Consider the following 57671-nt stretch of genomic DNA (forward strand, 5'->3'; position numbering starts at 1 on the left):
ATAACATCCCATATTCTCCCTCCGAGGGGGTTATGTAGTTAATATTAATTAACTTGAAACCTTTGAAACGTTGATGTATCAGCGTTTCTTTTATTTTGCTATTTAAGTCATCGGGCAGTTGTTAAAAAATCAAAATAGCTATTAATAAAAAACACCGCTAATAGCGGCGTAAGTTAAAATATTCAAATAATTATTTTTATGTATATAATTTGAAACAATTAACACATAGTATTACTTAAGTTGTTCAATAGCTTTTAGTAAATTGGGTGCTGACTGAGCTGTAAATTTATATTCAGTTGTAAAACTTTTAGTAGCCATATAACTCACTTCTTTCATAATAAAGTTTAATCAAATCCATGAAATACAAAAGCCTGTTCTTATGATTAGTTTTTTAAATTCAACATTAACTTTTCAACAATACCATTGGTTGCTTGTACAAGCACATTTATATTGCAAGAACTACATCATTTTTGAAATTAAATTCAACTTCCTAATATGAACCTCAAAAGAAATGAACTCTCTTAAAAGCAGAGTAGTAATCCATTACACTAATAATAAACTAGGCTCACTTCTTCAATATATATTTTACACTCCAATTCCAATTTATTAATCATGCAATAAATTATCAATTCTACAATTTTTTAGTTACTCTTTTCCCTTTAACACGATATTTCCAATTAATTTCTTTCATTTCATCTAAAATATCTGAATATATGCTTTTTTAATATTTAGAAATGTGTTAAAGTTTATTTGTTTGAAAGAAATTCATCTACATAAATTGTCAGAAATTTTTGTAAATAGAGAGAAGTTTTCAACACCAGGAGGTTATTATGAAAAAAGTAATTCTAATATCAGGTTTAATGCTCTTCTCGTTATTCTTCGGAGCAGGCAACTTGATTTTTCCACCTATGCTCGGATATACCGCGCAAAGCAATATGTGGACAGGTATGACAGGTTTTGCGATTACAGGTATTTTATTACCTTACATCACAGTTATTGTCATTGCCTATTATGATGGTGGCGTGGAGTTTATCGGGGACCGCGTCCATCCTAAATTCGGGTTTATTTTTGCAGTTTGTATTTATTTATCTATCGGGGCACTATACGGGATTCCACGTGCTGCGAACGTGGCTTATGAAATCGGCGCAAAATCGATTCTGCCTATTCACAACACATGGACATTGGTAGGTTTCTCCCTTGTATTCTTTATTGTTGTAGGGTTAATCGCTTTATACCCAACAAAAATTGTCGATAACTTAGGGAAAATCTTAACACCTGCCTTATTATTGATTATTGGTGCTTTATGTATCGCAGCGATTATTAATCCTGAAGGAAAAGTCGGACAACCACATGATAAATATGCGGAAACACCTTTCATTTCAGGAATCTTAGAAGGTTACTACACAATGGACTTAGTAGCTGCTTTAGCCTTCTCAGTCGTTATCGTACAAAGCTTTAAACTCGCGGGTATTTCAGACAGCAAAAAGATAGTGAGAAACGTTATCTTATCAGGTCTGATTTCAGCGTTATTATTAACAGTGATTTACTTCTCATTAGCATACTTAGGTATCACGACAAGCAAACCAGGCTTTGATAATGGCGCAAGCATTCTAACATATAATTCAGTACGATTATTCGGATCATTCGGTAATATTTTATTCGGTATGATTGTAATTTTAGCTTGTTTAACAACTTGTATCGGCTTGGTGAACGCAAGTTCTGCATTCGGATTGAAGAAGTTCCCACAAATTTCATACAAGACTTATGTACTGTCATTCTCAGTAGTCGGATTCTTAATTTCAATCTTAGGGCTCAACATGATTTTACAAATCGCAGTTCCATTACTGACATTTATTTATCCGATTTCTATTGTGTTGGTACTGATTTCATTTGTCGCAATTGCGATTCCGACAAAATTAAAAATCGCTTATATTTTACCGACGATTTCAACATTAATTATTTCAGTACTTGAAATCTTCAACACATTTAAACTGATCAAACCACTAAATGCAGTCTATCAATTCTTGCCATTATCTGATTTAGGATTGGCTTGGTTACTACCATTTATTATCTTAACTGCAATTGGTATTGCGATAGATTTTATGCGCAATAAGAAACATACACAACAACCCGCAACATCTTAATATTGATTGAAATGCCTTTCTCATTTTACGAGAAAGGTATTTTTATTTGACCAAAGCTTATTGTCACAATATTTCAATAATATTTCTATCTATTTCATTATAATTTGTTTGTGTTAAAATGAATCATGCATTTTTAATTTGAAACAAGCATTGTTTCAATCTTCACACTTCCACAACATATATGCGATACACTTATATTAAGGTTCATCAATATAATCTTTATTAAACAATTCATCATAGAAAGGGAGGATATATTTGAAACAACCGTCGCTCAATTATAATTTAATTACGACTGTATTCTTTATTTCAGGTATTGCGGTTATGTGCAGTCTTTACTCTGCCATTCCTTTAATGCCGATTATGGGGAAAGAATTACATTTAAGCGAAGGTGCCACAACATTAATCGGTGTGGTATTCTCAGTTTCTTATTCAGTCAGCTGTATGTTTTATGGAATCATTGCCGACAAGTTTGGTAAGAAGAAGGTCATATTAATCGGCTTGGCTATGCTCACACTTACAACTTTTGCGATCGGCTTTATTCATAACTTTGCGCTATTACTGATTGTACGTGTTTTACAAGGGATAGCTACCGCAAGCTTCTCACCTGTGTCATTAACATATGTGACAGAAGTGTTCCCTATTCATAAACGTGTTACCGCAATCAGTTTTATTAGTACCAGCTTCATGTTATCTGGTGTTATCGGTCAAAACTTAAGTGATATTATCGCCGCACATATGAGTTGGCGTATCGTTTACTTCGTATTGACTGTTGTTTACTTATTACTGATTGTTTGGATTTACAGAGCTATTCCGAAAAGTCCTTATCATATGCCTGATACAAAATTCTCAGTGTTCTTTAAAAACATGAGACATATTTTTGATAATAAAGGCATTGTATTATGTTTCTTTGTTTCATTAACTATCTTAACGTCATTTGTTTCTATGTATGCTCTGCTAAATGAATATTTGACATCTGACCCAATCAACGCTGATTTAACGACAATATCATCAGTGAAGCTATTTGGTTTAATTGGTATGTTATTAGCGTTATCTGCAGGTCGCTTAAGTGATTTCATCGGTGTAAAACGTATTATTCTAATCTCATTAATCACTGCAGGTATCTCATTGATACTGATGGGCGTGACGCACAATCTCATTATCATCACATTATTCAGTGTTATCTTTATCGCAGGTATCTCTTTTGTGATTCCTTCTGTGATATCACAAATCGGTCTACTGACTACTAAAGATAAAGGCTTCTTCTTATCTATCAATACCTTTATGTTATTTATCGGTACAGCGATTGCACCTGTATTGTCTATGCAGTTGTTAAACAATATGCAGTCATTTAAAATGATGTTCATTGTATTATCAATCGTGAATTTCATCGGCTTTATTATAGCTTTAGGAATTCCGAAAAAATCAGTCGTAGATCAATAACGATAAAAAGCAGTCGTAGATCAATAACGATAAAAAGCAGTCACTCATTTCAATTTTCAAATGAGTGACTGCTTTTCTTTATCACATTTCAATATGTTCACCGCTTCTAATCTTATCTGCTAACTCATTCAACTTACGTAAACGATGATTAACACCTGATTTCGAAATTGTGCCTGTAGAAACCATTTCTCCTAATTCTTTTAGAGAGACATCTTGATTTTCCACACGCAATTTCGCAATTTCTCTTAAACGGTCTGGTAAGTTTTCAATGCCGATTTCTTGATCAATCAACTGAATACTTTCAACTTGTTTCATCGCTGCGCTAACTGTTTTGTTTAAATTAGCTGTTTCACAGTTTACTAAGCGATTTACTGAATTACGCATATCTCTGACAATACGCACATCTTCAAATTTCAACATCGCTTGATAACCTCCGATTAAACTCAAGAAATCAGAGATTTTCTCCGCTTCTTTCAAATAAACGATATTTCCTTTTTTACGTTCTAAATGTTTCGCATTCAATTCATATTCATTCATTAAAGCAGTTAAGCCTTCTGAATGGCTTTCGTATAAAGAAAATATCTCTAAATGATAAGAAGATGTTTCTGGATTATTCACAGAACCGCCAGCTAAGAATGCACCGCGTAAATAACTTCGTCTCATTTCATCGTCACGAATCAAATCTAAATCAATAGCGTGTGTAAACACACCGTCTTTTAAGATACCAAGTTCATGTAAGATTTCACGAGACTTCATTTTCGTTCTGCAGATATAAATGTTGTTCTTCTTCAGCTTCATTTTCTTTCGAACAAGAATTTCAACTTCAATATTGAATACTTTCTTAATCAGAGAGTATATACGTCTGGCTGTTGTCGCATTTTCAGTTTGTACATTGATGACAAATTGCTGATTCGACAAACTGAGTGCACCATTCATCCGTATCAATGCGCTAAGTTCCGCTCGCGCATTTTTATCATCGACATCGATTCTTGTCAATTCATTTTTCATGTCTGATGCAAAGCTCATGCCGCGCCATTCCCTTCTTTAAAATTTTCTATTTTTCGGATTAAATTGGATTGTGCTTGTTAAATCAAGTGCCAATTCATAAATCATGCGTGCTAAGCGTGTTGTATTATGGCGCACACGATTTTTCGAAGAAACATGGACTAAATCTTGTGCAGTAATGGGTTCAATACCTGCCGCTTCAATCGATTCTTTATGATAAGTCACAGGTTCTGCCTGTTCTTTATGGTAATTTTCTAAAATGTCTTTACTGTACTGATGATTCTCACAACAAATCACATAATCAATAAAATTTGTTTTCATGTGATTATGCATTGCTTGAATATGATCCATCACATCAAAATGATCTGTTTCGCCATGTTGCGTCATCACGTTTGAAACATAAACTTTAGGTGCCGCACTATCCACAATCGCTTCACCGATACCTGGCACACATAAATTGGAAATTACGCTCGTATACAATGAACCAGGGCCTAATACGATTAAGTCTGCATCTTCTAATGCCTCTACCGCTTCTTCCATCGGCTGCACATCTGCAGGCTCTATAAAGACACGCTTAATTGTTTTTTGACGCTTCGGTATATTAGACTCACCATACACGATTTCTCCATCTTCCATCTCCGCATTTAAACGAATACTAGAATTCGTTGAAGGAATCACGCGTCCTTTGATATTTAAAATTTTACTTAATTCTTTAACCGCATGACCAAAGTCATCCATAATATTTGTCAGTGCCGCAATCAATAGGTTCCCTACTGAATGACCTTCCACTTGATTCTCTTTGAAGCGGTACTGAAACAGCTCCTTTAAAGTCGGTTCTGTATCACTTAAGGCCGCAATAACGTTACGGATGTCCCCAGGAGCGGGAATGTCCATTTCACTTCTGATTTTACCTGTACTTCCCCCATCGTCTGCTACCGTCACAATTGCGGTAATATCGATAGGATAATCTTTTAAACCACGAGCCAATACAGATAAACCTGTACCGCCCCCGATTAATACGATTTTAAGCTTTTTCATTTCTCTCGCCACTTTCGATATGTGCATCTCTATGATGAACGTAAACATTATAGTCGTAACTATCATTCAAGTCTTCGGCTAATCGTTTCGCTAAGGCAACAGAACGATGCTGTCCGCCTGTACATCCGATCGCAATCACTAATTGTGTCTTGCCTTCTTTTTTATAGCCCGGAATCATAAATTTCAATAAGTCTAATAACTTATCATAAAAGATGGCTGTTTCTTGCCATTTCATGACATATTGATATACAGCGTCATCATTACCGGTTAAAGGACGTAACTCTTTTACATAAAATGGATTCGGTAAGAATCTCACATCAAAGACTAAATCTGCATCTTGTTGGATGCCATGTTTGAAGCCAAAGCTCGTTACACTAATACTAAATGTTTCGATATCATCTCTATTAAACAATTTGTTTATTTTTGCACGTAATTCTTTTGGATTTAAGTCTGTTGTATCTATGACAAAGTTCGCAAAACTACGGATTTCAGATAATGATTGACGTTCTTCTCTAATAGAATTAATCAATGAATTTTGACCGTTATCACTTAATGGGTGTGCACGGCGTGTTTCTTTATATCTTGAAATTAATTTTGCTTCACTTGCCTCGACAAACATCACGTCTACTATAATGCGATTCTTGCTGCGTAAAAAATCTACTTCTTTTACTAAGGATTTGAAAAATTCGCGACCGCGTAAATCAATCGCAATTGCTACTTTTTGTAAAGATGGTGTGCCTTGCTCCATCAACTCCACAAATTTCGGCAGTAAAATCGGTGGTAAATTGTCTACACAAAAGTACCCTAAATCTTCTAAACTCTGTAAAACTACAGACTTTCCAGCCCCCGACATACCAGTAACCACTAATAATTCACTCTTATTTACGACTTCATTTTCTTCATGTTGCATAACGACACCATCCTGTAATTAATTCGCTCATAATATCCTTATCTTTATCATAGTATCATATTACATTCTAACTTGAACATGATTACTATGGAATATGTAAAAAGGTTTGAATAGATGCATGGTTTAAACCGCTTCATGCACTACTCAAACCTTCTTCGTTTTTTATTATGCTTCTTCTGCTTCTAGTTTATCTTTCAATTCTTCGATATAGCCTTGCGCATTTTGAGCTGCGATACTACCGTCTCCAGTAGCTGTAACGATTTGTCGTAAACCTTTTTCACGCACATCGCCTGCTGCGAAGATACCAGGAACTTTTGTTTCCATTTCTTCGTTTGTTACGATGTAACCTGCTTCGTTTGTGATACCTAAATCAACAATCGGTGCAGTTAAAGGTTTCATACCGATATAAACGAATACACCATCAGCGTCTAATGTTTCTTCTTTACCATCTACTGTAGATTGTAAAGTAACTGAGCCGACTTTACCGTCTTTTTCATTAATAGATGCTAATGTGTGATTCCAGATAAAGTGCATTTTTTCGTTTTTGAATGCACGATCTTGTAAGATTTTTTGTGCACGTAATTTATCTCTACGGTGAACGACAGTAACACTGTCCGCAAATTTAGTTAAGAAGTTACCTTCTTCTACTGCAGAGTCTCCACCGCCGATAACGTATAAGTTTTTGCCTTTGAAGAATGCACCGTCACATACTGCACAGTAACTTACACCGCGGCCGCCAAGTTCTTCTTCACCTGGCACACCGATTTTTTTGTATTCTGCACCTGTTGCGATAATCACCGCATATGCAGTAACAGATTTATCTCCATAAAAGACTTCTTTAATATCGCCTTTATCTTCAATCGCTTTAATATCGCCGTACTGATAAACAGCGCCGAATTTTTGCGCATGATCAAACATTTTTGTTGATAAGTCAGGACCAGAAATTGATTCGAATCCTGGGAAGTTTTCAACATCTTCAGTGTTTGCCATTTGTCCGCCTGGCACACCACGTTCGATCATTACAGTTTTTAAGTCCGCGCGAGAAGCATATACGGCTGCAGTCATACCTGCTGGGCCTGCGCCGATAATTACAACATCATAATCAGGTTGTTGTTTAGTCATTCTTCTTGCCTCCTAGTATTTAATCACACTCATTATAAGATAGAGCTTTCTTGAAATATACTTTTATGCTCAAATTGTGAATTTTACTATTTTACATACACAACTTTTAAACTTCTAGTAGAATTTCAATTGATTTATTCAAACGGTACATAGATATACCGAACCATTCTGTAATAGCTTTTTTCGTATAAGCATCGGGTCGTGTTTTAAAGAAGAGATATACACACGCTGCCACATACCCTTCTACTTTTTCCAAATCATATTCTTGTGCAATGATTCCTTCAGCTCGATCAATCCAATGTACAAATAAAGATTGATATTCTCTTAAAGCCTCTTTCTCATACAAGGTTAACATGCCTCGATGAATGAAATCTAATTTGACTAATTTCAATCCTTTTATCAAATATGTCAGATATAGTTTTTCGTATTCATTCATCGTTTCTAATACATTCCAAATTTCTTCTGTAATTAATAGTTCTCTGCCATTCATCTGTTCTAATAAGAAAATCCCATAAATACGTTCATGGCTGTCTTCACTTATCAATAGCGGCGCAATATGCGAATGGAAATAGAGATTTTTCTCAGAAATCAACCAAGGTGGCGGTCCTGGAGGTGTATCTGTCATTGCTTCAAACTTTTCCCAAAACACCTTACTTTGCTCTTTATTTCCCAGGTGATAAAAGTTGACGCTTAACGCATGAAACATTTGCATGGAAATGAATTTACCTTTTTTAAACAAAGGATACAATAATTTTTGCGAAGCACTGAACTTTTGTAGATAGCTGAGGACAATACCAAGTTTGAAACTTTCTTCATCATTCATTGGTACAACTTTAGACAATGATTGCAGATAGTTCGGATAAGCTTTGTCATTTGTGTTATAAAGTAATAACGTATAATGACATAATGCATAAACATCCGTCTGATTTTCTTTTAAAAGCTGTTTCAACATATTACGTGCGATATCATAGTTTCCTAAATACAGATGTATCATTGCTAATAAATTGCGTACACTTTCATGCGTACGTACTGTCATTTCTTGGCGTTGAATAAACTTTTTCGCTTCTTCTAGCTTGCCTTGAGAGAAAAGATATTGAAAAATAATCTGAACTGCGAATACTTGGCTCTCTTTTTCAAGTACATCTACATCCTTATAGACAACTTCAAAGGTTTCTTCTAGTTCTTTTCTATAGTCTTCATCCTCTGACAGCAGCACATAATTCATCCCGAAACAAAATGCTTTATTCGGATCTTGTAAATTCGTATATATTTGACTGAGTTGATAATAGGATGATTCTACATGTTCACCTTTCGCAATGAAATCATAATAACGTCCAACAACTTGCTTAGCTTGCCCCACTTCAGTCAGTGCGGTTGTATAATCTTGAAGCGCTTCAAAGTCAGAAGGCGACAATTCAAGGACTTTATGATAGTACTCTGCGGCTTTTTGATAATCTCTATGTTTTAGTTTTGACGCTGCCAGTCGTTTAAAAAGTGATGCATCTTGCGTCATTGGAATCACTTTTTTAGATGGTTCTGATGTCATTGTATTGCCCCTCCTCTCACTTATAATCTGATCTGCATGGGATTGCCGAAAGCTAAAGCGCCATCTGGTACATCTTTATTAACTACCGTACCTGCACCGATTTTGACATGACTACCAATTTTAACCCCAGGTAAAATTGTCACATTGGCACCGATTAATGTATGATGACCGATTTCAACTTTTCCCACTCTCAACTCTGAAACTAAAAATTCATGGGTCAATATTGTTGTATTATACCCTATCACACAATTATCTCCAACTTGAATTAGATGCGGATATAAGATATCCGGCATCACTTTATAGGCAAAAGCTGTGTGCTTTCCAACCTGCATACCTAAACAAGCACGGTAAATCCATCGTTTTAATTTCAACGATGGAATATACCGTGCAATTTCAATCATAATCGTTTGTCTAAACGCTTTTTTCACTGTGATAAAATGATACATTCTCCAAAGCGGATTAATCTTCGATTGACTGCCCGCTACTTTTTTATAACGTCTCATTTAATCTCCTCTTATTTCGGCCATGCCAAGTTTCTGGCATCTTTAAATTTAGGTGGTTGTTTCTTCATTCGACGATAGATAATCATAACGACACTGATAATAATCAAGATAACAGACATCACCTGTGCCACTCTGATATTGCTTGTCAACATTAAACTATCTGTACGCATACCTTCGACAAAGAATCTGCCGATTGAATACCAAATCAAGTATAAGAAGAATGTTTCACCAATTCTTAAGTGCTTACGTAAAAATAGTAATAACGCAAAGCCAAGCACATCCCAAACTGATTCATATAAGAAAGTCGGTTGATAGTACTGGCCATCAATATACATATTATCAATAATAAATCTTGGAATATGAAGGTTCTCTAGGAAACTTTGAGACACAGGTCCCCCATGTGCTTCATGGTTCATAAAGTTCCCCCAACGTCCAATACCTTGCGCTAAGATAATACTTGGTGCAACAATATCTCCAATTTGCCAAGGGTTATGATTGTTCATTTTACACACAATAATGCCTGTGATAAATCCACCAATCAAACCACCATGAATGGCGATGCCGCCATGCCATATCATCGGTATCTCTGAAGGATTTGCGGCGTAGTATGGCCATTGGAAAATCACGAAATAAATCCGTGCTGCCACAAAGCCGAAAATAGCACTCCAAAAGATAATATCAATCAATGCATCTTGATGATAGCCTACTTTCTTTGCTGTCGCCTGCGCAATAAAATAACCTAATAAGATCCCGAAGGCAATAATAATCCCATACCATCGCACATCAATCGGGCCTAAGCTGAAGGCCACCGGATCAATATAACCTAAGTTAAACAACATCTAGCTTACTCCTCTTTGTGTTCATTTTTTCTAAGTATTTCGGCATTTAAACGTTCGTTAAATTCTTCAGCTGTATTGATGCCCATAATGTTCAAGCGATAATTCATCGCCGCAACTTCAATAATAACTGCCACATTTCTGCCCGGTCTTACCGGAATTGTTTTCTTTGTGATTTCAGTATCTAAAATACGTAAGGTTTCTTCATTCAAACCTACACGGTCGTATAGCTTATCTTTATCCCAGTTTTCCAAATTGATATTCAAACCGATTTTCTTCTCTGTCAAAATCGAACCTGCACCAAATAACGTCATTACGTTAATAATCCCAAGTCCTCTGATTTCTAATAAATGTTCGATTAATTTCGGTGGTTTACCAATCAATTCATCTTTCGTGATTTCACGAATCTCCACATTATCATCCGCAACAAGACGGTGTCCACGTTTTACTAACTCTAACGCTGTTTCACTTTTACCGATACCAGAATCACCAGTAATTAAAACACCTACACCATATACGTCTACTAATACACCATGTAAAGATGTTGTTTTCGCAAGTTCATGTTCAAGATATGTAGTTAATCGGCTCATTAAACTTGTTGTCGCATCTTTAGATGTGAGTAATGGTACACTGAGCTCTTGTGCCGCATTGACTAATTCTTCTGGCGGCTCAATATCACGTGTAACGATAATTGCCGGTGTATCAGGACGGCATAACTTACGTAATCTGCCTTGTCGTTCTTTATCTGGTAATAAATTATAAAATGATAATTCAGTTGTCCCTAATAATTGAATACGGTCAGACGCATAATGCGAAAAGTACCCCGCCATTTCCAAACCTGGGCGTGAAATATCTGTATTATGAATCGGACGATCCAATCCTTCTTCTCCGGCTACTAAATTTAACTTGAATCTGTTTACTATAGCTCTAGCACTTAACATATTTTCACCTCAATCAACATTCTTCGTTATATGCTCATCTCTATCATATCAAAAAAGAATGCAGAAACGTTATTGGTTTTATCTCTATTCATCTTATCATTTCTTATATGTGTTCAAAAATCAAACTTTTTTCTTTGAAGTCATAAAAAAAGACATTCCACTGCTTTAAGTGAAATGTCTTAATCTGGTTATTGACTTGTTTGTGCTGCATCACGTTCTAATACTGTTTTCAAATATTTGCCTGTATAAGAATCTGGAGATGCGGCGATTTCTTCAGGTGTACCTGTCGCAACGATTGTTCCTCCGCCATCGCCGCCTTCAGGACCTAAATCAATCAAGTAATCTGCTGTTTTTATGACATCCAAGTTATGCTCAATTATCACAACAGTATCTCCGTTATCTACAATACGATTCAATACTTTTAATAAACGACGAATGTCATCCACATGCAGACCTGTTGTTGGTTCATCTAAGATATAGATAGAACGGCCTGTTGAACGTTTATGCAGTTCTGATGCGAGTTTCACACGCTGAGCTTCCCCGCCTGACAATGTCGTCGCAGGTTGGCCGAGCTTCACGTAACCTAAACCAACATCGACTAATGTTTGTAGCTTACGTTTGATTTTAGGGATATTTTCAAAGAAATGTGTCGCATCTTCAGCGGTCATTTCTAATACTTCAGAGATATTTTTACCTTTATAAGTCACTTCTAACGTTTCACGGTTATAGCGTTTACCGCCACATACTTCACAAGGTACATACACATCTGGTAAGAAATGCATTTCAATTTTGATAATCCCGTCACCTTTACATGCTTCACAACGTCCACCTTTAACGTTAAAGCTGAAACGTCCTTTTTGATACCCTCTGATTTTCGCTTCGTTTGTTGATGCGAAAACATCACGGATATCATCAAAAACGCCTGTGTAAGTTGCTGGGTTTGAACGTGGTGTACGTCCAATTGGGGATTGGTCAATATCAATCACTTTATCAAGTTGATCAATACCTTCAATTTTATCCACTTTACCTGGTCTGATTTTCGAACGGTTTAATTTTTGTGCCAATGTTTTATACAGTACTTCGTTCACTAATGAACTTTTACCTGACCCAGAAACACCTGTAACAACAGTCATTGTAGAAAGCGGGAAATCTACATCTACGTCTTTCAAGTTGTTACTGCTGGCACCGCGTACTTTTAGTTTACGGTCTGTCACAGGTCTGCGATGTTCTGGGACTTCAATACGTTTCTTACCGCTCAGATACTGACCTGTTAATGATTTAGAATTACGCATGACTTGTTTAGGTGTACCTGCTGCGACAATTTCACCCCCGTAATCGCCGGCACCAGGACCTACGTCTACAAGATAATCCGCTTCTCTCATCGTATCATCATCATGTTCAACCACAATCAGCGTATTACCTAAATCACGCATTTCTTTCAATGTGTTGATTAAACGATCATTATCTCTTTGATGTAAACCAATAGAAGGCTCATCTAACACATATAATACGCCCGTTAAACGTGAACCGATTTGTGTGGCTAAACGAATACGTTGCGCTTCACCACCAGATAATGTACCTGATGAACGATTTAACGTTAAATAATCTAAACCAACGTTATTTAAGAAATACAATCTTGAGATAATTTCTTTCAAGATTAAATCTGCAATCTTACGGTCTTGTTCAGATAAATCGATGTTTTCGAAGAAATGCAATGCTTCTTTAATGGAATACTCTACAACTTCTCCGATATTCAAACCTGAAACATACACAGATAATGCTTCTTGGCTTAAACGTTTACCATGACATGTTTCACAAGGTAATTCCGTCATATATTTCTGCATCATTTCACGAACATATTCTGATGGAGATTCATGATAACGACGTTCAATGTTCGGCACAACGCCTTCAAACTCCATCGTTCTTGTGCGTGATGCACCATTACGTTGTTCGAAAGTAAAAGTAATCTCTTTACCTTTTGAACCGTATAAAATGATGTCTTTTTGACGGTCAGTTAATTTTTTAAACGGTCTGTCCATATCAATTTTATACACTTCTGCGACACGTTTTAATAATGTCGGATAGAAGTCAGAACTTTTTGGTTCCCAAGGTACAATCGCACCTTCACGTAACGATACATTCGGATCTGGAATAACCAAATCTACGTCTACTTTTAATTTTTGTCCTAAACCATCACAAGTTGGACATGCACCGAATGGGCTGTTGAAACTGAACATACGCGGTTCTAACTCACCAATGCTGAATCCGCAAATCGGACAAGCATGATTTTCAGAGAATTTTAAAGGTTCTCCGCCAATCACATCGACTGTTAAGTTCCCTTCTGCTAGTTCTAACGCTGTTTCAATAGAGTCAGCCAGACGTGATTCAATACCTTCTTTCACCACAAGACGGTCAACAACAACTTCAATCGTATGATTTTTATTCTTATCTAGTTCTGGCACATCATTGATATCATGAATGTCACCATCTACTCTGACACGTACATAACCTTTTTTACTGATATCTTGAAGCAGTTTTTCATGTGAACCTTTGCGGTGATTCACAATTGGTGCCATCAACTGAATTTTAGTACGTTCTTCTAACTCTAAAATACGGTCAGCCATTTGTTGTACTGTTTGTGATTCAATTTCAATACCATGATGTGGACAAAATGCTTTTCCGACACGTGCATATAATAAACGAATATAATCATAAATTTCGGTTACCGTCGCAACCGTAGATCTCGGGTTTTTACTTGTCGTTTTTTGGTCAATCGAAATTGCCGGAGATAACCCTTCAATCGTATCAACATCCGGCTTATCCATTTGTCCTAAGAATTGACGTGCGTAAGCACTTAATGATTCTACATAACGGCGTTGTCCTTCTGCATAAATCGTGTCGAAAGCCAAAGATGACTTACCTGAACCTGATAGTCCAGTCATCACAATCAATTTATTTTTAGGCAATTCCACATTGACACTTTTTAAATTATTTTCACGTGCACCTTTGACCACAATAGATGGATCTTTCTTACTCACACATGTCACCTCACCCTTCTGCTTTCAGTTCAAACAACATGTCTCTTAGCTCTGTTGCTCGCTCAAAGTCTAAGTCTTTCGCTGCTTGTTTCATTTCTTTTTCTATATTTTCAATTGTTTTTTCACGTTCTTTTTTCGTTAATTTCTTAGGTACGACTTTTTGTTCTTTTTCATTTTCTTCATCTGTTTCCACTGTCGCACTAATAACGTCATGGATTTTCTTACGAATTGTTTTCGGTGTAATACCATGTTCTTCGTTGTATGCTTGTTGAATTTTACGACGACGTTCTGTTTCATCAATCGCATACTGCATAGAATCTGTAATCTTATCCGCATACATGATTACTTCACCATGCTCATTACGCGCAGCACGGCCGATGGTTTGAATTAATGAACGGTTAGAACGTAAGAAACCTTCTTTATCCGCATCTAAAATTACAACTAAAGAAACTTCTGGGATATCAATACCTTCTCTTAGTAAGTTAATACCGACAACCGCATCATACGTACCCATACGTAAGTCACGAATGATTTCAATTCGTTCTAATGTTTTTATTTCTGAATGCAGGTAATTGACTTTAATTCCCGCTTCTTTCATATAAGTCGTTAAATCTTCACTCATCTTTTTCGTTAACGTTGTAATGAGTACACGTTCATTTTTATCAATTCTATCTTGAATTTCACTTAATAAATCATCAATTTGATTCTTCGTCGGACGGACATCTATTTTAGGGTCTAATAAGCCCGTTGGTCGAATAATTTGCTCAACAACTTCATCTGAATGTTCTAGTTCATAAGGCCCAGGTGTCGCAGTCACATAAACTAATTGATGTGCTTTTTTCTCAAACTCTTCGAATGTTAATGGACGGTTATCCAAAGCACTCGGAAGTCTGAAACCATGGTCAACTAAAACTTGTTTACGTGCTTTATCTCCGTTATACATCCCTCTGACTTGTGGTAATGTAACGTGAGATTCATCAATCATAATTAACCAGTCATCACCGAAATAATCTAATAACGTATACGGTGTTGAACCATAATCTCTTAAACTCAAGTGGACTGAATAGTTCTCAATTCCTGAACAAAAGCCCATCTCTCTCATCATTTCAAGGTCATAGTTCGTACGTTGTTCTAAGCGTTGCGCTTCTAATAATTTATTATTCTCTCTTAAATACTTTAAGCGATCTGCTAATTCTTTTTCGATACGTTGAATCGCTAATTCCAATTTTTCATCTCTAGTTACGAAGTGGGATGCCGGGAAGATAGAGAAGTGTTCTCTTTCACGTAATACTTCACCTGTTAAATAGTTTACTTCGCTGATACGATCAATTTCATCACCGAAGAATTCTACACGGATACACATTTCATCTCGAGACGCCGGGAAGACTTCTACTACATCACCGCGAACTCTGAATGTCCCGCGTTTAAAGTCGATGTCGTTTCTTGAATATTGAATATCTACTAATGCACGTAGAAATTGACTGCGATCCATTTCCATTCCTTGACGGACGTTAACTACTAAACTGCTATATTCAGAAGGATCCCCTAAACCGAAGATACTGCTGACACTGGCAACGACAATGACATCGTCACGCTCAAAGAGTGAGCTTGTTGCTGAGTGACGTAATTGGTCAATTTCATCATTGATTGTCGCATCTTTTTCGATAAATGTGTCAGTAGATGGCACATAAGCTTCTGGTTGATAATAATCATAGAAGCTGACAAAGTACTCTACTCTATTTTCCGGGAAAAATTCTTTGAACTCTTTATATAATTGACCAGCTAAGGTCTTGTTATGGGCTAATACTAATGTCGGTTTGCCCGCTTGTTGAATGACATTACTCATCGTAAAGGTCTTACCTGTACCTGTTGCTCCGAGTAACGTTTGGTGACGTTTACCTTCTTTAATACCCTTTGAAATTTTTTCGATAGCGGCTGGTTGGTCACCTTGCGGGGTAAACTCAGAAACAATTTTAAATGGATGATGTTCCATAAAATTCGGTATCCTCCTTTATTGACACTTCTATAGAAAAATATGAGTTTTAAAATATAAATAGGTTGAGACACTTGTCGTCTGTCCCAACCATATACTTCATGTTGAGATTGCAATTAAGCTGGTTAATTCGCAACTTCTCAAAATCTCATTTCATCGTTCTATTTAGTCTTTCTATACTCTCAATTACTCTATTTCAAACTTTTTACATCACTATATATTGTAACAGATTCTGTCAAAAAGATACAAACATCTGTTCGTAAAACCACTCTTTTTCCCCAAACAAAAAGCACTTGTCTTTTTTAGACAAGCACCTGTTTCATTTCTATTCAACGATCATCTTCATGCTGTTTATGAAGACGCAATTGATCTACAATCACAAAACCAGCCAGCAGAGATACAACATCTATAAAAATAATCCATTCACTATGAAAGAATCCTTTATATATAGAACCGCCGATCAGCATTAATGTCACAATTGCGCCGACCCATTTATTTTTCGTTACTACACTAAATAGTACAACAAGTATACATGGGAAAAATGAGGCACAAAGATACCAAATGAGAAGCATAAGCGGTCACCCGTCTCTTTTATTTAAAATCGACATTGTTAATTCTCGTAACTCTGAACGTGGAATGAAGTTTTCCGTTAACATTTCAGGGATGACGTTCTCGATAAAATCTTGAACGGACACTAAGTGATCAAACTGCATAATAGTTTCTAAAGACATTTCATAAATTTCAAAGAAAAGTGAGTCTGGATTACGCTTTTGAATTTCACCAAATGTTTCATATAACAAGTCGATTTTATCAGCTACTGCCAAAATTTGACCTTCTAAAGAATCATCTTTGCCTTCTTGCAGACGTTCTCTGTAAACATCTTGATATTCTTCCGGAAATTCTTCTCTAATAAAATTATCTACCATCTCTTCTTCCACTTGCGAGAACAATTTCTTCAAATCACGGCTGGCATATTTCACAGGCGTTTTAATATCCCCTGTAAATACTTCCGCAAAGTCATGATTCAAAGCTTTTTCATATAAGCTTTTCCAATCAATTTCATTGCCATGATGTTCTTCTACTGTGGCTAAGTATTGCGCTATTTTCGTTACTTTAAATGAATGTGCTGCTACATTATGCTCAAAATACTTGAATTTACCAGGCAAGCGTATCAGCTTTTCTAAATCAGATAATCTTTTAAAATATTGATGTACACCCACGTTGAGCTCACCCCTTATCTATTTAATCAAATATTATACCCGCATACACGAATATATATCAAGCACTTTATCACGATTACTTTCAATTTTATTAAAACATTTTTCTTTTACTAGCGGAAATATAACGAATAAAGAGTTTATATTTATGAACTTTATAATAATGTATGTGGTTTTCCTTCATACAATGTCTGAAGTTGCTTTAACTTTACCATTTTTCTTTCTGTAATTTAAAGCATTTATTTCCGATTTACTTAACCTTTACATTTCACTTGAACCAATAAAAAAAAGCACCATCCTCTCAATAGAGAACAGTGCAAATCATTTTTTAATTAGTGAATGAAGTTATAACCGCTTGCTTGACCAGCTGAAATCGTACGTGAAGTTACGACACCTGGGCCATAGCCGTAGTTCATTTCAGATACACGAACTGAACCGTCGCTGTTAACACCTTCAACATATGCTACGTGACCGTAAGCACCTGCAGAAGATTGCATGATTGAACCTGCTGCTGGAATATTGTTTACTGTGTGTCCCGCTGCTGCCGCTGCGTTTGCCCAGTTATTTGCGTTACCCCAAGTTGAACCTACTTTACCGCCTGCACGATCGAATGCGTATGAAGTACATTGACCTGCTGTGTAAAGGTTTGCACCTGAATAGTAAGATGGTGCACTTGTTTGATATGAAGGTGCACTATAAGACGTTGTTGGTGCACTATATGATTGTGAATAGTTATAAGATGGTGCTTCATAACTAGTGTAGCTTGTGTTATAAGCTGCATCAGCAGTGTAGTTTACAGGAGCTGATGTTGTGTGTGCTGGTGCATCATAGTTTGCTGTTGCTTGACCAGATTTTTGTTCTGTTTGTGGTACAGCTTTACCAGTATGTAACGCTTCTAAATGCGCTGCACCTTTGTCAGAAACTGCTAAAATATCGCCAGGTAAAATGATGTGTGTCACGCCTGGGTTTAATTTGTATAATTGATCTAAAGAGATTTTATGTGCTGCTGCGATTGATTTTAAAGTGTCTCCTGCTTTAACTTCTACAACGTCTGTGTCAGGTAATACTAAAGCAGTGTCTTTTTTAACTTCGTCTTGGCTTAATTTATTAAGTGATTTAATTTCATCAGTAGTAGTGGCAAACAAAGCTGCAACTTCGCTTAACTTAGCATCTTCTTTAACTACATGCGTTTGTTCTGCAGATGCAACACCATTCAATGCTGTTAATAGAGTTAATGATGATGCTGATAGTAATAAAGCTTTCTTCATTTATTATTTCATCCTTTGCTGTCATTTTTTAATCATTAATTGATAAATCCAATATAGCACAACCCTTCCGCTCTAGGTGGAATGTTATAGAGTTGTAATATAAACGTTATACTATCGTTTAATCTCTAAATCAAAGAAACTTTCTGTCAATTAAACTAAATCATTGGCACTAGTACGCTTATTAACCTTTTTAATAGGATTCTTTGTAACATAACAGTAATATTAACTCATGCATTTAACATCTAAATTTACTTTTATCAATAATGTTTTTTGTTTGATAAAAAATAAAAGACCAAAGTATATTATACTCTGGTCTTGATCTGTGACATTACGCGTCACGGTTATCCATTTGTGTACGTAAGTACGCTTCAATGAATGGTCCTATTTCTCCATCCATTACTGCGTTAACGTTACCTGTTTCTTCATTCGTACGGTGATCTTTCACCATTGAATATGGATGGAAAACATAAGAACGAATCTGACTGCCCCAGCCGATGTCTTTTTGTTCGCCTCGGATTTCAGCCATTTCTTTTTCTTGTTCTTCTAATTTCAATTGATACAATTTAGATTTCAACATTTTCATAGCCGCTTCACGGTTCTTAATTTGTGAACGTTCATTTTGGTTATTTACCACAATACCTGTTGGATGGTGGGTAATACGGATGGCAGACTCTGTTTTGTTGATGTGCTGACCACCGGCACCTGATGCTCTGAATGTATCGACTGTAATATCATCCGGGTTAATATCGATTTCGATTTCATTATTATTGAATTCAGGGATGACATCACAAGAGACGAATGACGTATGACGTCTGCCTGATGAGTCGAACGGCGAAATACGTACTAAACGATGCACACCTTTTTCAGCTTTTAAATAGCCATACGCATTATGACCTTTGATTAACAATGTCACACTTTTAACGCCCGCTTCATCACCAGGTAAATAATCTGCTACTTCTACTTTAAAGTTTTTATCTTCAGCATAGCGTTGATACATACGAAGCAACATGCTCGCCCAGTCTTGTGATTCTGTACCGCCAGCACCTGGATGCAATTCTAAGATTGCATTGTTATCATCATAAGGTCCATTTAATAATAACTGTAATTCAAATTCGTCCAATTTACTTTTAAAGTTTACAGTTTCTTCTTCTAAGTCTGCTTTTAAATCTTCATCATATTCTTCTTGCAGTAATTCGTGCGTCGCGTTCATATCTTCGATTTCTGCTTCTAAATCACGATAGCCTTGCACTACTGACTTTAACGCATTATTTTTATCAATAATTTCTTGCGCTTTATTTTGATCATCCCAGAATGTCGGTTCTGTCATCATTTCTTCATATTCTTGGATGTTTGTCTCTTTTTCTTCTAAGTCAAAGAGACCCCCTAAGTTGTTCTAATTTTTCACTATAGTTCGCGATATTACGCTTAATTTCAGATAGTTCCATCTTTTTTCTCTCCTGTACATTGATTGATTAGTTTGTTCTATACTTTTCCTATTTTAGCATAACTTAGAGATATGCTTGTATGAAAAAAGAACCGACTGCCTGTAAGGAAGACCAAATTTTCTTCCTTACAATACGCAATGGTTCTTAGAAATGCATACTATTTGCCACAGCAGTTTTTGTATTTCTTGCCGCTTCCGCATGGGCAGGGATCGTTACGGCCGACTTGGTCGCCTTTCACAATCGGTTTCGCTTTGACTTTCTCTTTACCGTCTTCAGCTGAGACATGCTGCCCTTTATACTCCTTTGCTTTATCACGTTCCACATCATCTTCTACTGTGATGACAGACTTAAGGATATATTTGCTGACATCTTCTTCGATATTCATCATCATATTATCGAAAAGTTGATGTCCTTCATTTTGATAATCACGAAGTGGGTTTTGTTGTCCGTATGAGCGTAAATGAATACCTTGACGTAATTGGTCCATCGTATCGATATGGTCTGTCCAACGACTATCGATAGAACGTAATAAAATCATACGTTCGAACTCATTAAATTGCTCAGGAATATTAGCTTTTTGTTTTTCATAAGCAGCTTCAACTTTTTCCCATACTGTATCAAAGATATCTTCTCTATCTTTACCTTTGATTTCAGAGATATCTAATTCACCTTCATGTAAGAAGACATCTTCTACATAATTAATGAACGGATCGTAATCTACTTCATCTAAGTCATCATTTACATAATAACCGATGGCGCGATCTAGTGTTGAACGCATCATTGTTTTTACAAGATCAGAACTTTCTTCATTATCGATAATGCTGTTACGTTCACCGTAAATAATTTCACGTTGCTTACGTAATACTTCGTCATATTCAAGAATACGTTTACGCGCATCGAAGTTATTACCTTCTACACGTTTTTGTGCAGACTCTACAGCACGAGAAACCATTTTAGATTCAATCGGTGTAGAATCATCCATACCTAAACGGCCCATCATATTTTGAAGACGTTCTGAACCGAAACGTACCATTAATTCGTCTTGAAGTGATAAGTAGAAACGACTTTCACCTCTGTCACCTTGACGACCAGAACGACCACGTAATTGGTCATCGATACGACGTGATTCATGACGTTCTGTACCGATAACTGCTAAACCGCCCAGTTCTTCGACACCTTCGCCAAGTTTGATATCTGTACCACGACCGGCCATGTTTGTCGCAATCGTTACAGCACCTTTTTGACCTGCAGTAGAAACGATTTCTGCTTCACGCTCATGGTTTTTCGCGTTTAAGACGTCATGACGTACGCCGCGTTTTTTCAATAACTTAGAAATATATTCACTGGTTTCAACCGCTACTGTACCTAAAAGAATCGGTTGACCTTTTTTATGTTTTTCTACAACATCTTCAACCACCGCGTCGAATTTACCTTTTTGACTGATATAAATTAAATCAGGTTTGTCGATACGTTGTACAGGGCGGTTCGTCGGAATTTGCGTAACTGTCATGTTATAGATATTACGGAACTCTTCTTCCTCAGTTTTCGCTGTACCTGTCATACCAGATAATTTGTTGTACATACGGAAGAAGTTTTGGAACGTAATCGATGCCATTGTCTTAGATTCATTTTGGATTTGCACGCCTTCTTTTGCTTCAATCGCTTGGTGCAACCCTTCTGAGAAACGACGACCTGGCATTGTACGACCTGTAAATTGGTCAACGATTAATACTTCACCATCTGTCACCATGTAGTCGACATCACGTTGTAGTGTATAGTTGGCACGTAATGCTGTATTGATATGTGTAATAATATCTACGTTGTTTAAATCATATAAGTTATCCAGTTTAAACATACGTTCAGCTTTATCTGCACCTTGATCTGTTAATTGAACAGATTTTGTTTTCTCATCATAGTTATAATCATCTTCAGCTTTCAACATTTTCGCGAATACGTTCGCTTGTGTGTAAAGTGATGTTGATTTTTCTGCTTCACCAGAAATAATTAAAGGTGTACGTGCTTCGTCGATTAAGATAGAGTCGACCTCATCAATGATGGCGAAGTGAAGCGGACGCATAACACGTTCTTCTGCATAATTCACCATGTTGTCACGTAAGTAATCGAAACCAAGTTCGTTGTTAGTACTGTACGTGATATCTTCATTATAGGCTTGGCGTTTCTCCTCTGTTGATAAACTGTTTAAGTTTAATCCTACAGATAAACCTAAGAAGTTATATAACTCAGCCATTTCTTCACTTTGTACACTTGCTAAATATTCGTTGACTGTAATAACGTGTACACCGCGACCTGCTAAAGCGTTCAAATACGTCGGCATTGTCGCTGTCAACGTTTTACCTTCACCGGTTCTCATTTCTGAAATATCACCGTTATGAATCGCAATACCGCCCATGACTTGGACACGGTAAGGTGACATATTGAACACACGTTTAGCCCCTTCTCTTACTAAAGCAAAGGCTTCAGGAAGGATTTCGTCTAATATTTTATCTTGTTTAACTACATCTTCTTCAGCTTGAACTCGTTCTTTAAGTTCTTGTGTTTTATTTCTAATTTCTTCATCAGTAAGAATCGACATTTCCTCTTCTAATGCGAGTACTTTGTCCGCTTGCTTACCTAGGCGTTTAATTTCTCTCTTATTGCCGTCAACAATTTTTGATAAAAAACCCATTCTGTTCGCTCCTTTGGTATAAAAACTGTTTGGCTTACAACAATTCATCTTACCATTTATATCGTAAAAGTTACACTTATATACTCAATCTAATAGTTGATAACTCTTTATTTATAAGTATCAGTGTTTATGATTTTCTTCACTTAATCCAAAGTTTCTATTTGTGTTGTTGGTGCATTACACGTTTCAAACATATCCTCTATATTTTGACACGTTCAACTTACTGAAATCAATCAAATACAATCTTATTAATACAAACTTAATCTTTGAAATTAGTAGTCATTAAAAAAGAGACTCGCAACCTCACAGCTGCGAGCCTCTCATGAGACATTAATTATTAATTTTCAACTGTTTCAATTAAACCGTATTTTCCATCTTTTCTGCGATAAACGATGCTTGTACCATCTGTATCACGGTCTGTAAAGATGAAGAAGTCATGACCTAATAAGTCCATTTGTAATACGGCTTCTTCAGAATCCATCGGTTTTAAGCTGAATTGTTTAGAACGAATGATTTCGATTTCATCATTGTTATCTTGATCAGCAGTTTCTGGTGTAGCTGCTGGGATTGATGGGAATGGTTCTTTCTCATTCTCTTTACGTTTTTTACGATTAACGCGTGTTTTGTACTTACGCACTTGACGTTCTAATTTGTTAGTGATTAAATCAATGCCCGCATATAAATCGTCGTTTCTTTCTTCTGCACGAAGTGTCACGTCTTTAAGCGGAATTGTCACTTCAATTTTAGTGCTTGAATTGGCGTAAGTTTTTACTTTAACATGTGCATCAACGTTCGGCACATTTGTAAAGTAACGTTCTAGTTTACCAACTTTGTCCTCAATGTAATTACGAATTGCGTCTGTAATAGTGAGGTTGTCTCCATGAATTTCAAATCTAATCATAGTGATCGACTCCTTTAACCTCTATATATGTTTTGATTGGTAATGCTCACCTTTATAATAACATGTTTCAACTATCTAGCAAAAGCAAATACATCTATTTTTCCAACTTTTCTGATAAATAAAGCTTCAATCGCATGATGGGCCGTTAGCCCTGTTGTATAAATATCATCTACGAGTAAAATGCGCTTATTTTGTAAATCTACATCTTGAAATGCAGGATTAATATAAAATGGATTGGGAGCTTTGGCACGCATCGCTTTATTCAAAGTGGATTGTTTCGGTCTAACGTCTGTTTGCAGTATCAGATGATACTTAACCCCTTTTGCAGCTAAAACCATTTCTACTGGATTAAATGTTCTTTGTTGATCCCTTGCGATTGGTGAAGGAATTGGAATGATATAGTCATACTGTTGCTTCGGCAATCGAATAAGGTTTGCGATGACTTCACATAATGCCGTATCTCCAGCAATTTTATATTGATGAATCGTCTCGCGTACTTTCCCTGTATAACGGTAATCACAATGAAGTTGATGCATTAAGTTGAATTTGCGAACTAAAAACTGACAATCTAAACAAGCTTCTTCACTTTCGTCTAACGGTTTTAAACAACGCGGACAGCGTTTCACTTTTTCTAGACGACATGCTTCAAATGCCTGTCGACAATGTTCACACAGAATTTGAGGTGATTTATAAAAATTTGCGGCAGTTAAAGGTTCCGAAAATGGAGTTAAGCATAGTTTACATTTCGGCATCCAACCACCCCTTTTGTAACCCTAATTGATTCATTTGTTTAATTTGGCGTTTGGCTTGCACCATAGATAAGGTGACCCCATTATGCAAAAACAACACTAAGCCGCTGGTATCTTGTATTTTACGTCCTGTACGTCCTGCAATTTGAACTAAAGCTGCAGTTTGGAAACTTTGGCTGTCGATGACAATGACATCTAAATGTGCCATCGTGAAACCCCGTTCTAAAATCGTGGTCGTGAAGATAATCGGATGTTTACCTGCTCTTAAAGTTTCTACTTTCTCAAAACGCAAGGCATCTTCACTATGAACTGCCACCAAGTCTTTGAAATATTTTTGATAGTGTGCCAAGGCTTGTTCCATCGCTTCAATTTGATTAAAGAAGACTAAAGTGACGCGTTGGTTTTCAAGTTGTTTTCGAAGAAGTTCAAGTAAATAGCGTTGCATGCGTTTCGGTTTGAATTTGAAGTAGTGGAATTTGGGGACGGGAAGCGGTTTACGATGATAACGCGCTGGTAAAGTAATGATATTCTCTTTTTTGAATTGTTTTAATAAACGTGAGGAAGGCGTAGCTGTCATATAAATATGACTATAAGCAAAAGCTGAAGCTTGAATGAGTGTCTGCATCAATAAAGGATCCATCGCAAGCGGAAATGCATCAACCTCATCAATATATATCACATCAAAGTGTTGTTTAAAGCGATATAATTGATGCACCGTCGCAATGACAAAATGACCTTGATACGTCTGGCTTTGTCCTTGGTACAAGACGTCTATATGTTCACCTTTAAACGATTCGATAATACGCTTGCTGATTTCAATGACCACATCGACACGCGGTGATACAATCGCCACATTCATACCTTGTTGTCTGGCATGTTGAATTCCCGCAAACATCATTTCTGTTTTTCCTGCACCTGTTACCGCATATAGTAATAAATTTTCCTGCTGTTGAATCGCTCGAATAATATGTGAGGAAGCATAGGCTTGTTGTTCAGACAGTTCAAAGTCCAAATGATATTCTCCTGAACTAATTTGATGTGCAGTTTTGGTAATATATATTGGCTTAAAGCTATCCATACGACCGAGTGATAAACAACTTCGACAATAAGTTATCGGTTGATCGTGAATTTTTGAATGATACGTATAATACTCGTCTTGATGAGGTGTTCCACATTGCTGACAATACCATTTTCCTTTGTCATTTTGTATCACACCTGGTCCTTGATAGATAATCGTTTCATCAGTCAGATGTTTCGTACTTCTGACTAACTTTCCATAACGCTTAATTGTTGTCAGGATAATCCCTCCTAAATAAAAAAAGACAAATCAAGTCACTGTCTGAGACAGTGGACTTCATTTGCCCGAAAAATTGTATTTAAATTTATTATTGTTCTACATAGTCCTCTGGACGATTTTCTAAAGATGGAATACGTTTATTAGTGAAACCTAATGCGATACTGCCGACACCTAAATGCGATGCGATAACCGGACTGAAATCCGAATAGTTGATCACATAATGATCAGGGCAACGTTTTTTCAAATTCTCATAAAGTTTCAAGCCATCTTCTCTTGAATCACCATTAACGACATAGAGTGTAACCTCATCATAATCTTTAACTTTTTCTAACACACCGTCTTCAATGCGTTTGACAGCACGTTTTTTCGTACGCACTTTATCTAATGGTACAATCACGCCATCCTCGAATTTTAAGACAGGTTTCATTTTTAACAATGTACCGATAAACGCTTGTGCACCTGTAATACGGCCGCTCTTTTGTAAGTTTTTTAAGTCATCTACAACAACTTCTGCCCCTGTATGTTCACGCATCTCTAATAATTCATCGATGATTGTTTCTGGAGATGCACCTTCTCTTACGCGTTCAGCAGCATAAACCACATATCCGCCTAAAATCATACCTGATAATTTTGAATCGAATGTGTGCACGTTAATGCCTTCGACCATTTCGCCAGCTTGTGTTGCTGATTGGTATGTACCACTGATACCTGCTGATAAGAATAAACCGATAACATCTGTATATCCTTCATCTTTGAGTTTCTCATATTCTTCTACGACTTTACCAATAGCGGGCTGACTTGTTGTCGGAATTTGCGTTTCTGAACGCATACGCTGATATAATTCACTTGGTTGAATATCCTCTCTTTCAATAAAGGAATCTCCATTTTCAAATATCACACTTAATGGCACAACCGAAATATCATATTCATCTAATAAAGCTTGTGTTAATGATGTTGTAGAATCCGTCATTACAGCAATCTTCATGATTTTCCTCCTCAAATATACTCATTGTCAATCATACCCTATTTTATTAAAAAAGAAAATTGATTTTTCCATTTAGAAAAAATATCCGGAGCATGTATAATAGAAGCAAAGACAAGCAATTCTATTGTCATAGGAACTAGTTAAAGGATGTCATAAAATGGAGAATCATATTATTACGATTAAACAAGAATACGTGATTGAAAATGTGATTAACAAGTCACGTTTTATCGCTCATATTAAGCCAGTAGAAAGTGAAGATGAAGCAAAAGCTTTTATTGATGAAGTTAAAAAAGAACATCGCGATGCCACACATAACTGTTCAGCGTATACCATCGGCGATAGTATGTTGATTCAAAAAGCAAATGACGATGGAGAACCAAGTGGTACAGCTGGCGTACCAATGTTAGAAATTCTAAAAAAACTTGAGACACATAATACTGCAGCTGTAGTGACACGTTACTTCGGCGGCATCAAACTTGGTACAGGCGGCTTAATCAGAGCGTACAGTGGCGCCGTTCGTGATGCGATCAAAGAAGGCGGACGTGTTGAATTACGTAATGCGATACCCACTACAGTTACAATCAGTTATGAACAGACAGGTAAATTCGAATACGAACTGCAATCAACAAACTTCATTTTAAGAGATACGATGTATACAGATAAAGTGAGTTACCGTATCGATGTATTAGAAGATGATTACGAAGACTTTATCAACTTTTTAAATCGAATTACTGCAGGTACATTCGAATTAGATGAAGAACAAGTAACGCGCCTGCCTTTCGATATTGAAACAAATTAGATATAAAAAAACCGCTTGAATTTCACAAGACGAAACTCAAGCGGTTATTTTTATGTGATTTTACATATTATTCTTTGTCGTGTCTGCTGCCACGTTTCTCAAGCATACTCAGTAACGGACGATAATTGTCATCAATTAATCCTGTAAATTCTACAATCAATTCAATCGTGACTAGAATTAGGATCAACATCATCACAACGCCCCATGGTTGTGATAAGTATAAAATAACACTTGAGATACTGAACATAATCGCAATCGAATAAATTAAAAACACGGTTTGACGGTGTGTATAACCAAGTTTTAATAACTTGTGATGTAAATGCGATTTATCCGGCTGCATAATACGTTGTCCCTTTTTCGCTCTTCTGATCATCGCAAATAATGTATCGATAAACGGTACGGCTAAAATCACCATCGGGAACAGTAACGAGAAGAAAGTAATATTCTTGAACCCGAGTAAAGAAACAAAGCTGATAATAAAGCCGAGTTGTAGTGAGCCGCTGTCTCCTAAGAAAATCTTTGCGGGATGTGAATTATAAAATAAAAAGCCGAGCAACGAACCAATCATGACTGAACAAATCATCATGATAAAAATATCCGCTTGTAATATCGCAATAAAGCCAATCGTCATAAATGCGATAGTTGAAACCCCTGCGGCTAAACCATCTAGCCCATCGATTAAGTTAATCGCATTGGTAATCGCAATAATCCAAAAAACAGTAATCGGAATACTTAAAATACCGAACTGAATCGTGCCTGGAACGAACGGCAATTGAATGAAGTCAATTGTGACACCGTGATACACTACCACTAGTGCAGCTAAAATCTGGCCTGCAAGTTTGTACAACGGTTTTAAGTCATGCACATCATCAATCAAACCGACAAAATACATAATCATCGTTCCAAGAATTAAAGGAATAATCTCACGTTCAATAGGATGACCAATCCAAATTCCTAAAATAAACGCAAAGAGTATCACCGTTCCCCCTAGTACAGAAACAGGTTTCGTGTGCACTTTTCGATAATTCGGCTTATCCATAATATCCAGCTTTTTGGATATTTTAATCACAATCGGCGTCAAAATCACACTTACCGCCATGGTAACTAATATCAGTAAAAGTGTTATCATTTTATATCCATTGCCAAAATACTGTTCAATCTATGTCATACTTAAAGAGAACACGCTGTTATCTGCCTTTTGACAAGGGAACCTCCCTTCAATACTCATATGTATACAATATCAATAATCTATTTTAACACGAATTATTGATTATTGTAGTAGATTATAATAACAGTTATCAATGTTTCAGATGACAAAATGTATATTTTCACTTACAATAACTAAGTGGTTATACAAAGGAGCAGATCAATTATGATTGAAGCTATCATTTACAATACTTCGGTGACTGTTGCAGGTATCTATCTCTTTCATAGACTGCAATATTCAGAAACGAAACAAATGAAGTTTTCACAAACTTATGTCACGATTCTTATGACTGTCGTCGCACTTTTACTTGCGGCCTATCCGATACCAGTTCATAATTATTTACTTTATTTAACATTTGTGCCGCTCTTATTCTTAGGACGTTATACAAACGTCTTCTTTACTATGGTGGCTGCAGCTATTATTTTTGTCGTAGATGTTTTCGTTTACGGCGATCCTTTGGCATATAATATTGCTTTATTAATTATCGCCTTAGCTGTAAGCATCATCGGACCCTTTATCAAACAAAATGATATTGTGTCACTTCAAATCTTGAACGTCGTAAGTTTAGTTATCTTAAGTGTCGTTTCAATGATTACGCACTTCTATACATTACAAGAAATTATATACTTAATTCCGATATCATTTATCGTTACTATCGCATCTTCCATTATCTTTGTAGATATTTGGCGTTTCTTTACACTTGTCCAACGATATGAAAACGAAGAACGTTATGATTATTTAACTGGACTTGGCAATGTAAAAGAATTTGATCGTCATTTAAATAAAATGACAGACAAAGCAGATGATAAAAATACAAGTTTAGGTTTACTTTTAATTGATATCGACGGCTTCAAAGATGTAAACGATGCCTTTACGCACCGTTCAGGAGATGCAGTCTTAAAACAAATCTCACAACTATTAATCAACTATGTGCCACCGAACATGAAAATATTCAGAAACGGCGGCGAAGAATTCTCAGTAGTACTGCTTGGTTATTCACTTGACCAAAGTGTGAAACTGGCTGAAAGTATTCGTGCAGGCGTGGAACAATCAACATTCCACTTGCCGAATAAAGAAGTCATCAAACTCTCTGTATCTATCGGTATCGGTTATTTAACCGCAGACGATTACAAATCACAACGTAAAGTCTTTAAAGATGCAGATGATATGTTGCATATGGCTAAAAATGAAGGGCGTAACCAAGTGATGTTTAACCCAATTGTTAAATAAACCATTTGTTTCAAAAAATGACATATTGAGACAAGAATCTATTACGGTTCTTGTCTCTTTTTTTCATTTCTATTGCAATCATCGATGTTCTATTGCAACTTTTTACTGTTCCCTGTAAACTTTCAAGTGTCAACAAAATCAAACGAGAAGGAGCGCAAAAAGGTGCCTGAAGAAGCAATTACCATAATAGATGAGAACAAAGTGATAGACGTTGTACTCACTGCAGGAAAGATATTACTTGAAAGCGGTGCAGAAACATATCGTGTTGAAGATACGATGTCTCGCATCGCTTATAGTTTTGGTTTAGATAATACCAACAGTTTCGTGTCGAATACTGCGATTATATTCTCATTAAACGACCGAACGAACACACGATTGATTCGTGTGCGTGATAGAACAACGGACTTAGAAAAAATTGCCCTAGCCAATAATATTTCACGTAAAATCGCTAAAAATGAACTAACGATTGATGAAGCAAAATCAGAATTGATTCATTTAGAACATGCTTCACTGCAATATTCATATTTAACTAAATTTTTAGCCGCTTCTATTGCCTGTGGATTTTTCTTATTTATGTTTGGAGGCGTTGCACAAGATTCCATTTTTGCCATTTTGGCGGGTGCAGGTGCTTTCTTAACATTCGATTTCGTTCAACGTTTTATTCAAATCAAATTCTTTTCTGAGTTTATCAGTGCCATTGTTGTCATTAGTGTCGCCGCCATCAGTCATAAACTCGGACTATCCATCAACCAAGATATTATTACCATTTCAGGGGTCATGGTCTTAGTACCAGGTATTTTAATCACTAATGCAATCAGAGATTTAATGGCCGGTGAATTGCTTGCTGGGATGTCACGCGGTATGGAAGCTGCATTGACTGCCTTTGCGATCGGTGCCGGTGTTGCGATTATTTTACTCTTCTTTTAAGAAAGGCGTGTTACAGAATTGATCTTACATTATTTATTTCACTTTGTTATCAGCTTTTGTTCTACATTGCTATTTTCAATCCTATTCAACGCGCCGCGTAAACAATTGCCGGCATGCGGTTATGTAGGCGCAATGGGATGGACCATCTACATCATTTCGATGGATTTGAACTCAGGTAAAGTGGCTGCTTCTTTCCTAGGCAGCTTTATCTTAGCAATTATGAGTCATGCGATGGCAAAACGTTATTTCCAACCTGTCATTATCTTTATTGTGCCAGGTATCATTCCCCTTGTACCTGGGGGCGCTGCGTATGAAGCCACACGTTTCCTAGTCACAAATCAATATACCCATGCAGTCAACACCTTTTTAGAGGTTACCTTGATTTCAGGTGCCATTGCTTTTGGTATATTATGTGCAGAAATCAGTTACCATATTTATAATCGTATTAGAATCAACTATGGTAAAATGAAAGGTAAATCCTATAGGAAACAATTTAACATGAATAATAGAGGTTAAGGGGTGCATATCAAGTGAAAGAACAATTAATCGACAGACTGAAACGTTATGCGGAGATTGATACACAATCTAATCCAGACTCAGAAGCAACACCATCAACTGAGAAACAATGGGATTTGTTAAATGTGTTAAAACAAGAATTAGAAAATCTTGGTTTAGATACAGACTTAGATGATAATGGCTATTTATTTGCGACATTAGAGAGCAATATCGCAAAAGAAGTACCGACTGTAGGCTTTTTAGCACACGTTGATACTTCACCAGACTTTAATGCGACAAATGTTAAGCCGCAAATTATTGAAAACTACGACGGCAAGCCAATTCAACTCGGCGATACGGACCGCGAATTAAACCAAACTGTCTTCCCTGCTTTAAAATCAGTAGAAGGCCACACTTTAATGATTACAGACGGTACATCATTACTTGGCGCAGACGATAAAGCGGGTGTTGCTGAAATTATGACTGCTTTAAACTATTTAGTTGAACATCCAGAAGTGAAACACGGACGTATCCGTGTCGCATTTACGCCAGATGAAGAAATCGGACGTGGACCTCATAAATTCGATGTAGCTCGTTTCGGGGCTGACTTTGCCTATACAATGGACGGCAGTCAATATGGCGAATTACAATTTGAAAGCTTTAACGCAGCTGAAGCAACGATTACTTGTCATGGTGTCAATGTACATCCAGGTTCTGCGAAAGATGTCATGGTTAATGCGATTAAATTAGGCGAACGCTTCGATAGTCAATTACCGCAAGATGAAGTGCCAGAAGAAACAGAAGGCTATGAAGGTTTCTTCCACTTGATGAACTTCAATGGTACAACTGAAAAAGCTCAATTGAAATATATCGTACGTGATCACGACCGCAATCGCTTTGAAGCACGTAAAGCATTGCTTGAAGATATTAAAAATGAAATTAACGCAGATTATTCAAATAATCCAGTTGAAGTAGAAGTCCATGACCAATACTTCAATATGGCTGAAAAAATCAATGAAGTACCTGAAGTCATCGAGATTCCAAAACGTGTCTTCAAACAATTAGGTATTGAACCTAATACTGAACCGATTCGCGGTGGTACAGACGGCTCACAACTATCATTTATGGGCTTACCGACACCAAACATCTTCACAGGTTGCGATAACTTCCATGGTCCATTCGAATACGCTTCTATCGATGTCATGGAAAAAGCAGTACAAGTGATTGTAGGTATCGCAGAAGAAGTAGGCAATACCGAAGCATAATACAACTTTAACGTTATTAAAGAGACGTCACTATGTACGTATAAATATAAAAATGGCTGAACCTAAATTACAAAGGGTTCAGCCATTTTTGATTATTCATTTAAGATTATTAGTTGATTATGCTTTTGTTTGTGATTTTTGCGTATTGAATGTTGTTGTTAGGAGGTTTAAAGCTTGGACAGCGTAGAAGCGGATTTGTAAACCGGCTTCAAAACTTGTATAGCGCTTCGGCATTGTCATAAATAAGTTGAACATACCAGTAACACCTAACGCTTCATAACGATCGAATTTATCTGCTGTCGCATTAATCGCAATGCAAGGCTTATGATATTTTGTCGCAAGCTCTGCAATTCTTAATGATGTTGTTTCTAATAAATGATCTTGTTCATTGATACCTTCACCGAACATAATTAAATCTGCTTGTTCAATCAAGTTTTCTAAGTGCGTAATTTGATCCACTAAGCTATGACTTGTTAGAACTTCTGCGTTATAAAGTGCAGCTAAGACAGCCGCAATACCGCCACCTGCACCACCGCGTTCTACTGTACTTGTCACCGTACGTGTTTCATTTTTTAAGATTTCGCTGAAATACCAAACTAAATTATCAATTGTCGCAGCTTCTTCTCTAGAAATCTCTAACAATTTATAAACTTGCATGATTTCACTTTCTTTACCATACATCTTGCTGGCAAAGTCAGAGACGAGTTGGATACGCGTTTCTTTTAATCGTTGGTCAAGGCCTGAGAAATCTACACGACGAATGTATTTTAATACGCCTACGCCTTCTTTCGCATCGACAGGTTCACCTTCATCGTTGTAATATTTGGCACCTAACGCTTGCAGCATACCAGCACCGCCGTCAAAACTTGCGATATTACCGAGTGAAATCACTAAATGCTTGGCATCATTATCTAATGCTGCCGCAATCAATTCACCTAAACCATAGCTGGTACGCTCTGTCAGCGGTCGATCCCCTTGTAAGAATAAATCCGCTTCAATAATCGTCATGCCGCTCTCAGTCTTACCATAAACACCTTCAACTTGTTTCATATCTGCATCATGGACATTCACACGATATTTCGTGCCAGACTGCCATAAGAAGACAGAGTCCATCAATTCATGACGCCCATTGAACAGCGGCACTTGGACAATATCCGCTTCTTCAATTTGACTAGCGACCGCTTCTTCTACATATCGATTCGCCTCATAACTTGAAACGATTCCATTAAATTCATCCATTGCGACTAATACTCTCATTTTGTCACCTCAAATAAAGTTTCCCAATGTTTGTTCAATTCACTTAAATATTATACAGGGCTTATTTCAAAAAACCTACTGTAACGCCTAATGCTTGTTTTGCTTTAAATTAAAAAAACTCCAAGCTTTCAGATTATGTTGGAAACATATACCCTTCATGTCCAACGTCTAAAAGCATGGAGTCCGCTTTTTACTTTATGTTATTAGTGCTTGTGTCCCCTGACAAGCAAGTTTACTCTTCAGCTTGTGCAAGTGAAGTCACATTAATGTCATCATGACTTGCATGCCATTTAACTTCACCATCAACAAAATAAAAAGCTTGTGGCGATTCATGCTTCACGCCAGTTTGTTCTGCAATGTAATCAGATACATCTCTTTGTTCTTGCACAATTAAATAATACCCATCGATATCACGTTCATATAAGAATTTATTGAACTGATCGTAAGCATTTGCTGAAATTGGGCAAGTGTTACTGTGTTTCATAATAAATACATATTTATTGTCGTTAATTACTTGTTTAAACTGGTCAATTGAAGTCAGCTTTGTAGCCATTCTATTCACCTCTAAAAATATTTATCACCTAAAGTGATAGTCCCATTCATTCCATTTCCTATTTCAATGTGTCTAATTATACACACTTTATATTTCAATGTTAACCAAAATACTAATATTTTTCTTGCTTTTTTCAATCATTCTGATGTACATCGTTCTTTAAGCCCTTGAAATCATTACGGAATTGATGGTGGTACTTATCTAATTCATTCCCTGTTAAAGGAGTTTTATTCATATCATATTGCTCCAATTTACGGCTGATGTCAATGGTTCTTTGTCGTGTCTCGTAATAATTTTGCAGACTATAATACATTTCGATTGCGGTCTGATGCGCTTTTGCAGTCTTTTCTTCTGATACACTTGCTTGATTCAACTCTTCAATTTGTTTGCTGATTAAAGGTTGAATTTTTTCTTTGATGACTGTTTTAGTGTTTTGAGGATTGTCAGCATCTAAATATTTCTTCGCAATCTTCTGCAACTCCTTATTATGATGTTTTAATTTACTTGTAAATTTATCTATACTCTCAGTTTCACCATTTTGACGTGCTTCTGTTACTTGCTTCTCTAAAAGTGCACGATTCTTCTCAAATAATCTCGTGTAATTTAAAATATCTTCATTCGCTTTGATGGATTGATTACATAAATGTACGAAGCTACGAATATCTTTTAATGCTTTTTCTTGTTGGTCTACCTCATGCAAATACGTGTGACGTAATTGTTTCACCTTTTTAGTTTCTGCAGGATGCTGTTTTGCGGCTTTTTTATAAGATTTAAAGGCCGGCATTAATTTCTTATCGATATCTTTCTCCATTTGTTGAAAGTCTGTTTTGTTTCTATCTGTTAAATCTGATTTGCTTAATTCACTTAAACGATTTAAATGAATATCATCCATGACTTGTTTAACATGTTTCTCTTCTTTATCCACTTCATGCTTCGCTTTTTCAAAGTGATTTAAATCTGACTGTGTTTTACTATTGCATGCCGCAAGAGACAGCGTTAGACAAACAATCGTTATTGCGAGAAGCCATTTTTTCACATTGTCCACTCCTGTCTTTTTATCTGTATAGTTTGCATGATTAATGTTTGAGTATGTCAGAATTCATAATATAATACTTTTAGAACTTTTACAAAGGACGGTTGAATATGTATTCTAAAACGCAGCCCTTAATCAAAGATAGGCAAGCGCTTCAAAATTATCAAAATCAATTTCAAGAGTTAAGCGACTTATTACTCGGTCTACTTAATACACCTGTTAAGACAGTCCACCATATCGGCGGTACTGCACATTTTAATTACCCAACAGAACCGATTTTAGATTTATTAGTCGGCGTTACTAATTTACATGATATTACAGCTTTAGATGAAAAACGATTAAATTATGCTGGTTTCTATCGCTTGCACCACCGTTATAAGAAAAAAGTAGTAATGGCGCAATTCAATAATATGAAAGAACTTAAACAAATCGTTCGTCTGCACATATTACAAATTGAATCTGATCAATATGACCACTATTTAACGATGCAAGAGGCTTTAACCCATAATTCTGAGTTACAAGCAGAATTTGCAGAAGCAAAACAAGCTTTACATGCTAAATCAGAGACTATTCGTGACTATGAAACAGGTAAAACAGCTTTGTTTGAAAAGTTGTCACGAAGATACGGGTTGAATTAAGCGGATTGTATTTCACAAAAAGCCTGTTTCATTGCTATAATAAGAAAGTGAAAATAATTGAAAGGGAGTTCTATCGTTGCACAAAGATGACATTCTTACAGAACTGAAAAAAGTTCTGCCAGAAGAAATTATTAAAGTTGATGAACCATTAAAACGCTATACTTATACGCAAACAGGAGGAAATGCTGACTTCTATCTCAGTCCGACAACTTTTGAAGAAGTTCAAGCCATCAATCACATTGCTAGAATCAACAACATTCCTGTCACTTATTTAGGCAACGGCTCTAATATTATTATTCGTGAAGGCGGTATTCGCGGGATTGTATTGAGCCTATTGTCTATGGATTATATTAAAGTTGAAGATAATGTCATAATTGCAGGAAGCGGTGCAGCGATTATTGATGTCTCCCGTACTGCACGTGATGAATCTTTAACTGGCTTAGAGTTTGCTTGCGGTATCCCAGGATCAATTGGCGGTGCTGTCTTTATGAATGCCGGTGCTTATGGCGGCGAAGTCCGTGATTGTATTGATTACGCGGTATGTGTTAATGAACGCGGTGAACTTTTACAACTTACACGTGATGAATTAGAACTTGGCTACCGAAGCAGTATTGTTCAAAAACAACACTTGGTTGTGCTAGAAGCTGCATTTAACTTAACACCTGGCAAACAAGATGAAATCCAAGCCGTTATGGACGATTTAACAGAACGTCGTGAGTCAAAACAACCACTTGAATATCCTTCATGCGGCAGTGTTTTCCAAAGACCACCAGGCCACTTTGCGGGTAAATTAATTCAAGACTCTGACTTACAAGGCCACCGTATCGGCGGTGTTGAAGTTTCAACGAAACATGCTGGATTTATGGTCAATGTTGATAACGGTACTGCGACAGATTATGAAGACTTGATTCACCATGTACAACAAGTCGTTAAAGAAAAATTTGATGTCGAATTGCATCCAGAAGTACGTGTTATTGGTGATCATCCAGAAGATGAATAATAAACATCATACCGTTCATGGTATCGGTCTAGACAATGAGACGCGTTGTACGCATTACCATACACCTGTTGATGTTATCGCCATTAAATTCAAATGCTGTAATAAATTCTATGCATGTATTCATTGTCATAATGAATCAGAAGATCATGCACCTGTGTCATGGTCAAAATCAGAATTCGATGAACATGCGATTTTATGTGGTGTATGTGACACCACATTGTCAATCAAGGAATATATGGAAACAGACCATTGTCCGCACTGTGATGCGCAATTCAATCCAAGATGCGCTGCACATTATCCTTTATACTTTGACGTTTAAAGTAACAGTATACAAACTAATGACGATTTAAACTAAATAAAACCGAGCCGGAAATTATTGCATTCCGACTCGGTTTTTTAATTACCATCTTCCCCCTATTAAAAACGGTAATTATTATTTAACAACCTCTTTTAATTCGTCAATTTGTTTCATTGTTGTAGTTGTTGAACCTGAAGCAAAGTACCATAATTTCGGATCAAGTTCATAAATTTCATCGTCTTTAACTGCTTTAACATTCTTAATTACATCGTTTCCTAAGACTTGTTTCGCAGTTGATTTACTACCAATAGCTTGACCACGGTCCATTGCTAAAATCACATCTGGATTTTTCTCATTGATGTATTCGTTTGTTACGTTTTGACCATGTGAGCTGCCTTTGATTTTGCTGTCTGCTGGTTTAAAGCCTAATGTGTTATAAACTAAGCTGCCGAAACGTTCTTTAGGACCGAAAGTAGATAATTCACCTTCGTTTACTAATAAGTACATTACTTTTTTATCAAAATCTTTTGTTTTATCTTTCATGTCAGCAATTTTTTTGTCTAATTCTTTATTTAATGACTTCGCTTTATCTTCTTTGTCGTAAATTTTACCTAAGTTTTCAGCATTTTTCTTCACTGAATTGACATAGTCTTTATCATCAGCACCTACATAAACAACTTTAGCGTCTGGTGCTGCTTTTTTGAATTCATCTAAATTCTTTTGGTTAGCTGTACGTGATGAAATGAAGATAACTTCTGGTTTAGCTTGTGCAATTTTGTCGAAGTTCACTTCTTTTAAAGAACCTGTGTTGATGTATTTGTCATCTTTAAATTCTTTTAAGAAGTCTGGTAATGTGCTGTTGCCTTCACCTTTAGGTACTGCTTTAACTTTATCTGCGACACCCATAGCTTTAAGTGTATCTAATGCACCATAGTCTAAAACGACAGCATTTTTAGGGTTCACTGGTACTTCAACTTCATTTTTAACCCCTTTTTCATCGCCGCCTTTAGGATCTTCACTTCTTAATTGGTAATTATTTTCAATTTTAACTGTCTTTTTATCTGATGAACCTTTTTCTGAACTTTCTTTTGAATCACTGCCATTACCACACGCAGCAAGTAAAAACATAATACTAACTAAAATAAATAAGCCTAATTTCTTCATTTTTCTTTATCCTCCTGAAATGTGTTAGACCCCCGTCTTGATATGCCGTAAAAAATCGGCATCACCCCTTTCAAATGGTCAGTGTTTAACTATAATATAGGCAAATTCTTTGGCCTCTGATGCATTCGATATCGACATCCATGTCATAAAGATGTCTTAAGATGCTTGGTTGAATAACTTCGTCTCGTTCACTCGCTTTGACGATTTCGCCATCTTTCATCGCAATTACATCATCTGAATAACTAGACGCAAAGTTGATATCGTGTAATACAATTACAATTGTTTTGCCATGTTCTCGTGTTAGCTTTCTCAATGTTTTCATAATTTCTACTGAATATTTCATGTCTAGATTATTCAGCGGTTCGTCTAATAAGATGCATTCTGTATCTTGTGCGATTGTCATCGCAATATAAGCACGTTGACGTTGACCACCTGAAAGTGTTTTAAGATTACGATCTCTGATTTCTTGTAGTTGGAGTAAATCTAAAGCTTCATTGATTTTTTCTTTATCTGTATCGTCTAATCGGCCTTTAGAGTATGGGAAGCGACCGAATGCGACTAATTGTTCTACTGTAATATTTAGTTCAGTATGATTCGTTTGTTTTAAAACTGAAAGCTTCTTCGCAATTTCATTACTTGTAAATGCGCCAATACCTTCGTGTTCAAGTTCTATAGAACCTGTATCTATATCCATTAAACGGCTGACCGCAGATAATAAGGTACTTTTACCTGCCCCGTTTGGACCTATTAATGACGTCAAACGTCCTTTACGAATTTCTACGTTAATATCTTTAAGAATCGGTTTATCATGAATCGTTTTATTTAAATCTTGAACTTGTATCATCATGAATTTCTCCTTTTAATCAATAAGTATACGAAGTAACTTCCTCCGATTAAGTTGATGAGGATACTTACTTCTGTCGTGGCTTCAAATAAATGTTCTACAATCCATTCTGCAGTAAATAAGCTGATCCAGCTTAAAAATATTGTCGCAGGTAATAAGTATTTATGTTCATATGTTTTCATGACTTCATGCGCAATGTTCACAGTTAATAACCCTAAGAATGTAATCGGACCAACAAGCGCTGTAGCGATTGAAGTTAATAACGCGACCATAATCATTAATAAACGTGTCATTCGTGTATAGTTGACACCTAAGTTCAATGCCTGTGCTTTCCCTAATAGTAATACGTCTAAATAAGGCAAGATTTTAATTGTAATTAAAATTAGAATAACTAAGACAATGCTGCTGATGGCAACTAATTTTGAGTTCGATGCATTAAAGTTCGCAAACATTGAACTTTGTACAGCTAAGAAATCTTCAGGGTTGATTACGAGTTCGATAAAGCCAGTGATACTTCTAAAGAATGTACCTAAAATCACACCGATTAATAAGATAAAGTACACTGAGAAGTTGCCGTATTTAAAAACACCTTGGAATAGAATAAGTGCGAATATAATCATTGCGACTAATGTTAACGCAAAGTTGAGATAAATATTTGTCACTGCCATTGATTGAATACCAAAGATAAAGACTAAGACAACTTTGACAAACATATAGACCGCATCTAATCCCATCATAGACGGTGTTAATAATCGGTTGACTGTAATCGCTTGGAATATAATGACAGAGGTACCAATCGCTGCACCGACTAAAATCATTAAAATCAGTTTCCTGATTCGACTTTGTATCTGATACGCAAAGATATCAAAGTCAATGCCTAACAAGAGATATAAAATACCCGTTACCACAACTACACCCAATAATATAAATAATCTGATATTACTTTGTTTATGACTCATAGTTGCGACTCCCTTTAAATAACATTACTAAGAAAATTAATGTCCCGAAGACACCGATAGTCAATCCGATATTGATTTCATATGGATAAACAATCACACGTCCTAAGATGTCGGACACCAATACAAAAATCGCACCTAAGACAGCAGTGTGCGGCAAGGCATTTTTTAAATGGTCTCCTCTATAGATAGACACAATATTCGGCACAATTAAGCCTAAGAACGGTAAAGTACCAACTGTCACAACGACTAATGCGGTCATTGTTGCGGTAATCGTTAAGCCGAACATCATAATTCGATCGTAGTTGACTCCTAAGTTATGGCTGAAGTCTTTACCCATACCAGCAATAGTGAAATAGTTGGCAAAAATATACGTAACAATAAGCAATGGGATGCTTAAATATAAGACTTCATATCGACCGCTTGTGATAATCGCAAAGTTACCGTTCAACCAGTTCCCAATACTTTGCAGTGCATTCGTCCTTAATGCCACAAACGTTGTTAAACTAGATATAATACCGCCAATCATAATACCGAGTAACGGCACGAATATAACATCTTTAAAACGTATAATTTGAATCAATTTCATAAAGAAGAATGTTCCGCCGATACTAAGTACCATAGCGAATAACAGCTTAATTAAAATATGCGCTTGCGGAAAGAAGATTAATGAGATGAGGATCCCTAGTTTCGCCCACTCCATCGTCCCTGCAGTTGTCGGACTGACGAACTTGTTTTGCATCATCTGCTGCATAATCAGTCCAGCCAGTGCTAAAGAACTGCCTGAAATGATAATACTGACTGTTCTTGGAATACGGCTCGAAACAAGTATATTTTGCTGATCTGCGGTTAAATGAAAAATTTGTGTAATAGAAAGCTGACTAACGCCCACAAACAATGAAAGGATAGTCAAAAATATAAAAAGAATTAATAAAACTGGAAAGCGCATGAGTTGTTTAATCATTTGAAACTCCTATCCCCTCTAAAAACAATTAATGATTAACTGTAACTGATAATCATTTTCACTTACTTTCTATCGTATCAGTTTCTCCCGTTTTATCAATGCTTTTCAAACATTTTCAGGAAAATTCTTTTACAAATATAGGCTATTCCCTGAGATAGAATGTATTTTTTCTCTCTTTATTTCGATTAACTCTTTTGCTTCAACATATTTTATTTTCAATTATATTTTTTTAAATCAAAAAAGAGCAATGACTTCAAACCGTTTTCACAGTCAGAATCAATGCTCTTCAAAATGATATTATTTATTTTTCATCATCAAAAATAAAGTCTTCATCACGTAATGCTTCTACGTTTAACGCTAACGTATAACCGTCACCTTTAACTGAGAAGAAGTCATGGTTTTTCGTTGACGTATCTAATGCGTTTTCGATAATTGGGTTGAATTCGCGTTCTTCGAAATAAGGTTCAAAACCTAAGTTCGATAATGCTTTGTTTCCGTTATAACGTACATAGTTCAATACATCATCAGTTAAACCAATTTGGTCATATAGTGAATGTGTATAAGAAACTTCGTTTTTGTATAACTCATCTAATAGTTTATACATTTCTTGATCTGCACGTTGTTTTTCATTTTCTGAAAGTTCATTACGCATGTGTTGCGCATCTAAACCAGTGAACACACCGTGGATAGACTCATCTAATAAAATCTTACGGATGATTTCACCAGATGTTGTCATACGACCTTGTCCAGCAAGATAAAGTGGATAGTAGAATCCAGAATAGAATAAGAATGTTTCTAAGAACACACTAGATACACGTGCCATATATTGGTCATATACTGATGCATCTTTTCTCCATAATTTATGATAGTTACCCACAATTTTATCTGATTTGAATTTTAAATGTGGTTCTTCAAGTACCCATGTATCTAAAAGATAGTTTGTCTCACTAGATGGTAATAATGTTGTGAAAATGTGAGAATAACTTTTCGCATGGATTTGTTCCATCATACCCATAAATGAGTAGACAGCTTTTTTACGTAAATCTTTTGTATGCATCATGACTAAAGGCATGCCGTCATCAGCTTGATGTGTATCTAAACCTGTTAAACCTGCAAGTGCCTTCTTAAATGTATCTTGTTCTTCTGGTGTTAATGTTTTCCAACTCGCAATATCTTTAGAAACTTTAAATTCAGTTTCTACCCACATTTGGGAGATGTTTTGTCGCCAAAACATGTTTGTCATATCTTCTTGCGTGTTCCAATTGACAGCAATCATCAAAGTGCATTTCCCCATTCTTGATTTTTAATTTTACTCGTTCAAATTCCGTTTAAAAAATTTATATGATTAGAGGAACAACCTCATTAGGATTGTTCCTTGATAGGCTTCATTAGATTGCGCAGCTTGTACATTCTTCTACGCTTAATAATTTGTTACGTGTATAATAAAGTGATTTTAGACCTTTATGATGTGCATAGACATATAAACGTGCTAATTCACGTGTAGAGATTTCTGAGTTAACGTAAAGGATTGTTGAGATACCTTGGTCAACGTGTTGTTGGATTGTTGCTACTAAATCAATTAAACGCATTTGATCTGTATTGAATGCTGATTTGTAGTACCACATTGTTTGTGGTGATAAGAATGGCATTGGATAGAATGTTTCTGCGTTGCCATACGTACGACGTTCGATTTGGTCAACAATCGGCATTACTGAACTTGTTGCGTTTTGCACGTAAGAAATACTTTGTGTTGGCGCAATGGCAAGACGATAAGCATGATATAAACCATATTTCTTAACATCTTCTGCTAAAGCTTTCCAATCTTCTGCAGTAGGGATTTCTAAACCTTCAAATAAAGGTTTAATTTTTTCGTATTCAGGCACGATATCCGCTTCTGTATACTTTTCAAAGTATTTACCGCTCGCATAATCTGATTTCTCGAATTCTTTATAAGCTTCGCCGCGTTCTTTCGCAATTTGCATTGAACGCTCGATTGAGTAATAGTTCATCATCATGAAGAACACATTTGCGAAGTCTTTTGCTTCTTCAGATTCATAACCGATTTGGTTCTTCGCAAGGTAACCATGCAAGTTCATAACACCTAAACCAACAGAGTGCAATTCACTATTTGCTTTACGTACACCTGGTGCGTTTTGGATGTTTGCTTCGTCACTTACAACTGTTAAAGCATCCATACCTGTGTGTACAGAATCTCTGAATTTACCTGATTCCATCACATTGACAATGTTCAACGAACCTAAGTTACATGAAATGTCACGTTTGATTTCATCTTCCACACCATAGTCATTGATAATAGATGTTTCTTGTAATTGGAAGATTTCAGTACATAAGTTACTCATTTTGATTTGTCCAATGTTTGAGTTGGCATGTACTTTGTTTGCGTTATCTTTAAATATTAAATAAGGATAACCTGATTGTAATTGTGTTTGAGCAATTGTATTTAACATTTCACGTGCATCTTTTTTACGTTTTAAGACATTCGGATTTTCGACCATTTCATCATAGTATTTATCAAGATCGATATCATCTAATGTTACACCGTATTCATTGTAAACTGTGTGTGGTGCGAACATGTAGAAGTCTTTACCTTCTTTTGCAAGTTCAAAGAATTTAGCAGGTACGATTAAACCTGTAGAAATTGTTGCTAGACGAAGGTCTTCATCTGCGTTTACTTTTTTCGTATCTAAGAATTCTTCAACATCATAGTGGAAGATGTTTAGGTAAACAGCACCAGCACCTGGTCTTTGACCTAATTGGTCTGCGTAGCTGAAGCCGCCTTCAAGTGATTTTGCTACAGGTAAGACACCTTTTGCGACACCTTTGATTCCTTTGATTGCTTCACCACGTGCACGAAGTTTAGATAAGTTGATTGCGACACCGCCGCCGATTTTACTTAATTGTTTCGCTGTTGAATCAATAAAGTTGATAGAGTTTAAGCTGTCATCTACTTCTAATAAGAAACATGATACAAGCTCACCTCTACGGGCACGGCCTGCGTTTAAGAATGTTGGTGTTGCAGGTTGGTAACGTTGTTCAATCATAGATGAAATAAATTGTTTTGCTTGCGCTTTGTCACCATCTGCTAAATAAAGTGCGACAATAGTCACGTGTTGTGTATAGTCTTCTAAATATTGTTTTTTATCGTTTGTTTTTAATGCATAATCTTTAAAGAATTTACTTGCTGACATATAGCTCGCAAATGTAAATGGAATACTGCGTGCATATTCAGTAATTTCTTTTAAGTCTTCTTCACTATATGTTTGGAATACATCTACATAGAAATCATTATCTACAAGATAGTGCAAACGTTCGATTTCTGAATCGAAATAAATCGTATGATCTTTGATTTCTTCTAAATAAACTTCTAGCGCTTCTTGGTCTTTTTCTAAGCTGAAGAAACCATTTTCTTTACGCTTTGTAACCTCATTATTTAACTCAATATGATTGTATTGCTTTTCGTTCATAGTCTTCATATAAATGCCCCACCTTATCTTTAAACTCTTCTACGTCTTTCTTTGTACCTTGTACTTCAAATTTCATTAATAGCGGAACGAGATATTCTCGAGAAATGGTCTCGCTGGCTTTCGCAAAGTTTTGACCCCAGTTACGGTTACCACTGCCGACCACTGCTCTGATCATGTTTCCGTTATGACTTAAAAATGTTTTGACAACATCTGGCACTTCTCCAAAGCCGATTGTACTAGTGACCAATACATAAGGCTCATCCAAGCGCACATCCGCGCAGTTATCATTTGTAATCTCTAAAGTGTCCTCAAATTCAGTTCTTGCAACAAATCGTCTCACGTTACCAGTAAATGAAAAATATACTACCTTCATTGAATCACCCGCTTTCTTACAAAGAACGCGCTTAATCGTCACATAGCGTCATGCACATATTATTCATAATTAAAAAACATGCCAGGCTGCCGTACTGGTATTGCTGTTTCTAAAAAGAAGTTGTGACTGCTGCATGTTTTAGTTTATTTCGATATGTTAAATACATTGCTCCCTGCCACTACATATTGTGTTGGTAATCAGTTAACCGAGTATTCCTTCACAATACTCTTGTCCAAATAAGTACAATTACTCATATTTCTATTCGCTTAGACATGACTTGTCATCACAACTTTGAACACGATTTCTCAACTATACAGAACATATTGGTTAAACCCCTAACCAATATGTTCATCTTGCAAATTCTGTGTGAAATTGCCTTAAAATAGTGAAATATAATTTTCTTATTTTTGGACTCGACCACAATATATAGTGTTAGGTTCCGTTCTTCAATACTATATTATGTGATTCATTATACCGAACACCTATTATAATTTCAAAGAGATTCACCCCTGAAAATTTTCTTTAAATTTGTCAAAATTGATGAAAGTAGCGTCATCTCTATGCTTGGCGTTCTTAAATTTTTCCAAAAATCATTTTAAAATAAATAATTGTAATTTTGCTCTTGATTTTTTGAGAATTTGTGCACCGCTTGTCATCACAAGATTCCGCTGATTTGCGTCATGAAAGGCTTAACACAATTTATTCATCAACACAAAATAATCATTCCTTTCAGTTAGTGACGTGTCATTTAACCTAATGGATAGAACGTACGTTCGGTTTATAGTATACCATGTTCATTTTCTTTAGCAAGTCTATATAGGCACTTATTTCTATATATGCTAAGATGATATACGTTAAGTTTTGAGGAAAGTTGAGGAAAGTATATGGATCCAAAAATAAAAGGAATCATTGCGATACTTGTTTCAGCTATAGGATTCAGCTTTATGTCCCTGTTTTTCAGACTTGCTGGTGATTTACCCGTCTTCCAGAAGTCACTAGCTAGAAACTTAGTCGCAATGCTCATCCCACTGTATTTCTTATATAAATACAAACAACCCATGTTTGGTAAATTAAGCAGTCAGCCCTTATTAATTGCACGTTCAACCCTTGGTTTAATCGGTGTCTTATTCAACATTTACGCTATAGACCATATGCTGTTAAGTGACGCAGATACATTGATGAAGCTTAATCCTTTCTGGACGATTTTACTCAGTATGATTTTCTTGCATGAGAAAATCCGTAAATATCAAATTACAGCGATGTTAGTCGCAATTGTCGGTATGTTATTTGTTGTACAACCGCAATTCTCTTCAGAAATGATTCCAGCTATCGTCGGATTATTCTCAGGTATCTTCGCCGCATCAGCTTATACTTGTGTACGTGCATTAAGTACAAGAGAAGCACCTTATACGATTGTCTTTTACTTCTCTTTCTTCTCAATTATTGCTTTAATTCCATTCGTTATCTTTACGTATGAACCGATGTCAGGCCTACAAATGATTTATTTAGTAGGTGCCGGCTTATCAGCTGCTGTCGGTCAAATCGGAATTACACTCGCATATAGTTTTGCACCTGCAAAAGATATTTCAATCTTTACGTATGCTTCCATTATCTTTACAGCGTTAATGGGCATTGTCATTTTCGGAGAATCACCGGATTTATATGCTACACTAGGTTATGTCATTATTATCAGTGCCAGCTACTATATGTTCGAAAAAGCACGCAGACAAAGCAGAAAACCAGTACAATCGTCTCATAGAGGAGGAAAATAAATATGTCACAACAAGGCAGAAGCAAAGAAGATTTAGAAGATCTTACATTGCTTGGTAATCAAAATAACCAATATGACTTTAATTATCGTCCAGATGTGTTAGAGTCTTTCGATAATAAACATCAAGGACGCGACTACTTTGTAAAATTCAATTGTCCTGAATTTACATCATTATGTCCGATTACAGGCCAACCAGATTTCGCTACTATCTACATTTCATATATTCCGAATATCAAAATGGTAGAATCTAAATCATTGAAACTTTATTTATTCAGTTTTAGAAATCATGGTGATTTCCACGAAGATTGTATGAATATTATTATGAATGACTTAATTGAATTAATGGATCCGCATTATATTGAAGTTTGGGGTAAATTCACGCCACGCGGCGGTATTTCTATCGACCCTTATACAAACTATGGCCGTCCTGATTCTAAGTATGAAAAAATGGCTGAATATCGCATGATGAATCACGATTTATATCCAGAAACGATAGATAATAGATAATTGCAGATTTATTTGAAGAACAACCTGATTAAATTCGGGTTGTTTTTTATTTTGTGGGAAGCGGATACATAACTTTTTATTACAAAAAATGTAAAAGGTAGCTTCATTAATTTTCAGAATTTTCTTGTATATACACTTTTAATAGCTTAAAATTATTTTAAGTCATTCTTAGGGGGAAATTTATGAACAAGAAACAATATACACGCGAAGAAGTTATTCAAAGCACACCACGAACTGGTTTCTTTGGTCATCCGAAGGGATTAAGCACATTATTCTTTACTGAGTTTTGGGAGAGATTCAGTTACTATGGTATGAAAGCTATTTTAGTTTACTACCTGTATTATTCTGTGGCTAAAGGCGGATTCGGATTAGATGAGTCTGTAGCCATGCAGATTGTTGCTTTATACGGAACGTTAATCTATATGTCTGGGGTTATCGGGGGCTGGATTGCTGACCGTATCACAGGAACACAACACGCTGTGTTCTTCGGCGGTATTCTCATTATGTTCGGTCATATTATTTTAAGTTTACCGGGCAGCCTAACCGCCGTTATGATTGCTTTATTACTCTTGATTATCGGGACAGGTTTGTTAAAACCAAACATTTCTACAACAGTCGGCGAATTATACGATAAAAATGACAACCGCGTTGATGCAGCCTTCACTATTTTCTACATGGGGATTAACTTAGGTGCTTTAATTTCACCTATTTTAACTGGTTACTTACAAACACGTGTTGGTTTCCATGCTGGTTTTGCAACAGCAGCTGTCGGGATGTTTATCGGTTTAGTTGTTTACTGGTCTAAACGTAAAAAGTATTTAAATTTAGCAGGGTTATCTGTACATAATCCATTAACAAAAGAAGATACTAAGAAATTCTCTTTAATCGCTTTAGCAATCGTCGCAGCGTTTGCCATTTATTTAATCGTTTTAAAGTCATTCAATGCATTAACAATTGAAAACTTCAGTTTATTAGTTACATTTATCGGAATTGCTTTACCAATTTACATTGTAGTTTACATGCTTGTCAGCAAGAAAGTGACACCAGAAGAAAAATCTCGTGTCGGCAGTTATGTACCGTTATACATCACTTCTGTAGCTTTCTGGATGATCCAAGAACAAGGTTCTACAATCTTGGCAAACTTTGCAGATAAGAAAACAGAATTAAGCTTAGCTAAATTAACAGGCGGCGCAATTCATTTCGATATTCCAGCTGCTTGGTTCCAATCATTGAACCCTATCTTTATCGTAGCGTTAGCACCACTCTTTGCGATGTTATGGGTCAAACTCGGCAAACACAACCCACCTACTGTCATTAAATTCGCATTAGGTGCCATTATCGGTGGGGTTTCATATTTAATCATGGTCGTTCCTTTAGCTGGTGGATTAGCACCTGGAGAACTGATTCACCCTATCTGGTTAGTCTTAAGCTTCTTATTAATCACAATCGGTGAGTTATGTATCTCACCTGTCGGTCTAGCTACTACGACAAAACTTGCACCATATGCCTTTACAGCACAAATGATGAGCTTATGGATGTTAAGTAATGCGACTGCACAAGGTCTGAATGCGCAGCTAGTTGTTGTATACGCTAAAATGGATTCAGGTCAATACTTCTTATACTCTGGTTTACTAACACTAGCTATCGGGGTATTGCTTGTGATTATTTCACCATTTGTACGTCGTGCAATGAAAGGTATTCACTAATACAAAATCGAACAAATTCAGTCTGAAATCTCTCAGAGGTTTCAGGCTTTTTCTATGGTCAATTTTTCACTTTCACTTTTTTGCCATATTTCAATCTGCATACCTTCTTTAGTTAAAATCTTCTCAAATTACGCCTTTTCTTCTAATTAAGCTTGATTAATCATGTTTTATATCTTATTCTTTTCAGAAAATTGTTAATATTTTTATTTTTAGAAAATTATTGAAACTCTCTTTTTTACATAGTAGAATCGAATATAATCCACTCCGTTATAGGATAGAAAGGTCGGGGTTAGTTTGCAGAACAATTTACATCAAAAGCATGTCCAAGAAATACCACAGAAAGGGTTCTTTGGACATCCAAAAGGATTAGGAGTCCTCTTCTTCGTAGAATTTTGGGAGAGATTCAGCTATTACGGAATGCGTGCACTCTTAATCTTTTACATGTTCTTCGCTATTAAAGATGGCGGATTAGGCATGGATAAAACGACTGCACAGTCAGTCATGTCAGTATATGGGTCACTGATCTTTATGACAAGTGTACTTGGCGGCTGGGTCGCAGATAGAATCACAGGTACACGCAGAGCGACAATGTATGGTGCTATTTTAATTATTATCGGTCACGTTTTCTTAAGCTTGCCGTTAGCACAAACAGGACTATTCATTTCAATGTTCTTTATCATCGTAGGTTCAGGACTTATGAAACCGAATATCTCTAATATTGTAGGTCGCTTGTATCCTGAAAACGATAAACGTATCGATTCAGGGTTTGTTATTTTCTACATGTCCGTAAACATGGGTGCCCTTGCTGCGCCATTAATTTTAGACCAATTCTCTAAAGGTCATATGTTCCACCAAGGTTTCTTAATCGCAGCAATCGGTATGACACTCGCATTGGTTATTTATCTTTTATTCAACAGACGTAACTTAGGTAACGTTGGTTCAGCGCCGACAAACCCATTGAACGCAGTTGAAAAGAAACGTTATTCAATGATTACAGGTATTGTAGTCGTAGTCATTGCACTTGTATTAATCATCACTGGTTTAACTGGTACATTATCATTCAACTTAGTCAGCACAACTGTCTTAATCTTAGGTATTGCCTTACCAGTCTCTTACTTTACAACTATGATTAGAAGTAAAGAGGTTACAGATGATGAACGCTCACGTGTTATTTCATTTATTCCGTTATTCATTATTGGGGTAATTTTCTGGTCTATCCAGGAACAAGGTTCTAACGTTTTAAACATCTACGCATTTACAGGCACAGATATGAAATTGAATTTATTCGGTTGGACAACTGATTTTGGTAAAACATACTTCCAATCAATCAACCCATTATTCATTGTATTATTTGCGCCAGTATTGTCTTATGTTTGGAAGAAAATGGGAGATCGCCAACCAAGCCTTGCGACTAAATTTATTTGGGGTGCTTGGTTAGCAGGTATTTCATACATCTTAGTAGCGGTAGTCATGATGACTTCTGGCGGCAGCACAGTATCCGTAAACTGGGTTATTCTGTCATACATCATTTGCGTAGTCGGTGAGCTTTGCTTATCACCAACAGGTAGCAGTGCTGCAGTAAAATTAGCACCAAAAGCTTTCAACTCTCAAATGATGAGCTTATGGTTATTAACAAACGCTACTGCACAAGCCATTAACGGAACACTTGTTAAATTAATCGAACCGTTAGGCTATCAAAACTACTTCTTATTCCTAGGAGTTCTAGCAGTAGTTATCGGCTTAATCGCATTTATGTTTGTACCAAAGATTATTAAAGGTATGCGCGGCATACGTTAACACATAAAAGAAGCATCAATCGCTATTCAAAATAGTGGTTTGATGCTTTTTTTATGTCATTACTTAATTCAACTATAAATGTAGAATAAGAAAAAGACGGGCGACCCCGTCTGTAAAATTTGCTTATTTATTTCCTAAGAAATATTGTTCAACTTCTTTCCAGTTATTGACACGATCGAAATCTTTATTGTGGATGTTATGTTGTGCTGTATACATCACTGGTTTCCCTGTAAAGCGTGCAAGTTGTCTTGGATTGTCATCGATTAAATAATCTGCTTTGACAATATTCTTTCTACCGCAGAAGACAAATTGTTGCGGATCTAAGAATGGGAAGTGTACTCTTAACCATTCATATTTTTCATGGAATGAAGTCGGCACATCCATTGCGGCTGTCGCAATATAAATATCATAGTGTTCAGCTAACTTCTTCACCACTTCTTGTGAATCTTTAATAACTTCTAAATTCTTAAAGAATCCTGGTTGTTTTAATACTTCATCAAGTACCCCTTCATGTTCAGGCATAAAGTGACGTAGTTTATTCCCATCTAATAATGCCTCTTTAATACCTAAATCTGTGCGTTTATTCACTTCTTCAATCAATGCTTTGATTGTATCTGCTAAAACTTCATCCATATCAATCGCTATTGATTCTCTCTTCATTACTGATAGCAACTTCCTTTCCTTTTCTTCTCTTCGAGTATAGCATATTTATTTTATAGAGTTGTGAAGTCTGATTTGAAAATATGTAAAGTAAAAACAAGTATCAACACGAAATTATGTTGATACTTGTTTTTGTTATCGATTATGCTTCAAAATCAAAGTCTTTAAGCACTTCGATCATTTTATCATTTTGTTCTGGGAAGCCAATGGTAATACGTACACCAATCGGGAACTCACGCGTAATACATCCGACTTTTAATAACGCTTTGTATAAGTCATGCGGACGTTTCGTATTCACAAAGACAAAGTTCGTTTGGCTGTCAAAGAAATGTTTGCTTTCTGGAATTTCAAAGAATTTTGCACGTTCTTCAGCATTTTTTTGTTGAATGTCTTTTAAGTAATCTTGATCTTGATATGCTGCGACTGCCGCATATTCTGATAAGCGTCCTACGTTAAACGGTGGACGAATAATATTATAGTTATGAATTGCTTCTTCAGTCGCAATGATATAACCGACTCTTAGACCTGCTAGACCATATGCTTTAGAGAACGTACGCATTAAGAACGCATTTGGGAAACGTTCTTGTAACTTTAATGTATCTGGGAAATCTTCCGCAGTCACAAATTCAAAGTATGCTTCATCAACTAAAACTGGAATATGACTTGGCACTTTTTCTAAGAACGCTTCTAAATCATCATGTGTCACATATGTGCCTGTCGGGTTATTTGGATTACAAATCCATACTAATGCAGTGTCTTCATCAATCGCTTCTAAAATACCATCTAAATCGAATTGACCATTAGATTTTAAAGGTACTTGTACGACCTCTGCCGCTTCCACAATCGCATTATGATAATACTGACCAAATGTCGCTTGGCTTGTCACAATCTTGTCTCCAGGCGTTAATACCGCACGAGAAATCATTAAGATAACCTCATCTAAGCCAGCTCCAAATAAAATACGATTTTCATCAATGCCTAACCCTTCCGCAATTTCCTTGCGTAATGTCGGTGCACCTGTTTCAGGATAATACAACACTTCATCTACATGCGCTTTAATCGCTTCTTTCGCTTTAGGTGAAGGACCATATAAGTTTTCGTTTGATGCTAGTTTATGTAATTCAATGTCTAAACCGAATTCTTCTTTTAACGCTCTTGGTGATAAGCCTGGTTGATACGCTGAGAGCTGTTTAATTTGTTCTTTCATAGATACATCTGCCTCCTCAAAATGTTGTTTCTAATAATTTTAAATTTACTGACAATTATATACCTTTAAGCAACCCTTTGGCAACGACAAATTTATTGTACCTCGATTATGTTAAAACTAAAAAGAAAGCCTGAGTTAAAATACCCAGACTTTCTTATTCATATTACTTAACTAAATTGTGTTTCTCTAAATACTCTTTCGCCACATGATACGGATCTTCATCTTTCACTGTGACTTTGTAGTTCATTTCTTGCATTTCTTCATCAGTGATTTTACCTGCTAATTTATTGAGCGGTTTGATGATTTCAGGATGTTCTTTGAGATATTTCTCTTTAAACATCGGTGCACCTTGATATGGCGGGAAGACGTGTTTGTCATCTTCTAAAATGACCATATCGTATTGTTTCAACTCTGCATCTGTTGAATAAGCATCAATTAAATTGATGTCACCTTTTTCAACAGCTTGATAACGTAATTTCGGTTCCATTGTACGAACTTTATTAAAGTTTAAATCATATGCTTTAGAAATGGCTTTATAACCGTCAGGACGGTCATTAAATTCTAAAGTGAAACCAGGTTTGATATCATCTTCAACTTTTTGTAAATCACCAATTGTTTTCAATCCGTGTTTCTTCGCAAAGTCACGCTTCACAGCTAATGTGTAAGTGTTGTTGTATTTCATCGGTTTCAACATCGTCATGTTTTCTTTTTTCTCTAGACTTTGTTTTGCCTGTTCGTACACTTTAGCTTCTTCTTTGGATTTCAGTGGTTCTTTAGTTAATTCACCTAAAACTGTTCCTGTAAATTCTAAATAGCCATCAATATCGCCAGATTTTAAAGCATTGAATAAGAATGATGTTTTACCCATGCCATCTTTAACATCCACTGTGTTGTCTGTTTCTTCTTCGATTAAAATCTTATACATATTCGTAATGATTGATGGTTCTGAACCAAGCTTGCCGGCAATCGTGATTTTATCGCCTTTGCCGCCTAACATTGGGATAACAATAACAAGCGCTACAACTAACACGATAGTGCCTAAAGTAATCAACAATTTCTTATATGATAGTTTCTGCATGAAACGTAAGGCTAAGTCAAAGACAATCGCCAAAATAGCAGCTGGAATCGCACCTAATAAAATTAACGAACTGTTGTTACGGTCGATACCTAATAAGATTAAATCACCAAGGCCGCCTGCACCGATTAATGCTGCAAGTGTTGCAGTACCAATGATTAACACCATTGCTGTACGAATACCTGCCATAATAATCGGCATCGCAATCGGCAACTCAACTTTCGTCAAACGACGTCCAGGTTTCATTCCGATACCTTTCGCTGCTTCAACAAGAGACGGATCAACTTCCTTAATACCAGTATATGTATTGCGTAGAATTGGCAGTAACGCATATACAACTAATGCAATAATCGCTGGCACTGTTCCAATACCAAACAATGGAATCATTAGTCCTAATAAAGCTAGTGAAGGAATCGTCTGCATCACAGCGGCAACGTTGATGACCGCTTCAGAAAAATGTTTTGTTTTCGTCAGTAAGATACCAAGCGGTACTCCGATTAAACAAGCAATTAACAATGCGATAAAGGAAATTTGCATATGTTCTAACAGCGTGCTCAGCAATTCCCCTTTTCGCTCTGAGAATGTTTGAAAGAATGCATTCATGATACGTCACCTCTCTTACTTTGAGCTAAAAACTTAAAGACATCTTCTCGTGTTAAGAGATGGTGTTGATCATGTTGTTTAATTACGACACTAGGATAGTGTGTTAAATCTTCATATACCTTGTTTAAAGGTGTATCTGGCAACAACACCGGTAAATCGTTTGGTGTATCAACTGTTTTAAGTTGTTTGCTTTGCAGAAGTTTTTCAAGCGTTAATTGAGACGTATCCGCATGGTCATATTGATTAATAAACTGTCTTACAAAATCATTCTTAGGATGTTGCATAAAGCCATCAGGTGTATCGATTTGTTCTACACGTCCATCATTAAATAAACAAATGCGATCAGCTAATTTCATCGCTTCATTAATATCGTGTGTCACAAAGACAATAGTTTTTCTGATTTTAGCTTGCAGCTCAATCAAATCCTCTTGTAAATTCGTACGACTGATTGGATCTAAGGCACTAAATGGTTCGTCCATTAAAATCACTGGCGGATCTGCAGCTAATGCACGTACAACACCGACACGTTGACGTTGTCCGCCTGATAATTCATCTGGTTTGCGATCGCGATATGTATCAGGATCTAGATTCACCATCTCAAGCAACTCATCAATACGCTTGTCTATCTTAGCTTTGTCCCAACCTTTCATTTGCGGTACTTGCGCAATGTTTTCCTTAACCGTCATATGCGGAAATAACGCGATTTGTTGAAGGACATAACCCATATCCCAACGCATTTCATAAACAGGAAAATCACTGATTGGTTTGTCTTTGAAATAAATATAGCCTTTCGTTAAAGGAATCAATCTGTTAATCATCTTTAATGTTGTTGTTTTACCACTGCCGGAAGGACCAATTAAAACGAAGAACTCACCTTCTTCAATGTTAAAACTGACATCTTCGACAGCCATTTTATTACCGTATTGCTTCGAAACATTTTTTAACTCAATCATGCATAGGTCACCCACATTCTATTTCTATTTTAAAAAAGAACAGCAAGCTCACACTATCGTTAGCACAGTGAAACTTGCTGTTCTGTATTTAAATCTATTAAACTTGCGCTTTATAATTATGAATCGTTTCAATAAATTGAGGACAGTAATGTTTCAATTTATAACTACCGACACCGTCAATCGCAATCATTTCCTGTTTAGATTCAGGTTTACGTTTGGCGAATTCTTCAAGTGTAAAATCAGTAAAAATGCTAATCGGTGCTACATTTAATTTCTCGCTGAGTTCTTGTCTGACTTGTACTAATGCGTCAAACAATGCTCTATCGACACCTTCAATAGTATTGATATTGACTTTTTCACGAGATTTTTTCTTGAATGGTACAGTATAAATTTTTAAATCCTCACTTAGTATTTGCTTAACCTTTTTATCACAAGTTAAAACCTCATCATTTTCGTTTAAGAAGCCTTTGAAGCGCAATTCATCAATTAAATGACTACATTCTGATGTCGTATACTCTTTCATAATACCGAAAGTTGATAATTTGTCATATTGGTTATACTTGATGTAATCAGACAACTCGCCTCTCAGCACTTGAATAATCACACCATAAGTCTCTTGTTGACCCATACGCACCACACAACTGATGATTTTCTTCGCTTCATTCGTCATATCATACGTTTTATTTTCATTACGACAATTACTGCAGCGGCCACATTCTTCTAATTTTTCATTTGGCTCGAAATAATGAACCAATGTAGCTTCTAGACACTTTTTTGTTTTGGTATATTGAATCATCTTATTGAGCTTCTCGCCCATTTTTTCTTTATAGTCATCATCACCCTTAGAAGATGAAATAAAGAATTGATGCAGATTAATATCACGTTCACTAAACAGTAAGATACATTCACTTGTTAAGCCATCACGTCCTGCACGTCCAGCTTCTTGATAATAAGATTCTAAATCTCCTGGCATATTGTAATGAATGACATATCTCACGTTAGATTTATCAATCCCCATACCAAACGCATTCGTCGCAATTACAACTTTAATGCGATCAAAGACAAAATCATTTTGTGCTTCATCACGCTCTTTATTCGTTAAACCTGCATGATAAATGGCACTGCTGATATTTTGATCTTCAAATACTTGTTGAAGTTCTTCAACTTGTTTTCTTGTTGAACAATAAATAATCCCTGCTTGTTGTTTGTGTGCTTTGACATAATCCATCACAAATTTTTGCCTCTGATATGTCGGATTGACTTTAAAGACTAAATTAGGACGTTTGATACTTGTTTTTACTCGGTTCGCGCCTGAGATATGCAGGCGTTCCATAATATCTTTTTGTACTTCAACAGTAGCTGTTGCGGTTAAAGCAGCAATCGCAAATTCTTGCGGCAAGCAAAGGACTTTATCAATGACTTGTTGGTAACTTGGTCTGAAATCATGTCCCCACTTAGAAATACAGTGTGCTTCATCAAAAGCAACTAAGTGAATATCTAATCCGAATAACAACTGCATAAATTGACGATTCTCAAAACGTTCAGGCGCCGCGTATAAGAATTGAATCTTACCTTGACGTAAATCTTCTTCAATCGCTCGTTGTTCTTTTTGCGATAAGCTGCTGTTTAAAAATGCAGCGTTAATGCCCATCGCTTTTAATTGATCGACTTGGTCTTTCATTAATGAAATTAATGGGCTGATCACAATTGTCACGCCGCCCATTATCAATCCAGGCACTTGATAACATAATGATTTACCGCCGCCAGTAGGTAACACCCCTAGCACATTCTTTTTATCTAGTATTTTGGAAATAATCTCCCTTTGTCCTGGACGGAAATC

General features: G+C 36.2%; 49 protein-coding genes (1 of these 49 running past the window's edge). 14 read left to right on the top strand and 35 right to left on the bottom strand.

What is annotated here, in order from left to right:
• The first annotated feature begins 830 nt into the window (after positions 1 to 830).
• The gene (gene brnQ / locus HMPREF2603_RS02930; protein WP_002481560.1) at positions 831 to 2144 is read left to right on the top strand and encodes a branched-chain amino acid transport system II carrier protein; all 1314 of its coding nucleotides are present in this window, start codon (positions 831 to 833) and stop codon (positions 2142 to 2144) included.
• A gap of 255 nt (positions 2145 to 2399) precedes the next feature.
• The gene (locus tag HMPREF2603_RS02935; RefSeq protein ID WP_057510217.1) at positions 2400 to 3584 is read left to right on the top strand and encodes an MFS transporter; all 1185 of its coding nucleotides are present in this window, start codon (positions 2400 to 2402) and stop codon (positions 3582 to 3584) included.
• Positions 3585 to 3665: 81 nt separating this feature from the next.
• Here HMPREF2603_RS02935 and whiA read toward each other — a convergent pair whose 3' ends face one another.
• The 19 genes from whiA to fakB1 form a co-directional block, all read right to left on the bottom strand.
• On the bottom strand, positions 3666 to 4610 hold the full coding sequence (whiA, locus tag HMPREF2603_RS02940) for a DNA-binding protein WhiA (protein ID WP_002481558.1): 945 nt from the start codon (positions 4608 to 4610) through the stop codon (positions 3666 to 3668).
• Positions 4611 to 4628: 18 nt separating this feature from the next.
• Positions 4629 to 5627, bottom strand: coding sequence for a gluconeogenesis factor YvcK family protein (yvcK, locus tag HMPREF2603_RS02945; protein ID WP_002481557.1), 999 nt, complete (start codon positions 5625 to 5627; stop codon positions 4629 to 4631).
• On the bottom strand, positions 5614 to 6537 hold the full coding sequence (gene rapZ, locus HMPREF2603_RS02950) for an RNase adapter RapZ (RefSeq protein WP_002481556.1): 924 nt from the start codon (positions 6535 to 6537) through the stop codon (positions 5614 to 5616). Before rapZ ends, yvcK begins: the two co-directional genes overlap by 14 nt.
• A gap of 165 nt (positions 6538 to 6702) precedes the next feature.
• The gene (gene trxB, locus HMPREF2603_RS02955; RefSeq protein ID WP_023015366.1) at positions 6703 to 7659 is read right to left on the bottom strand and encodes a thioredoxin-disulfide reductase; all 957 of its coding nucleotides are present in this window, start codon (positions 7657 to 7659) and stop codon (positions 6703 to 6705) included.
• 106 nt (positions 7660 to 7765) lie between these two features.
• Positions 7766 to 9205: a tetratricopeptide repeat protein gene (locus HMPREF2603_RS02960; RefSeq protein ID WP_060804135.1), complete on the bottom strand. Its 1440-nt coding sequence runs from the start codon at positions 9203 to 9205 to the stop codon at positions 7766 to 7768.
• A 20-nt stretch (positions 9206 to 9225) separates the two neighbouring features.
• Entirely contained in the window at positions 9226 to 9708 is a 483-nt protein-coding gene (locus HMPREF2603_RS02965; RefSeq protein WP_060804134.1) for an acyltransferase, read from the bottom strand.
• An 11-nt stretch (positions 9709 to 9719) separates the two neighbouring features.
• On the bottom strand, positions 9720 to 10547 hold the full coding sequence (gene lgt, locus HMPREF2603_RS02970; RefSeq protein WP_023015369.1) for a prolipoprotein diacylglyceryl transferase: 828 nt from the start codon (positions 10545 to 10547) through the stop codon (positions 9720 to 9722).
• A 5-nt stretch (positions 10548 to 10552) separates the two neighbouring features.
• Positions 10553 to 11485, bottom strand: coding sequence for an HPr(Ser) kinase/phosphatase (hprK, locus tag HMPREF2603_RS02975; protein WP_002481551.1), 933 nt, complete (start codon positions 11483 to 11485; stop codon positions 10553 to 10555).
• 188 nt (positions 11486 to 11673) lie between these two features.
• Positions 11674 to 14523 (bottom strand): excinuclease ABC subunit UvrA, encoded by a 2850-nt coding sequence (gene uvrA, locus HMPREF2603_RS02980; protein ID WP_002481550.1) that lies wholly within the window; start codon positions 14521 to 14523, stop codon positions 11674 to 11676.
• Positions 14524 to 14533: 10 nt separating this feature from the next.
• A complete protein-coding gene (uvrB, locus tag HMPREF2603_RS02985) occupies positions 14534 to 16516 on the bottom strand; it encodes an excinuclease ABC subunit UvrB (RefSeq protein ID WP_060804132.1) in 1983 nt (660 codons plus the stop codon).
• A 329-nt stretch (positions 16517 to 16845) separates the two neighbouring features.
• The gene (locus HMPREF2603_RS02990) at positions 16846 to 17088 is read right to left on the bottom strand and encodes a CsbA family protein (protein WP_023015372.1); all 243 of its coding nucleotides are present in this window, start codon (positions 17086 to 17088) and stop codon (positions 16846 to 16848) included.
• Between the two features lie 6 nt (positions 17089 to 17094).
• Positions 17095 to 17736, bottom strand: a complete 642-nt coding sequence (locus HMPREF2603_RS02995; protein WP_002481547.1) for a YfbR-like 5'-deoxynucleotidase — start codon at positions 17734 to 17736, stop codon at positions 17095 to 17097.
• 329 nt (positions 17737 to 18065) lie between these two features.
• On the bottom strand, positions 18066 to 19001 hold the full coding sequence (locus HMPREF2603_RS03000; protein WP_002481546.1) for a COG3942 and LysM peptidoglycan-binding domain-containing protein: 936 nt from the start codon (positions 18999 to 19001) through the stop codon (positions 18066 to 18068).
• 328 nt (positions 19002 to 19329) lie between these two features.
• A protein-coding gene (prfB, locus tag HMPREF2603_RS03005) for a peptide chain release factor 2 (protein ID WP_096754524.1) occupies positions 19330 to 20446 on the bottom strand; the annotation gives its coding sequence in 2 pieces (ribosomal slippage) (positions 19330 to 20373 and positions 20375 to 20446; 1116 coding nt in all).
• A gap of 157 nt (positions 20447 to 20603) precedes the next feature.
• Positions 20604 to 23132 (bottom strand): preprotein translocase subunit SecA, encoded by a 2529-nt coding sequence (gene secA / locus HMPREF2603_RS03010; protein WP_023015375.1) that lies wholly within the window; start codon positions 23130 to 23132, stop codon positions 20604 to 20606.
• A 337-nt stretch (positions 23133 to 23469) separates the two neighbouring features.
• Positions 23470 to 24033, bottom strand: a complete 564-nt coding sequence (gene hpf / locus HMPREF2603_RS03015) for a ribosome hibernation-promoting factor, HPF/YfiA family (protein WP_002481543.1) — start codon at positions 24031 to 24033, stop codon at positions 23470 to 23472.
• Between the two features lie 71 nt (positions 24034 to 24104).
• Complete coding sequence (locus HMPREF2603_RS03020) at positions 24105 to 24785, bottom strand: ComF family protein (protein WP_060804131.1); 681 nt, start codon at positions 24783 to 24785, stop codon at positions 24105 to 24107.
• Entirely contained in the window at positions 24772 to 26079 is a 1308-nt protein-coding gene (locus HMPREF2603_RS03025) for a DEAD/DEAH box helicase family protein (protein ID WP_083297508.1), read from the bottom strand. The genes HMPREF2603_RS03020 and HMPREF2603_RS03025 overlap by 14 nt, the downstream gene beginning before the upstream one ends.
• 88 nt (positions 26080 to 26167) lie before the next feature.
• Positions 26168 to 27064: a fatty acid kinase binding subunit FakB1 gene (gene fakB1, locus HMPREF2603_RS03030; RefSeq protein ID WP_060804130.1), complete on the bottom strand. Its 897-nt coding sequence runs from the start codon at positions 27062 to 27064 to the stop codon at positions 26168 to 26170.
• A gap of 157 nt (positions 27065 to 27221) precedes the next feature.
• Between fakB1 and HMPREF2603_RS03035 the strand changes: the two genes are divergently transcribed.
• Positions 27222 to 27863 carry a YigZ family protein gene (locus HMPREF2603_RS03035; RefSeq protein ID WP_002481539.1) on the top strand — a complete coding sequence of 214 codons (642 nt, stop codon included), beginning with the start codon at positions 27222 to 27224 and terminating at the stop codon, positions 27861 to 27863.
• A 67-nt stretch (positions 27864 to 27930) separates the two neighbouring features.
• On the opposite strand, the gene HMPREF2603_RS03040 is transcribed toward HMPREF2603_RS03035, so the two are convergent.
• Entirely contained in the window at positions 27931 to 28992 is a 1062-nt protein-coding gene (locus HMPREF2603_RS03040; protein WP_002481538.1) for a glycosyltransferase family 4 protein, read from the bottom strand.
• Between the two features lie 243 nt (positions 28993 to 29235).
• Here HMPREF2603_RS03040 and HMPREF2603_RS03045 point away from each other — a divergent pair, with 243 nt between their 5' ends.
• From HMPREF2603_RS03045 to pepT, 4 genes are all read left to right on the top strand, one after another.
• On the top strand, positions 29236 to 30300 hold the full coding sequence (locus tag HMPREF2603_RS03045) for a GGDEF domain-containing protein GdpS (protein WP_023015380.1): 1065 nt from the start codon (positions 29236 to 29238) through the stop codon (positions 30298 to 30300).
• 162 nt (positions 30301 to 30462) lie between these two features.
• Positions 30463 to 31227, top strand: coding sequence for a threonine/serine exporter family protein (locus HMPREF2603_RS03050; protein ID WP_002481536.1), 765 nt, complete (start codon positions 30463 to 30465; stop codon positions 31225 to 31227).
• Positions 31228 to 31248: 21 nt separating this feature from the next.
• A complete protein-coding gene (locus HMPREF2603_RS03055) occupies positions 31249 to 31743 on the top strand; it encodes a threonine/serine exporter family protein (protein WP_031262607.1) in 495 nt (164 codons plus the stop codon).
• Positions 31744 to 31757: 14 nt separating this feature from the next.
• Positions 31758 to 32987, top strand: a complete 1230-nt coding sequence (pepT, locus tag HMPREF2603_RS03060) for a peptidase T (RefSeq protein WP_060804128.1) — start codon at positions 31758 to 31760, stop codon at positions 32985 to 32987.
• 117 nt (positions 32988 to 33104) lie between these two features.
• On the opposite strand, the gene HMPREF2603_RS03065 is transcribed toward pepT, so the two are convergent.
• The 3 genes from HMPREF2603_RS03065 to HMPREF2603_RS03075 all read right to left on the bottom strand — a co-directional run bounded on the left by HMPREF2603_RS03065 (position 33105) and on the right by HMPREF2603_RS03075 (position 35833).
• Positions 33105 to 34244, bottom strand: coding sequence for a glycerate kinase (locus HMPREF2603_RS03065; RefSeq protein ID WP_060804127.1), 1140 nt, complete (start codon positions 34242 to 34244; stop codon positions 33105 to 33107).
• Positions 34245 to 34476: 232 nt separating this feature from the next.
• Positions 34477 to 34797: a bacillithiol system redox-active protein YtxJ gene (ytxJ, locus tag HMPREF2603_RS03070; protein WP_002481532.1), complete on the bottom strand. Its 321-nt coding sequence runs from the start codon at positions 34795 to 34797 to the stop codon at positions 34477 to 34479.
• 133 nt (positions 34798 to 34930) lie between these two features.
• The gene (locus HMPREF2603_RS03075) at positions 34931 to 35833 is read right to left on the bottom strand and encodes an EMYY motif lipoprotein (protein WP_060804126.1); all 903 of its coding nucleotides are present in this window, start codon (positions 35831 to 35833) and stop codon (positions 34931 to 34933) included.
• A gap of 107 nt (positions 35834 to 35940) precedes the next feature.
• Between HMPREF2603_RS03075 and HMPREF2603_RS03080 the strand changes: the two genes are divergently transcribed.
• The 3 genes from HMPREF2603_RS03080 (at position 35941) to HMPREF2603_RS03090 (ending at position 37787) form a co-directional block, all read left to right on the top strand.
• Positions 35941 to 36468, top strand: coding sequence for a GrpB family protein (locus HMPREF2603_RS03080; protein WP_060804125.1), 528 nt, complete (start codon positions 35941 to 35943; stop codon positions 36466 to 36468).
• A 76-nt stretch (positions 36469 to 36544) separates the two neighbouring features.
• Positions 36545 to 37468, top strand: a complete 924-nt coding sequence (gene murB, locus HMPREF2603_RS03085) for a UDP-N-acetylmuramate dehydrogenase (protein WP_070501915.1) — start codon at positions 36545 to 36547, stop codon at positions 37466 to 37468.
• Positions 37461 to 37787, top strand: a complete 327-nt coding sequence (locus HMPREF2603_RS03090) for a CHY zinc finger protein (RefSeq protein ID WP_060804123.1) — start codon at positions 37461 to 37463, stop codon at positions 37785 to 37787. The genes murB and HMPREF2603_RS03090 overlap by 8 nt, the downstream gene beginning before the upstream one ends.
• Before the next feature lie 114 nt (positions 37788 to 37901).
• Here the strand turns inward: HMPREF2603_RS03090 and HMPREF2603_RS03095 are convergent, their stop codons facing one another.
• The 7 genes from HMPREF2603_RS03095 to nrdI all read right to left on the bottom strand — a co-directional run bounded on the left by HMPREF2603_RS03095 (position 37902) and on the right by nrdI (position 45552).
• On the bottom strand, positions 37902 to 38930 hold the full coding sequence (locus HMPREF2603_RS03095; protein WP_002481528.1) for a ferrated catecholamine ABC transporter substrate-binding lipoprotein SstD: 1029 nt from the start codon (positions 38928 to 38930) through the stop codon (positions 37902 to 37904).
• An 85-nt stretch (positions 38931 to 39015) separates the two neighbouring features.
• Positions 39016 to 39774, bottom strand: a complete 759-nt coding sequence (locus tag HMPREF2603_RS03100; protein WP_002481527.1) for an iron ABC transporter ATP-binding protein — start codon at positions 39772 to 39774, stop codon at positions 39016 to 39018.
• Positions 39774 to 40733, bottom strand: coding sequence for an iron chelate uptake ABC transporter family permease subunit (locus tag HMPREF2603_RS03105; RefSeq protein ID WP_002481526.1), 960 nt, complete (start codon positions 40731 to 40733; stop codon positions 39774 to 39776). Before HMPREF2603_RS03105 ends, HMPREF2603_RS03100 begins: the two co-directional genes overlap by 1 nt.
• On the bottom strand, positions 40723 to 41679 hold the full coding sequence (locus HMPREF2603_RS03110; RefSeq protein ID WP_172954254.1) for an ABC transporter permease: 957 nt from the start codon (positions 41677 to 41679) through the stop codon (positions 40723 to 40725). The genes HMPREF2603_RS03105 and HMPREF2603_RS03110 overlap by 11 nt, the downstream gene beginning before the upstream one ends.
• 316 nt (positions 41680 to 41995) lie before the next feature.
• Positions 41996 to 42970, bottom strand: coding sequence for a class 1b ribonucleoside-diphosphate reductase subunit beta (gene nrdF, locus HMPREF2603_RS03115; protein WP_002481524.1), 975 nt, complete (start codon positions 42968 to 42970; stop codon positions 41996 to 41998).
• Between the two features lie 112 nt (positions 42971 to 43082).
• The gene (gene nrdE, locus HMPREF2603_RS03120) at positions 43083 to 45188 is read right to left on the bottom strand and encodes a class 1b ribonucleoside-diphosphate reductase subunit alpha (protein WP_070501924.1); all 2106 of its coding nucleotides are present in this window, start codon (positions 45186 to 45188) and stop codon (positions 43083 to 43085) included.
• Positions 45151 to 45552: a class Ib ribonucleoside-diphosphate reductase assembly flavoprotein NrdI gene (gene nrdI / locus HMPREF2603_RS03125; RefSeq protein ID WP_023015387.1), complete on the bottom strand. Its 402-nt coding sequence runs from the start codon at positions 45550 to 45552 to the stop codon at positions 45151 to 45153. Before nrdI ends, nrdE begins: the two co-directional genes overlap by 38 nt.
• A gap of 884 nt (positions 45553 to 46436) precedes the next feature.
• Here nrdI and HMPREF2603_RS03130 point away from each other — a divergent pair.
• From HMPREF2603_RS03130 to HMPREF2603_RS03145, 4 genes are all read left to right on the top strand, one after another.
• A complete protein-coding gene (locus HMPREF2603_RS03130; protein ID WP_060804121.1) occupies positions 46437 to 47324 on the top strand; it encodes a DMT family transporter in 888 nt (295 codons plus the stop codon).
• Positions 47325 to 47326: 2 nt separating this feature from the next.
• On the top strand, positions 47327 to 47830 hold the full coding sequence (gene queF, locus HMPREF2603_RS03135) for a preQ(1) synthase (RefSeq protein ID WP_002481520.1): 504 nt from the start codon (positions 47327 to 47329) through the stop codon (positions 47828 to 47830).
• Between the two features lie 182 nt (positions 47831 to 48012).
• Positions 48013 to 49536 (top strand): peptide MFS transporter, encoded by a 1524-nt coding sequence (locus HMPREF2603_RS03140; protein ID WP_002481519.1) that lies wholly within the window; start codon positions 48013 to 48015, stop codon positions 49534 to 49536.
• 294 nt (positions 49537 to 49830) lie between these two features.
• Entirely contained in the window at positions 49831 to 51333 is a 1503-nt protein-coding gene (locus HMPREF2603_RS03145; protein ID WP_002481518.1) for a peptide MFS transporter, read from the top strand.
• Between the two features lie 123 nt (positions 51334 to 51456).
• On the opposite strand, the gene HMPREF2603_RS03150 is transcribed toward HMPREF2603_RS03145, so the two are convergent.
• The 5 genes from HMPREF2603_RS03150 to recQ all read right to left on the bottom strand — a co-directional run.
• A complete protein-coding gene (locus HMPREF2603_RS03150; RefSeq protein ID WP_002481517.1) occupies positions 51457 to 51993 on the bottom strand; it encodes a 5' nucleotidase, NT5C type in 537 nt (178 codons plus the stop codon).
• A gap of 142 nt (positions 51994 to 52135) precedes the next feature.
• Positions 52136 to 53200, bottom strand: a complete 1065-nt coding sequence (gene hisC / locus HMPREF2603_RS03155) for a histidinol-phosphate transaminase (protein WP_060804120.1) — start codon at positions 53198 to 53200, stop codon at positions 52136 to 52138.
• A 163-nt stretch (positions 53201 to 53363) separates the two neighbouring features.
• Entirely contained in the window at positions 53364 to 54878 is a 1515-nt protein-coding gene (locus tag HMPREF2603_RS03160) for an ABC transporter permease/substrate-binding protein (RefSeq protein ID WP_002481515.1), read from the bottom strand.
• Positions 54875 to 55831: an ABC transporter ATP-binding protein gene (locus HMPREF2603_RS03165; protein WP_070501925.1), complete on the bottom strand. Its 957-nt coding sequence runs from the start codon at positions 55829 to 55831 to the stop codon at positions 54875 to 54877. Before HMPREF2603_RS03165 ends, HMPREF2603_RS03160 begins: the two co-directional genes overlap by 4 nt.
• 97 nt (positions 55832 to 55928) lie before the next feature.
• A protein-coding gene (gene recQ / locus HMPREF2603_RS03170; protein WP_070462509.1) for a DNA helicase RecQ crosses the window boundary here: on the bottom strand, positions 55929 to 57671 show its 3' portion. 36 nt of this gene lie beyond the right edge of the window; 1743 of the gene's 1779 nt are visible here — the last part of the coding sequence; its start codon lies off the right edge, out of view; its stop codon occupies positions 55929 to 55931.

Source organism: Staphylococcus sp. HMSC055C03 (genome assembly GCF_001809385.1).
Classification (GTDB): Bacteria; Bacillota; Bacilli; order Staphylococcales; family Staphylococcaceae; genus Staphylococcus; species Staphylococcus simulans.

Excerpts from the sequence above, each read along its gene's own strand:
- brnQ (WP_002481560.1), top strand. The coding sequence starts at position 831 with ATGAAAAAAGTAATTCTAATATCAGGTTTAATGCTCTTCTCGTTATTC.
- whiA (WP_002481558.1), bottom strand. The coding sequence starts at position 4,610 with ATGAGCTTTGCATCAGACATGAAAAATGAATTGACAAGAATCGATGTC.
- yvcK (WP_002481557.1), bottom strand. The coding sequence starts at position 5,627 with ATGAAAAAGCTTAAAATCGTATTAATCGGGGGCGGTACAGGTTTATCT.
- rapZ (WP_002481556.1), bottom strand. The coding sequence starts at position 6,537 with ATGCAACATGAAGAAAATGAAGTCGTAAATAAGAGTGAATTATTAGTG.
- trxB (WP_023015366.1), bottom strand. The coding sequence starts at position 7,659 with ATGACTAAACAACAACCTGATTATGATGTTGTAATTATCGGCGCAGGC.
- HMPREF2603_RS02960 (WP_060804135.1), bottom strand. The coding sequence starts at position 9,205 with ATGACATCAGAACCATCTAAAAAAGTGATTCCAATGACGCAAGATGCA.
- HMPREF2603_RS02965 (WP_060804134.1), bottom strand. The coding sequence starts at position 9,708 with ATGAGACGTTATAAAAAAGTAGCGGGCAGTCAATCGAAGATTAATCCG.
- lgt (WP_023015369.1), bottom strand. The coding sequence starts at position 10,547 with ATGTTGTTTAACTTAGGTTATATTGATCCGGTGGCCTTCAGCTTAGGC.
- hprK (WP_002481551.1), bottom strand. The coding sequence starts at position 11,485 with ATGTTAAGTGCTAGAGCTATAGTAAACAGATTCAAGTTAAATTTAGTA.
- uvrB (WP_060804132.1), bottom strand. The coding sequence starts at position 16,516 with ATGGAACATCATCCATTTAAAATTGTTTCTGAGTTTACCCCGCAAGGT.
- HMPREF2603_RS02990 (WP_023015372.1), bottom strand. The coding sequence starts at position 17,088 with ATGCTTCTCATTTGGTATCTTTGTGCCTCATTTTTCCCATGTATACTT.
- HMPREF2603_RS03000 (WP_002481546.1), bottom strand. The coding sequence starts at position 19,001 with ATGAAGAAAGCTTTATTACTATCAGCATCATCATTAACTCTATTAACA.
- secA (WP_023015375.1), bottom strand. The coding sequence starts at position 23,132 with ATGGGTTTTTTATCAAAAATTGTTGACGGCAATAAGAGAGAAATTAAA.
- hpf (WP_002481543.1), bottom strand. The coding sequence starts at position 24,033 with ATGATTAGATTTGAAATTCATGGAGACAACCTCACTATTACAGACGCA.
- HMPREF2603_RS03020 (WP_060804131.1), bottom strand. The coding sequence starts at position 24,785 with ATGCCGAAATGTAAACTATGCTTAACTCCATTTTCGGAACCTTTAACT.
- fakB1 (WP_060804130.1), bottom strand. The coding sequence starts at position 27,064 with ATGAAGATTGCTGTAATGACGGATTCTACAACATCATTAACACAAGCT.
- HMPREF2603_RS03035 (WP_002481539.1), top strand. The coding sequence starts at position 27,222 with ATGGAGAATCATATTATTACGATTAAACAAGAATACGTGATTGAAAAT.
- HMPREF2603_RS03040 (WP_002481538.1), bottom strand. The coding sequence starts at position 28,992 with ATGATAACACTTTTACTGATATTAGTTACCATGGCGGTAAGTGTGATT.
- HMPREF2603_RS03045 (WP_023015380.1), top strand. The coding sequence starts at position 29,236 with ATGATTGAAGCTATCATTTACAATACTTCGGTGACTGTTGCAGGTATC.
- HMPREF2603_RS03065 (WP_060804127.1), bottom strand. The coding sequence starts at position 34,244 with ATGAGAGTATTAGTCGCAATGGATGAATTTAATGGAATCGTTTCAAGT.
- ytxJ (WP_002481532.1), bottom strand. The coding sequence starts at position 34,797 with ATGGCTACAAAGCTGACTTCAATTGACCAGTTTAAACAAGTAATTAAC.
- HMPREF2603_RS03080 (WP_060804125.1), top strand. The coding sequence starts at position 35,941 with ATGTATTCTAAAACGCAGCCCTTAATCAAAGATAGGCAAGCGCTTCAA.
- HMPREF2603_RS03090 (WP_060804123.1), top strand. The coding sequence starts at position 37,461 with ATGAATAATAAACATCATACCGTTCATGGTATCGGTCTAGACAATGAG.
- HMPREF2603_RS03095 (WP_002481528.1), bottom strand. The coding sequence starts at position 38,930 with ATGAAGAAATTAGGCTTATTTATTTTAGTTAGTATTATGTTTTTACTT.
- HMPREF2603_RS03100 (WP_002481527.1), bottom strand. The coding sequence starts at position 39,774 with ATGATACAAGTTCAAGATTTAAATAAAACGATTCATGATAAACCGATT.
- HMPREF2603_RS03105 (WP_002481526.1), bottom strand. The coding sequence starts at position 40,733 with ATGAGTCATAAACAAAGTAATATCAGATTATTTATATTATTGGGTGTA.
- HMPREF2603_RS03110 (WP_172954254.1), bottom strand. The coding sequence starts at position 41,679 with ATGCGCTTTCCAGTTTTATTAATTCTTTTTATATTTTTGACTATCCTT.
- nrdF (WP_002481524.1), bottom strand. The coding sequence starts at position 42,970 with ATGATTGCTGTCAATTGGAACACGCAAGAAGATATGACAAACATGTTT.
- nrdE (WP_070501924.1), bottom strand. The coding sequence starts at position 45,188 with ATGAAGACTATGAACGAAAAGCAATACAATCATATTGAGTTAAATAAT.
- nrdI (WP_023015387.1), bottom strand. The coding sequence starts at position 45,552 with ATGAAGGTAGTATATTTTTCATTTACTGGTAACGTGAGACGATTTGTT.
- HMPREF2603_RS03130 (WP_060804121.1), top strand. The coding sequence starts at position 46,437 with ATGGATCCAAAAATAAAAGGAATCATTGCGATACTTGTTTCAGCTATA.
- queF (WP_002481520.1), top strand. The coding sequence starts at position 47,327 with ATGTCACAACAAGGCAGAAGCAAAGAAGATTTAGAAGATCTTACATTG.
- HMPREF2603_RS03140 (WP_002481519.1), top strand. The coding sequence starts at position 48,013 with ATGAACAAGAAACAATATACACGCGAAGAAGTTATTCAAAGCACACCA.
- HMPREF2603_RS03150 (WP_002481517.1), bottom strand. The coding sequence starts at position 51,993 with ATGAAGAGAGAATCAATAGCGATTGATATGGATGAAGTTTTAGCAGAT.
- hisC (WP_060804120.1), bottom strand. The coding sequence starts at position 53,200 with ATGAAAGAACAAATTAAACAGCTCTCAGCGTATCAACCAGGCTTATCA.
- HMPREF2603_RS03160 (WP_002481515.1), bottom strand. The coding sequence starts at position 54,878 with ATGAATGCATTCTTTCAAACATTCTCAGAGCGAAAAGGGGAATTGCTG.
- HMPREF2603_RS03165 (WP_070501925.1), bottom strand. The coding sequence starts at position 55,831 with ATGATTGAGTTAAAAAATGTTTCGAAGCAATACGGTAATAAAATGGCT.